Source organism: Betaproteobacteria bacterium (assembly GCA_016713305.1).
Classification (GTDB): domain Bacteria; phylum Pseudomonadota; class Gammaproteobacteria; order Burkholderiales.
In genome coordinates, this window is record JADJPK010000033.1 from 1 (window position 1) to 56,802 (window position 56,802).

Below are 56,802 nucleotides of genomic sequence, written 5' to 3' on the forward strand. Positions count from 1 at the left end.
CGACGCTGCCCGCCGGTGTCAGGTTCTCCACGGTGATGGTCACCATGACTTGCGCGGCGCTGCGCCACCTGCAAGTCCGGAGCACGCCGACGAAGGTTGCGAGAGGTCTGGCCACCCTTGTACTGATCATTCGGGTATCTCCTTTTCGACAGTCATGACGAGCGTGGCACGAGGACCTGGGACAATCGGGATCCAGCCCATGGTGCGCAGGACACGGTCACGGAGTCCCACCGGAAGTTCACGGCTGCGTGAGGTCTTCGAACCTGAAGTGGTCAAACTGAATGCGTGGAGCCCGCAGGCACACGAGGCGTGACGACCCAGAACCTGCTGCTCGTCGAGGACGACGACGCCATTGCGGAGGTGGTGGCACCGCACCCTTCAACCAGGCCGGTTTTTCCGTCCATCGGGAAAGCGATGGCAGAAATGCCATGGAAGCCAAGGGTCGCCAAGTTGCCCGACCCCGTCGTGCTGGATCTCATGCTGGGTGCGGATGGGCTGGACGCGTCGCCACATCCGGGAGCGAGCCGACTACGTGCCCTGATCATCGTGAGCGCACGGGACCAGCGAGACTCACCGTGTGCTGGACTCGAACTGGGCGCCGACGACTACTTGCCCAAGCCATTCTCGGTGCTGGAACGGTGGCCCGGGTTCGGGCGCTGTTGCGCCGGGCAGCGAAACTGCGCCGTGCCGACGCGGCGCCGGCGGAACTTCGCTTCGGCGGGTGCGTGCTCGATCCGGTCCGGCGAGAATTGAGGCGCGGGGAACAGGTGGTGACACTCACGTTGCGGGAGTTCGATCTGCTCCACTTCCTGGCACGTCATCCGCGGCAGATCTTCAGCCGGACCGATCTGCTCAATCGCGTGTGGGGTACCGGATCTGACGGGTATGAACACACGGTCAACTCTCCACATCAATCGCCTGCGCAGCAAGATAGAGGAGGACCCGCAGGCGCCCAGGCTCATCGAGACTGTCTGGGGCATGGGCCATCGTTTCGGCGACAGGGTGACGTCGAAGTGACGCTGTCACTCTCCCATCGGATCGTCGTGGCATTTGCGGGGCTGCTGCTCGGTTTCAGCTTGTTCGTGGCGTTCCTGGAGCACCACGTGACGGTCGAGCACGAGCGCGAGACGCTCCAGCGCCTGTCGCACGGACTTGCACGGCACATCGTCGAGCACTGGCCGGAGGTCACGAAGCCCGTGGATGGAGCCCTCGATCGGGCCGCGCTCGATTCCCTCCTGCACATGCTGATGACCGTCAACCCGGCCATCGACGTCTACGTGCTGGACCAGGACGGGCGCGTCCGCGCCTACCTTGGCGATCCCGGTGACGTGCGGGAGGCCCAGGTGAACATGCAGGCAGTGCGGCGTTTCCTGTCCGACGAAAGCCTGCCGATACCCGGTTCGGACCCCAAGGCGCCCGGCAGACCCAAGATATTCAGCGCAGCCATGTTCCCCTCGGTGTCCGGTAGTCCGCCCGGGTATCTTTATGTGGTTCTCAACGGGCAGGCCCGCATGCACGCGGAGGGCAACGTGGGCTCGCGGCGTTTGTGGGCATCCATCGCAGTGGGCATTGGCGCCGGACTCGCGCTCACCCTGATCGTGGGTCTCATGGCTGTTCGATCCCTCACGCGGCCGCTGCGTCAGCTCGCTCTGAGAATGCAGTCTTTTTCGTGTCGACCGATCGAATCCTGACGACGGTGCCGTGTCTGCCGCCGTATCCGGAGACGAAGTCGCGGCGATCGGGCGATCATTCGAGACGATGGCGCTAAGAATCGAGACGCAGGCGAAGGACCAGGCAGCCCAGCAGGCGGCACACCGGGAGGTGATCGCCAATGTAGCGCACGACTTGCGTACGCCACTCACCGCGCTTCACGGTTATCTCGAGGCGCTGCAACAGCGCGGTGTCGCCATCGAGCCGGAGGAGAGGCGCCGCTACGTCGCTGCAGCCATTGCGCAGAGTGACAAGGTGCGGCGCATGTCTCAACAACTGTTCGAGCTTGCGCGCCTCCAATCCACGGACGAGATCATGCAGCGGGACCGATTCCGTCTCGATGAACTCGTCCACGACACGGTACAGAAATTCGAGCTTTCCGCGCGACCGTCTCCCGTCGCCCTGCTCGGCTCGCCGCCGGGTCCCATCGACATGGAAGGCGATCTGCAACTCATAGACCGCGCACTGACGAATCTGATCGACAACGCCATACGTCATGGAGCCGGGCAGAGACCTGTAAGAGTGAGCCTCACGCACAGAGGGCAGGGCGTGACGGTACTGGTGGAAGACGACGGGCCCGGGATTGCCGGGAGAGATTTCCAGTCGCCTCGATGCCGGCCGGCCCCTGCGCGAATCGCCGCCTTCACGGCCAGGCGGCGGGTTCGGCGGTCTGGGCCTGGCCATCACGCAGAGAATCGCCTGGCTGCATGGGGGCAGTCTGCGCACATCGCCGGCGCCGCGTGGGGGACGCGTCTGTGTCTCGCGCTTCCGCTGGTCGCCAAGGCTGCCCGGGCATAGCAGGGCGGCTCCCGGCCCTCGGAACTTCGGACCTGCAAGATATCTTTCGTGCACGACGGCAGGGTGAAGTGGAATTCGGGTTCTTCGCTTGCAGGTCGCCACGGTTTGTCACCGATCGCTGCCGACTATTGACGTTTGCTGTTGCTGCGGCGGTCTTCGATCGGCATCATTCCCGCGATGTCGTGTTCCGTCGGCATGACCTGGTGGAGGCGACTTCCCGCTTACCTGGATCGGGAGACAGCCATGCCCATGTACTGGCCCCTGAAGTACTGGAAGACGGCGGACCGCGAGAGGCCATCGACCATATCAATGCACTGCGGAAACTCATCGCGCGAACTGTCCCCGGGCGGACCGCCACCGACACCCTGCTGCTTGCAACGTGGAACGTGCGCGACTTCGACTCCGACAAGTTCGGTCAGGGGCCAAGACTCGCGGAATCGCTCCACTACATCGCCGAGGTCGTATCGGCTTTCGACCTCGTCGCAATGCAGGAGGTCAACGAGGATATGCGGCCATTCGAGAAGGTGATGAACCTGCTCGGGCCTGCGTGGCGGTACGTGGCGACGGATGTCACCGAAGGGCCGTCCGGAAACGGCGTGAGCGCATGGTGTTCCTGTTCGACGAGACCAAGGTGCAGTTCAAGCACATTGCCGGCGAGATCGTGTTGCCGAAATCGTCGCTGGTCGGAGGCGAGCACCAGTTTGCGAGAGCCCGTTCCTTGTGCGGTTTCAGTCCGGATGGTTCAAGTTCAATCTCTGCACGGTTCATGTACTACGGTGACGACCCGGGGACGGCTATGCGCGGCGGGTCGCGGAAATCGACGCGGTCGCCAAGTTCCTGAAGAAGGGCTGACAAGGATGGTCAGAACTACATCCTCCTTGGCGACATGAACGTCGTGAGCCCCGAGGACGATACGATGAAGGCGCTTCGCAAGCACAAGTTCATCCTGCCAGCTGACCTCACCTTGGACAGCAACGCACTGCGGTGGGCGAGCAACATCGGCGGTGACAAGAACTACGACCAGATCGCGTTCCTGGTTTCGTGGGACGAACTGAACTGGGCCCGAGCGCGAACAACGCGGGAGTGCTGAACTACTACAAGGCCGTGTTCACGGAGGACGAGGCCGAGGCTTGCCTTTCCACTCAGGAAGCCAATGGAAAGTGGCCGGATACAGTGGCCAAACGCAAGACCTATTACTCGAAGGAATGGAGGACATGGCAGATGTCCGACCATCTGCCGTTGTTCATCGAACTGCGGATCGACTTCACGGAAAAGTATCTGAAGCGGATCCGCATGGGCGAACAGCCCGTGAATTCACCCGACGCCCGATGCCGTGGACGATTGAGGTCCTTCTGCGCCAAGGCGGCATCAAGCCATGTCCAGTTCTGGCGGCTCGAACCAGTTCATGAGCGACAGACCGCCGTCAACGACAATGGAGGAACCGGTGACATAGCCGGACACGCGGTCTGACAGCAAAGCGAGCGCCATGGGGGTGCGAGGTCCGCGGCGCCGCCCAGACGTCCGGAGCGGTATGTGTCGAGCCATATCCGGGTCTGCGACGAAGCCGCCCGCCGCGATGGCACCCGGCACGAGGGCATTCACGCGAATACTGAAGCGGCCCAGTGTCTTGGCGAGTTCCTTCACCAGCATCGAAAGTGCGGCCTTTGAGGTGCTAGTGAGGCAGGTTGCGGGGTGTTCCTGCATGAAGCGATGTCAGGAACAGAAAGGACCCCGGTCTCTTCTGTGCGATGAGCGACCGTGCCAGGCCTCGCGACAATTCGAACCCGCATCGACGTTCACCTCACGCATTTCTGTCCACGTATCGTCGCTCACGGAAAACGCATGGTCGGCCTCTCGCCTGGGCGGCGAGGCGCTGAACGAAATGCGTGATCGTGCCCAGCGTGGCGGGAGCATCGGCGAGCAATCGGGAACGCTCGTCGCGACGGGCCAGATCGCCGATCCAGGCCAAGGCGAGTTCCGGGCGGGGGTGCCTGGGCCATGGCCGCCGCGACGCGCTCGGCACTGATGTCGGCGAACATGGTGCGCACGCCTTCGCGCACGAGCGCTTGAGCAATCGCCCGACCGATTCCGTTTCCTGCCCCGGTCACGGTGGCAACATCGTGCTCGCAATCGAATGGACTGCCGAGAATGCTCTGGGGTGGTTCGCGACGGTGAAGGGGTCCGTGTGACTGGAGCGAATCCGCACGAAACAATACTGGGCGGTGTACTGCGACTGGCGCGAAGGTTATTCCAGGATCGGCGGGATGAACAATCCGGGCATGGATCTTCCGGACACGGAAGGCGGATTCCGGTGTGTCGAGAGCATTGTCGGGGAGCCTGACAGCCGCCTGCAAAGGAAGGATGAAATATTCAATTTATCAAGATAATAGAGTGGTGGAATGGGCATTGCAACGCGGCATTTCGTGAGAGGTCCTCACCCATTTGCCGGGAGTTCCAATGAAGAAGTTGATCGCCGCGCTGGCCCTGCCGCCACCGCATCCGCCGCCCATGCCGTCGTTCCTGTCATTGTCTCGTCGTCCTCCATCTCGGGAACAATGACGAACGATGCAAGCCTCATCCACGATGGCGTGATTCCCGATGAGTACACCTCCTGGCTCGACGCGATGAATGTCCATTGGGAGGGCCAGGATGCGATCACCCTGGGAGACAGTGCGGCAGCAGCAATCACGCTCTCGTTCGACCAGGTCTACACGTTGAGCGATGTGCGGATGAGCGTGGACAACAACGACTTCTACCGCGTGCAGATCTCTCTGGGATGGAACGAACTGGAACACGCTGTTCACCGTCCTGTCCTTCGATGGGGAAGTGATCAGTGGCATGGACACGATGTCCAGCGTTGCAGGGGACGGCGAGTACGTCGCTTCCATCGACTTTCCCGCAGTCCAAGCCAAGTTTGCCCGCGTCTATGCGGTGACGGGCGATGGCGCGTATGCCGTGGCGGAGATGCAGTTCAGTGGCACGCCGGTGCCGGTGCCGGAGCCCAGCCAGTACGCGCTCCTGGGTGTCGGTCTGGTGGGTGTCGGACTGAGGTTGCGCAAAAGGTTGCACACGCTGAAGGTTGCCTCATGGGCAGACACTGGGGCTGCATCCGCGGCCCTGTGCTTTTGTTCAGCATGGTGATGTTCATACCGTTCAGTAATTCGACTGACGCAACGAAAACGGCTCCTGGAAGGAGCCGTTTTTCGTTTCATCCGCCGCGTCGAGAGGGGCGGCGGAGTGGCCGGGAGATCAGGCACGCGCGGCCATCGGGGCGCCGGGCCGAGATGGCGCTGGCGCGCGGAATGCGCGTTCCGTTGCCGTTCGCTTGCGTCTTGAGGCGGCGATAAAGTTCCGGCTTGGAGGCCTTCAGATAGGAGATGACCTCGTAGTCGGCGCGGCTCAGGCGCGAGATGTCAATTCGGTCGACATGTACCAGGCGAAGCAATTGAAGAACAGGCTTGGGCATGCTGCGACCGCTTTCGTAACGGGAGCCGCCACTTTGCGTCACACCGATCATCCCCCAGAACTGCTGCTGATTGAGCCCGAGGAGCCGGCGACGGATCTCGCGCGGATTGGGACAGTTTGTCTTGCGTCTTCATACGTTCCTCGTTACGAAAGAATCACATCCGTCGGCAGGGTGCTTTCCATGAGATCGCATCGACAGCAACCAGAGACACCGCACTTCGCGATTCCGGTGACGCTGCATACGGCCCTTGACATATCCCTTTGTCATGGCACAAGAGTTCTTCCACAGGGCCATGCTCCATATCGGGACACGTTGCCATCGGAACGACCGCCTCCTGCCACTTCGACGAGTCCAACTTGCAACGGGCATTCCAGTCGGAACGCAGTCAACTATGCCAAGTTGACGATGGACTATTCGGGCGCGTTCTACGCCGTGCACGGCATGCCGCGGGCCCGCCGCAGAAGGGGGGTTGGTTTGACCCGTTGTCTGGCGTGGCGCTATAGTCCGCGTCCCGTCGGGGTGTAGCGCAGTCCGGTAGCGCGCCTGCTTTGGGAGCAGGATGTCGCAGGTTCGAATCCTGTCTCCCCGACCAACCGGTTCCGGGTGCCCTCGACCGAGGGCATTTCCGGGCACCGGCGCCCGTAGCTCAATCGGATAGAGCACCGGCCCTTCTAAGCCGGGGTTGGGGGTTCGATCCCTCCGGGCGTGCTATCACCTGGACGTTTACGCGGATCAGGGATTTTGTTCATACTCCCGGCCCTCGGCGCGTTGCCTAAGCGTTCGACCGATGGTGGCGGTAGCTCAGTTGGTAGAGTCCCGGATTGTGATTCCGGTCGTCGGGGTTCGAGTCCCATCCGCCACCCCAACCCTTCCCTGGCCGTTGGCCCTGCGCAGCCTCTCCGCGCAGGGACCATCCGATGAGTCCGCCTCAGCAATCTGTCGCACCGACGCGGGCGCCAAACTCGCGGGGTGCTCGACGGAGCCTCCGCCGGCATTCATCCCGGGCAGCGCGTCGGCGTCGTCGGCCCCAACGGGTGCGGGAAGTCCAGCCTGTTCTCGCTGATGCGGAGGGGCAACCTGAGCCCAGACGGGGGGAGACGTGCGGATCTTCCTTCGATCGTGGGTCATGGCGCACGTTGCTCAGGAAGTCACCGGTCTGAACCGCTGGGCGCTGGCCTTCGTGATCGACGGAGATGCCGAACTGCGTCAAATTGAAGCTGAAATGGTCGCCGCCGGTACGGACGGGCACCGCCTCGGCGAACTGCACGGGCACTTCGAGGATATCGGTGGTCACGGGGCTGTGGCGCGCGTCGGTGCTGCTCGACGGACTGGGTTTTTCGAGGCCGACGATTCCCGTCGAAGCGTCCGGGAATTCTCCGGCGGATGGCGGGTCAGGGTGCAGCTGGCCAAGGCGCTCATGTCCCGGTCGGATCTTCTGCTGCTTGATGAACCGACCAACCACCTCGATCTGGACGCGGTGTTCTGGCTCGAGAGCTGGCTGCGGAGCTACCCCGGGACGCTGCTGGTGATCTCCCATGACCGGGAGTTTCTCGACAGCGTCGTGCACGGCAATCTGCCACTTCGATCAAGGCCAGCGCCGGCTCTATCCGGGCGGCTATTCGGCCTTCGAGCGCACCCGCGCCGAAGTGCTCTCCCATCAGCAGGCGATGTACGAGCGCCAGCAGCGCGAGATCGCCCACCTGAGATCTTTCGTGGATCGCTTTCGTGCCAAGGCCACCAAGGCGAAACAGGCGCAGAGTCGTCTGAAGGCGCTCGACCGCATGGAGATCCTGGCGCAGGTCCAGGTGGCCACACCGTTCTCGTTCGAGTTCGCGGATCCGGGCGGTGCGGCCGATCCGCTGTTGCGGCTCGAACACGCCGTCGCGGGCTACGGCGATCACGGGGTGCTCTTCGACGTCGATCTGGTGATCCGTCCGGGAACGGCTGGGGCTGCTCGGCAGGAACGGGGCAGGCAAGTCGACGCTCGTGAAGCTCATCGCCGGAAGTCTTGACCCCATGGCAGGGTTGCGCGAACCGGGGCGCGATTTGCGCATCGGCTACTTTGCGCAGCACCAGCTCGATCAGTTGCGGGTGGACGACACGCCCCTGGGACATCTGCAGCGGATGGCGCCGCAGGTTCGCGAACAGGATCATCGCGACTTTCTCGGAACCTTCAATTTTCGGGGGGACGCCGCCGTGGCGATGGTGGGCCCCATGTCCGGAGGCGAGAAGGCCAGGCTCGCGCTGGCGCTGATCGCGTACCGGAAGCCGCACCTCTTGCTGCTCGACGAACCGACCAACCACCTCGACCTGGACATGCGCAATGCTCTGACCATCGCGCTGCAGTCCTTCGGTGGCGCGATGATTCTCGTATCGCATGACCGTTCGCTGCTTCGTTCTGCCGTGGACGAGTTGTGGCTCGTCGCGGGCGGCGCTGTGCGCCCCTTCGATGGTGACCTGGACGACTACCGGACATGGCTCGAATCGTCCCAGGCCGTGACAGGGAGCCGGCGCAGGGAGGCGGGACGGCCAATCGCAGGGACCAGCGGCGCCTGGAGGCGGAAGCCAGGCAGCGCCTGTCGGCGGTGCGAAAGCCTGTGGAGCAGCGGGTCCGGGTCGTGGAAGCCGAACTGCAGAAGGCCGAAGCGCGGCTGCGCCTGCCTTGAAACCCGCCTCGCAGCCCCGATATCTACAGCGTTGCGCAGAAGGCGGAATTGCAGCAATGCCTGCTGGAACAGGCAGCCTTGAAGCGTGATGCGGGACTGCTCGAGACGGAGTGGCTGGAACTGCAGGAGAAGCTGGAAGGCTTCGCGGCTCAGGCAGGATGAACGTCAGGGAACTTGTGCAGCAGGTGCCGCCCAACGCGCGGCTAAATTGACCTCGATGGAGGGTGGTGACTCAGTGAAACGGGTGTTCCTGTTCCTCGCCACGAACTTCGCCGTGGTGCTGTTGTTGTCGATGACGGCCCGGATCCTCGGTGTCGACCGCTGGCTGACGTCGAACGGTCTCAACCTGGGTGGATTGCTGGCTTTCGCAGCTCTTTCGGCTTCGGGGGTGCATTCATCTCGCTCGCCATGTCGAAGTGGATGGCCAAGCGGTCCACGGGCGCCATGGTCATCGAGAACCCGCGCGATCCCACCGAGCGATGGCTCGTGGAAACCGTTCGCCGTCAAGCCAGAAGGCAGGAATTGGCATGCCCGAGGTGGCGATCTATGAGCGCCCGACGTCAACGCGTTTGCAACCGGCATGAGCCGTAACAACGCGCTGGTGGCCGTGAGCACCGGGCTCTTGCGATCGATGTCGCCAGGAAGAAGCCGAAGCCGTGCTCGCGCACGAAGTGAGTCACGTGGCGAACGGAGACATGGTGACGCTCACGTTGATCCAGGGCGTCGTCAATACCTTCGTGATCTTCCTGTCGCGTGTGGTCGGTTACGTGGTGGACCGCGTCATTCTCAAGAACGAGCGCGGTCACGGAATCGGTTTCTTTCTGACCACGATGGTGGCGGAAATCGTGCTGGGGTTGCTCGCGAGCGTCATTGTCATGTGGTTCAGCCGCCAGCGCGAGTACCGTGCAGATGCCGGCGGCGCCTCGCTCGCCGGGCGCAACAAGATGATCGCGGCGCTGGAACGGCTCAAGCGCCTGCATGAGCCGACCTCGCTGCCGGACGGGATGCGTGCCTTCGGCATCTCCGGGGTGGCGGCGAAGGGGGCTCAAGGCAGCTTCTGCTGTCAGCATCCGCCGCTCGAACGCAGGATCGAGGCGTTGCGCGCGGCCAGGCAGGGTCGGTGATTCCCGAGCGGTAGCGTCACTGGAACGGGGGCTTCGGCCCCCCCGTTTTCGCTTGCGGGAACCGCGCTGACGGGAAGGCGTCGCCTTGCGGGGCCCGCGTGCTCGAGCGCAGCTTTTCGGGCATTCTCCTTCAGCCTGCCAACCCGCCGGGGAAACGATTGGACCGTATCGAACGCATCGTCCTGCTTGCCGCGCTCGTGCTGCTGGCCATTGCCTGTTTCGTGGTTCTCCGGCCGTTTCTGTCGGCCGTGCTGTGGGCAGGCATTCTTGCCCTGGCCACCTGGCCCATCTTCTGCCGCGTCCGTTCACAGCTCGGTGGGCGCAGCAACATCGCGGCCGGCGTCATGACGACCGTGTTCATTCTCGTGCTGGTATTGCCGCTGGCTCTGGGAGGAATCGCGATCGCTCAGCATGCGGACCCATGGATCATGACACGATCCGGGACTGGATGGAATCCGGTCTGCCGTTGCCTCCGGCCTGGGTGGAGGGCGTGCCCGTCGCAGGCCACTGGATGCACACAAAATGGCTTGCTGTGGCCACGGACAGCAGTGCCTTGACGCGGGAGTTGAAACCCTTGGTCGATCCCGCGAAACAGGTCGCCCTGGCTATCGGCCGGGGATTGGGCGAGGTGTCGTCACCTGGCCCTGAGTGCGATGATCCTGTTCTTCTTCTGGCGCGATGGAGACGTCCTCCGCGCGCGTGCGGACCATGGCGGAACGTATCGCGGGCAACAGGCCCTGCAACTCGCTGACGTTGCGCACGCCACCATTCGCCCGGGACGGTGTACGGGATTCTCGGTACCGCGCTCGCGCAGGGACTCTGGCTGCCATCGGTTTCGCCGTGTCCGGCGTGCCAGCGGCTGCGCTGCTGGGCGTGGCGACATTCTTCCTGTCGGTCGTTCCGTCGGGCCGCCGCTGGTCTGGGGACCCGCGGCAATCTGGCTCTCACTACCAGGGACAGCCGGGTGGGCAATCTTCCTGGTCATCTGGGGGCGTCGCCGTGGTGAGCAGTATCGACAATTTTCTCAAGCCGCTGCTCATCAGCCGCGGATCCAACCTGCCCTTCATCCTCGTGCTGATCGGTGTGCTCGGCGGGGTGCTCGCCTTCGGTTTCGTCGGCGTGTTTCTCGGGCCGACGCTGCTGGCGGTGGCCTACCGATTGATCGATGAATGGACGGCGCAGCGCGCGTTCGACGCTCAAGTACCGGCTGCCGATGCCGACATAGGTCCGTAGCCTGTCCGGAGCCGGAACATGGAATCCATCAGTGCATTGTCATCCGCCTTGAGCCAGATCCAGACCGAGGCCAAGGTTCAGACCGCCGTCTTCAGGAAGTCACTCGACGCCGAAGCAGGCGCCGCTGCGGGTCTGATCCAGTTGATCGGTACTCCGCAACCTCTTGCCACCGAGGGGGCGCTCGGGACACGTCTCAACATCTACGGCTGAGCCTGGTTACGGTGCCCGCAGGAAGACCCCTGGGCGCTGTGAGATCATTGCGCGATTCACGGCCCGGTCGGCCGTTCTCGAAGGAAATCGCGCATGGAAGGTCCCACCAAGTCCGCCTCTGCGGCTGAACTCGCGGCCCTCACGGGTCAGGAGATCGGCACGTCGGAGTGGTTCACGCTCGATCAGAAGACGATCGAGCAGTTCGGCGAACTTACCCAAGATACGTACTTCATCCACATGGACCCTGAGCGGGCCAGGACGACCGCGTTCGGCGGAACCATCGCACACGGCTTCCTGACGCTTTCCATGCTTTCCTGCATGGCCTATCAGGTGTCCGTTCATCGAAGGCACGCGGAACGGCGTCAACTACGGGTTCAACCGGTTGCGCTTTGTCGCACCGGTGCCGAGCGGTGGACGGGTGCGTGGCCGGTTCCTGCTGCGCAATCTGGACGTGAAGTCCGACCGTTGGCAGGCCACGTGGGAGGTCTCCGTGGAGATCGAGAACGGCGCCAGCCGGCCATCGTCGCCGAATGGATCACGGCCGGACTTTTTGAACCTCGCGGGAGAGTGCGTCATGTCGCTATTCGATCTTTCGGGAAAAGTCGCCATCGTGACCGGTTCGTCGCGAGGCATCGGGCGGGCCATTGCGGAGCGCATGGCGGAGCAGGGGGGCGAACGTGGTCATCTCGTCGCGCAAGGAGGGTCCGTGCGTAGAGGTGGCCGATTCCATCAACCGGCGTTTCGGAGCCGGACGGGCGATATCACAACCCGCCAATATCTCGTCCAAGCCGGATCTGCAGGCGCTCGTCGACACGACGCGCGAACGATTCGGGCGCATCGATGTACTGGTCTGCAATGCGGCTTCCAATCCGTACTACGGTCCCTTGGGAGGAATCAGCGACGATCAGTTCCGCAAGGTGCTCGACAACAATGTGATCTCCAACCACTGGCTCATCCAGATGGTCGTGCCGGAGATGATCGAGCGCCGCGACGGCGCGATCATCATCGTCTCTTCCATCGGCGGTCTGCGGGGATCGGCAGTGATCGGCGCCTACAACATCTCCAAGGCGGCGGACTTCCAGCTGGCGCGCAATCTTGCTGTCGAGTACGGACCGCACAACGTCAGGATCAACTGCATCGCGCCGGGACTTATCAAGACCGACTTTGCCCGCGCGCTGTGGGAGAACCCCGATACGCTCGAGCACTACACGGCCACGACCCCGCTGCGCCGCATCGGTGAACCGGACGAGATTGCCGGCGTCGCGGTGCTGCTGGCCTCGAAGGCGGGGTCCTTCATGACCGGGCAGGGGATCGTCGTCGACGGTGGCGTGACCATCTGATCCTTGCGAGGGCGGAAGGTGCGGGGAGCCGCGAGTTCCGCAACAATGTCCCTGCCGTTCCAGCGTCGCGTGGCTTCGTTGCGGCTCCTGGTGCGTCCGTCGCGTTCATCGATGTTTCCGGGAAGGCTCTCGAGGGGGAACGATTCACGGCCGGACCGTGAACCCTCATGGTCCCGGATGGTACGGGGACGGGGCCTCCGGCAGACGGCGATACACTTGGATGACCGGGCGTGGACGGATGGGCCAGAGCGCCAATTGACGCTCATCAACATCCCTGTCACCGTCCACGGTCCAATTGGACGAGGTCGACGGGAAGCGCAGTAGGGAGGGTTGCGCCGCCCGGGTCCGCCGACACGAACAGGAGCAGATACACCGTGCAGAATCCGCTACAGATCACGTTCCGCGACATGGCGCACTCCGACGCGCTAGAAACTCATATCCGCGAGAAGGCCGCCAAGCTCGATGCGCATTTCGCCCATCTCACTTCGTGCCATGTGACGCTGGAACAGCCCCACAAGCACAAGCATCAGGGGAAGACTTTCCGCGTCCATATCAGCCTCCACGTTCCCGGAGAAGACATCGTGATCAACCGCCACGAGGACGAGGACGCCTACGTGGCCCTGAGGACGCCTTCGACGCCGCCAAGCGGCAACTGGAGGAATATGCGCGAAGGCTGCGCGGTGAGGTGAAGCATCACGACAGCGGGGCTCGCCCGGCAGGGGATGCAATCGACGCTGCCGAGTAATGCATGGACACGGAGTGTGGGGCGCTCCAGTTACTTGACAGCTTGCCGGCGGCGCACGAGTCGCACGGCCTTGGATTCGCTCTGATAGCAGCTGTCGTTGCCGTCGTCACCGCACGGGACGCCCCAGACCGCAGGTTCGCCCCGTGGGGTTGAGGCCCAGTACCAAGTCGGTGGAGCATCCGGGAAGGCTTCCGGATCCGCCGGCTGGGGTCCCTTGTCGTAGAGGGACTGCAATTCGTTTACGGTCGGCAATCGCCAGCGCGCCGACTGCAGTTGCCGGGCCTCTTCGTACCAGAGCTTCGTGGCAAGGCCTACGCAGCCAAGTCCCGTCGTCCAGCGCTGGCCCGCGCTGCAGCGTTTCCACGTTAGTCCCGTGTGTCGGTCAAGCACGATCTCGCCATCCGCCACGAACCGGCGCCTTCCGTCCGCCGTCACGGGCGCGTGGTCCTGGGGGTTCGCATGGGGGGAGGCGTCTGTCGAAGCGTGTGCCTTCCAGGGCAGATGCATGGCGCAGCACCACCCGGCCAGTATCAAGACCCAGAGCGGATGGCGCTGCCACATCAGGGCTTTCGTGAGTGCCCGGGTGGCCGTGGTCCGGCGTCCTTGGTCCAGGGCCCGGTACGTACGAATCGCACGGCGTCGCGATTCGTACGGGGTGGAAAGTAGTGGTTGGAGCGGCCGTTCTCGAACAAGACGTACCAGGCAGAGGAACGGTCGCGGTTGTCCGTGGCCCAGAAATAGACGGGGAACGTATCCGGGAAGGCCTGACTGTCGATCGTGGGCATGCGGTCCTTCATCACGATGGACATCAACTCGTCCAGTGTGGGAACGCGCCATCCCTTGGATTCCAGCGTCTTGGCCTCGTCGAACGTGATTCGTGCCGGTTCGCCATCGCAACGCTCGCCTGAGGGTGACCAGCGCTGCCCGAGCGCGCAGCGTTGCCACGTGAGATTCGTCTTCGGGTCGTAGACAAGGGGTCCGGAGGCGGCGAGCCGACCCTCTTGGATCGTGGCTTCGGCGGATGCAGACGGTACGTTGGCGCATGCGAGCGTGAACATCAGTACGCTCGCTACAAGAATGCGAGTGGCGATCCCTGCGATTCGTCGGGCGAGGGAAGCTTCAAGTGTGGAGGCCATGCTCAAAGCCGGGTAACGAGCAGTGCGGCACCGATGAGGGTGACTGCAGCGGAGACGGCGACGCTGAAATGACGGCCCCATCGCGCCCGGTCCCAGAGCAGTAGAGCGGGGAGTGTGACCGCGATGATTCCGATCTGCCCCAGTTCGACACCGGCATTGAAGTACAGCAGGGCACCGAGCAGGTCCTCGCGCAGACCCATCTCGCGAAGGACATAGCTGAAGCCCACACCATGAATGAGTCCGAACACGAATACAAGGCCGATTCTCCGCCAGTGCGCGCTGCGACGGGGGCGGGTTCCGGCATCTCTCGCGCGGTACAGCGCCAGCAAGTTCTCCACGCCGATGTAGACGATGGTCAAGGCAATCATCGGCTCCGTCCAATCGGGGTCCAGTCTCAGGATGCCGAGCGTGGATAACGCCATCGTCACGGCGTGCGCCACCGTGAACGCCGTGACCAGCGAGGAGTTCGCGGCCGCGCCGGGCCAGCATCACCAGTCCGACAATGAACAGCACGTGATCGAATCCGGCGAAGATGTGCTTGACGCCCAGAGAGACGAACCCTGGATCGACCTGTGAAAGCTGCAGCCTGCCGAGACTGGGCTGGACTTCCTGGATGCCGGGCACGGGGTTGTCAGGTGCTTGCGCGTCCAGAGAGAAGCGATGGTTGGGATCGCTGTCGAAGAACCCCGAGGCGAGGAACTCCCCATTGACGGAGCAGATCTGCAACGGGGATTGACAGCGTCGGCTGTTCGGCCGTGAATCGCATGCGCTGACGCTGGCCGGCCATGAAGACACGAACGAAGTTCTCGTGGTCAGGCCACTTCTCGAAGAAGAGCGAGTATCGGATCGACAGCTCGCGCATGCCGGCCGGACAAACGAACGTGAACTGGTACTGGTGGGACCCCACTGCTTCCAGAGTTCGGCTCAGCGCCTGTGAAAGAAGGCATCTTTCGCCGGACGCTTCGACCTGCCATCCGGCTTTCACCCGTTCCAGATACACGAAAGGCAGGGCGGACGATGGGCTTGCCTTTCCGGGGTCGCCCGCCAGTTCCAGCAGATTGTCCGCAGGCACCGAGTAGATGATCCGCACGCCGGTGGCCGCGATCTGAATCGACGTATCCGTGAACCCGGACACGTGCGCATGGGCAGTGGAACTCACCAAGGCAAAGAGCCACCACGCATGCGCTAACGTTCGATCCCAGGTGCGGCGTGGACTTGGACAACGACGGAATCGGAGTACCGCTCTCCCCATCGCGCGAGCCATCAGCAGTGCCAGCAAGCGACACGGTCCGGCACCCGTGAAGGCGCCGGACCGGGGGCATCCGAACCGGATCAACTTCAAGGTCGGCTACGCAATGCGACGGCGTCGGATTCCGAGTGCTGCGAGGCCCAGAGCCGCCAGCGCGAGAGTGGACGGTTCGGGGACCGGTGCCAGCGCGACCGATGTACGGCCGAATACGTCGATGCTCGCTCCTTGAGCCAGAATGAGGCCCTCGTTGAAATTTCCGGCCGCGTCCGAGCTGACCTGGATGAACGCTTGGCCTTCGGCGAGGACTTCGAAAGTGAGGGTGACCAAGGTGAAGTCTTCATCACCGGACACGGGCAGTCCCGGAAAGGAGGATCCGGCGACGTCCGTATCTTCAAAGAAGCTGCTGTCATCGTCGAAGCCTGCCGGCATCGAAACGTTCGTGAGCCGAAGCAGGGTGGGGTCGAAGTCGAGGTCGAAGCCGAACGCCAGCAGTTCTTCGGACTCCTCCGCACTCGCGAACGGTGAGAGGGCAACGACCGTCGTCGTGAACGTTGATCCGACCGAGGCGGCATTGGGAGCGGAGAGCATCGTATTGGCCTGCTTCAGGCTGAAAGACAGGCTGTCCGCGTATCCGTCGTTCGAACTGCCGCCGGTTCGGATGGCAGACAGGACGACTTCGGCAGACGTTGCTCCTGCGGGCACCCAGCCGTTGGCCTCCCGCAACAGCATCGCGGTGACTCCGCCTCGGTCCGTTGGGGTGACGGGCCCGATGGTCTTCGATCCCACGATCTGATTGGATGCATTCAGGAAGTTCACGTCGAGCGTCACATGGTCTTCCTGAGTCGCGTAGCCTCCGAGCCAGCCGGACAGCGCGTAATAGGCGCCTGCACCGTTGATCGACGACCCCGCGAAACCAAGATCGATGGTTTGCCGGCCGATGGAAGGTGTGCCATAGCCGCCCCCGAAGTGATTCGCACCGGGATCGGACGGTCCTGGATCGGTGAGACACGGATAGCCGCCCGGGCAACCGAGCGAGTAGTCGATCGCGGTCAGTTCCCCGGTCACGTTCCATCCGGGCAAGTTCGCCACGAAATTGCCATCTCCTCCGGCTGTCGCATCCGCGCCCGGGTTGACCAGCAAGTTCGTGTTCCATGCTGCCGAGACCAAGGGCGCTTGCGAGAGCAGGAGGGTACAGGCGAGTGCCTGCGGAATCGCGCGGCACAGGGCAGGAAAGCGGGTCAAGTTCATGGTCTCTCGTCTATGGTTGTGGTTGCCTGAGTGTCACGCGCTCACTGCTTCTTGTAGATCGCGTACCACAGCTTGTAGTCATTCTGCGTAATGCAGGCATCGGAATCGAAGTTGGCTGCAATCACGTACCGCGCGCTGCCGAAGCAGCTGCCCATGGCCGCGCGTTGCACATCCCGATCGAGAAGGTCGACCTTTCCATCGCCGTTGATGTCGCCCGGCTTGATGACCTTGAAACTCACCCGCGGAGCAGCCTCCGTGTAGGTGTCGTTCACGAAGAGCGCCACGTAGTAGCTGCCCGAAGGCAGTGCATCTGTGCTCCAGTTGCCGGACGAGCCCGACAGGTAAGTCCACCGCAGCGAGCCCGCCTGACCAGGCGTCTGTCCTGCCTTGTAGATGCCTACCCAATCCTTGGCGTTCCCGGGCATGTTGGCCCAGCTCACGGCAACTGCCTCCGTATCGAGATACTGAGTCTTGGAGATCGACAACGTCGGCTGGGGCGGTGGGAGTGTGGCATTGCCTACGGTGAACTCCACTCGGTTCGAGACTTCGGTGTACGAATCGTTGGTGAACAGCGCCATGAAGTAGCTGCCTTCGGGAAGGTCTTCGGTGACGCCGACCGTTCCAGTGGCCTTGCCATCCACGTAGTAGTACGTGACGAGCTTGTCCACGCCCGGAGTGGCTCCCAGTTTGAAAATGCCGATGTAGTCCTTGGGAATGCCGGGACCGCCGCTGAAGCCGATCGAATAATCCTGACCGGGGTCCAGCGAGGTGTCGGACATGGAAAGCGTCGCGATCCGATCGCCCACGGAGAAGGGAATGCGCTCGATGATCTCGAAGTAGCCGTCGTTGACGAAGAAGCTGGCGAAGTAGTATCCCTTGGTCAGGCCATCGAACGTGGCACTACCGGAAGTCGTCGGGGCATACTTCCACTTGGTGGCACCTACGGGCCCCGGCTCCTCGCCGACGCGATAGATGCCGATCCAGTCCGTGGTCTTGCCTGGAGCGCCGGCCCAATTGAACACGACCGATTCGCCTACGGCGAATGCCGGCTTGTTGATCTGCACTGTCGGGATGTTGCCCACGTAGAACGGCAGACGCGGCGCGATCTCGGTATAGCCGTCATTGGTGAAGAACGCCGCGTAGTACTCGTTGCCCGACGCCAGCCCGATGAAGCTCGCCTGACCGTTGGGACCGGTGACGTAAGCGTACTGTGTCGATCCTACTTGTCCGGGCGTCTGGCCCTTGCGATAGATGCCGATCCAGTCGAGCGGATTTCCCGTTCCATTGATGTACTTCACGACGACCGGTTCGGCCGGAAGGAACGCCTTCTTGTCGAGCGAGATGGCTGGGTTGCCGGAGGTGCTGCCTTTGACCGTGAACGCCTTCGTTTCCGACCACGCCGACCACTCCACGTTGGTGTCACGGTGGCGTGCGCGGATGTAATACGTGCCGTTCGGAAGTGCCATGGAAGCGACCTCGAACGACAGGATGTTGAGCCCGGCATTGATGTCAACCGGCTCGTACAGAGGGGCACCAGTGTCCCCGTAGAGGTTCTCGACGTCCCGCAGCTTGTCCACGATCAGGCTTTGGAACGACGCATCCCGCGCAATCTGGAACTGCGTACTGTTCAGTTGTTCGCCATGGCTGGAGGAGAACGCAGAGCTTTCGAACGCGTAGGGCAGGAAGACGGTGGCGGGTGAGGCGATGGTCCCCAGATTGTTCTGGATCTGCGGCTGCTGCGGGGCACCGGCGTTCAGTTTGCGGTGGAAGCTGTCAGTCTGGCGGCTCTGATACACGAAGCCCAGCTTGGGGTGCGCCTCGGAGAACGACCGCACGGTCATTTCGCGCGTTTCGTTGTCGATCTCGACCAACTGCCAGGTCCAGTTGGCGATCGTCTTCTGTACATCATCGAAGTCGCGCTCGGTCGACTGGCCCCAGAACTGGTCCCACGCCGTGCCGCCGGAGATCATGTGGTAAGTCGGGAAATCGCGAGTCTGACCGCGAGCGTACAAATGATGATGGCCCGCCACGTTCAATACGTGTTTGCGCGTGGAAGACAGGATCGGCATGATTTCGTTGCGCAGCCACGTGGAGATATCGCCGACGTACTGTTCTGCCTGATATGGGCGGTGGAGGACGCTGATGATCCAGTCCACTTCCGGATCGTCCTTGGCGGTATTGATTACCTGCTGGACCCAGGCTTTCTGGGAAGCGCTGGGGGCCTCGCTGTCCAGGTGGATGAACAGAACACGTCCGACGTGGTTGGCGTAGTAGCGCTCGTCGGGCCCGGCCACATGCGTCTTGTACGCGATCGTCCCGTGGAAGAAGTGTGCCTTCCAGTTGGTGAGTCCCGGATCGTAGTAGGTCTCGTGATTGCCCAGCGTGGTCTGGATGGGGACGTTCTTCGACATCGGCGAGGACTGCCAGAAATGCAGGTTCTCGTAGTGGTCCAATGTACCCACATCGACCTGGTCGCCGTCGTTGACGATCAGGTTCCAGCACCTCCTCGATGGGCTTGCCGTACTCTGCTTCCAGTTTGGCCCGGGCGGCGTTCATGAGCCGGAAATGACGATCCTGATCGCGGATCTGGTGGTCGCCCACGAAAAGGATCCTGAACTTCCCGGTGACCGTGCTGGACGCCGGTTCGGTCTTGAACCGGTAGACGGGAGAGGTCTGGGCACCGGATCGGATGCGGTACTGGTATACGGTGTCAGGCGACAGGCCGCTCAGCTTGACGCCGTGAAAGTAATAGTTCGAGGCAAGACTCTGCGCAGTCCCGGACGTTTGCTGATTGAGGGTGCCTCCGGCCGGGCCGTACTCGACGATGGACGTCGCAGCGGCCGCCGTTTTCCAGGTGACGTAGACGGAAGTGGAGGAGGCCGCCTGAAGGTAGGGCACCATGTCGGCGGCGAATGCAGCCGCCGAGATCCAGAGAAGAGCCACCGCGCCCGCCAGGCGAAACGCCCACTCCCGGCAAAGCATCTTGAGGGTCCCCATGCAAGCCTCCCACGATTTGATACCCGGAGTCTCCCAAGCGGCCGTTACACGGTAGTGAGCACGTTCAGAGAATTCGTAGTTCGATCAGATCAGTGGGCGAGCGGTCCCGGTTTCCGGACCAACGTCCCCTTCGCGGGAACACCGCCCTGGGGCTCGGCCGAATGCAGCGTCCATCCGGTCCCCTGAGTCCGGCCGGACCAAAGGCGAGAGGATCTGCTGACATTCGCTGGAAACGGGAGTGGTGCCAAATGAGCCCGTGGTCCGGTTCAGTCGCGCGGGATCTTCCTGCCGAGGGTTTTCTCGAGGACGTTTCTCGTTTCTTTCCCGATTCAGTCGTTGTGGCTCCCCCATGAAACAACTTGCTCATCAAACTTCGGGCGCGGCTCGCCGTGCTTCTCCGTATCCCACTCCGGCAATCCCGGATCGGTCGATCGAGTGGCTTCACCGGGTGCTCAGGACACAGGCAGCCATTTCGTGGTCCGTGGTCGTCGGGAGTGCAGCCGTCGTCATGCTGTCCGACCGGTTGAAGGACGGTCCGGAACGGCCATCGTCGCGCTCAGTGGAGTCGCGGCGTTCCTGTATTACGGCTGGCGCAGCAGGACAGCGTGGGAGACCTTCGAGTCGATCATGGCTGGGGCGACCGAAAAAGCGCGGCTGGCAGAAATGAAGGAGACCGGAACCGGGATGGCCGCAGGAACGCCCGGCGGCGGAGTGAACGACGAAAGAGTCATGGGCGGCCCCGAGCGATCCATTCTGTGAAGGCACCTATCAGTTCGTTGGTGCGGTCGGCGCCTCGGTCATCGGAAATGCCCGATCCCCGGAATCACTGCGATGCGGACATCCGGGATAGAGCGCGACAGCTCCTCGAGCCAGGGGTTGCGATTGCCCAGGTTCGAGAGACGAGCGCCTGGTCGAGGCGTCGAGATACGTGGACTGGATGACCAGGGTCGGTACGGCGATTGTCGGCAGCAGGGACCGGTATCTCGAGGCGTCCCATCGCACCAGGTCCAGCCAAAGAGAACGTGCGAACGCCGGATCCACACGCGGCAGTTGTTCGAGCACGGTGGACCGGACGCCCTCAGGTGTGTCGGCCACGAAGAACCCCTCGTACAACCTGCGCAGGAACTCGCCCATGCCGATGCGTCCGATGATCTCTTCGAACTGGGCCACCGCATCGTCCGGCGATGCTTGGGTGAGGAGGCTCCCGTCCACGTAAACGAGACCGCGTACACGAGCTGGAGAATGCGCGTACATTTCCGTGACCATCCGGCAACCCATGCTGTGTCCGATCAGCACGGCTTCATCGATGCGCAGCGAGTCGAGGCAGTCGTTGGCCGCGTTTGCCAGAGATCGCAGGGTCGGATCGGCCGGGCTTCGCGATCGCCCGTGACCGGGCAGGTCGAGCGCGATGCAACGATACCGCTCCGACAAGGCCTCGACCTGAGGCGCCCAGTCGGACGAACTGCAGGTGAAGCCGTGGATGAAGACAAGAACGGGCAGACCGTGTCCCCGGTCGATGCGATGCAAGGAGGTTCCGGTCACTTGTCCTCCGGAGACGGAAACGGCTGCGATGCGTCCAGCGTCCCGGCGGGACGGCGTGGCGAACATGCACAGTCCGTCGGATTGGCGCCCCGAACACGAATCGAACGTGCGACCTACCCCTTAGGAGGGGGTTGCTCTATCCACTGAGCTACCGGGGCGCGAGGCCGAGGGACACGTCGATTGAGCCATTTCCATCAAACACCTAGGTTGAAAAAAGGAAGGCCCCGGCAGGTCGAAAGTTAACCCCGTTTCGACGCATTCTCAAGTGTTGAGTGTGATGGAAGTGTGATGGCGGTGTGATGGGAGCGCGGGGCTCAGTCCCCAGCCGTGAATTCCCGCAAGTAGCGCCGCAACTGCCGGACAGCGTCCAGGGCTTCCCGGGTCGATTGGCCGTGCTTCTTGCTGTTCTTTGCGCTGGTGGCCTTACCCGAAGGGGTTGTCGGACCGGTCGATTTTGCCCATGGTTTCCAGCGTCGAATTGCCTCAGCCTGGCTGGCCCGCCGCTCGGGGCTCCAGCCGTGGTCATGCTTTACGTGCTCGGCGCTCACTGTTTGCCTCTCGCACGGTCGGACGGTCTGCGCACATCGGCGTTCAGGGGGCGGCGACAATGCGCCTGCCGTCGGGTCTATCGTCGTTCTCTGCGGTCTCTCAGTTCACGCACTAGGGAAAACGCCGCATCCGTAAAGCGGAGGAGAGGATGGTCTCGGCAGTACTTGTCGATGTAGAGACTGAGCGTCTCTCCGTTCGGCATACGGCCTAGCGGAACTTGATTTCCAGGATTCCCAAAGTTGTAACCCGTGACCACCCCACGAAACCACGCAATGTACTGAGCCCGGCCCGATGGTTCGCTGGCGGAATTGACCCATGCCCCACACGAAACATCCTGGAAGAAGAACATGGCGATGGGCTCATCTTGGGCAACAGTTGTGAGCGGAACGAATACCAAGACCATCAGCGCGCGGACCAACTTCGTTGTCATTCAAGCCCCCGTTCTCTAACCGTCGATTGTTCAATACTTCGTTCATCGAATTCCCGGAGTCTTCCGCGCGCACGCGCCCGCGCGAACTGGTCGCGAAATCCCGCTGATTATTCACCTGCTGCGGTCCGTTCGCGAAATTGGCTTGCCCCACGAACGCGACCGGCTTCGGGTTCTTGATTTCCGCCAAGGTCTCAAGGGTCGTACGGCACTGAGACTGCGCCTTCAGGGCCAGCCGCATGTATCGCTCGGCGGCATCGCCGTAGCCGTTGACGATGTTGGCGTGCGACCGGCGGCTCAGGTTCGCGAAAATCTCGTCAAGGGTGTGCGCCTGTGCAATCAGCATGGTCTCGACGCGCCCCAGGTCTCCGCGCCGTATTGCGTCCGCCTGTGCGGTGAGTTCGCGAACGAGGGCGTTGACGTCGTGATTGTCACCCTCGAACCGCTGGATTACTGCGGCGGCTTGCACCTCCGGACGGGTCAGCGTCCGTGCAGTCACATCGTCTGCGTTGTCGTTGGCATTCTCGATAACGAGGGCGACCTCGTTTCGCTTGGGCTTCCCACTGCCTCGGGGTTTCATCGGCATCTCAGTTCCTCTCGGCATATGAGTTCGTCCATCGACCTTCCTTCCCGCCACGTCCTCCCGTCGCTCCCCGCCCCTGTATAGGGGGCGGGAATCGCGAACTGCGGCAGTTCCCGAACCGGGCCATTTCGGGAATCGCGGGAAGTTGTCATCTTGCCCACACGTACCCCCCGCCAACGTCCAACAGTCCCCGACTCTGTAGGCCGGTGATGGCTTGCTGTGCGCGCTCGGCACGTCGCTTGGGGTTGCACGCGAGCCGGTCACGGACCTCGTCCAGAAGCGTTTGAAGGGGTACCACGGGCCTTCCGAAAGGCGCACGGTCGGGGGCATCTCGCGGCCGTATCGCTTCCCGCTGGCGCCCGAGTTCACCGAATGCGTCCCACACCACCCGCTGATTACCGGCCTTCGGCGGCAGCGTGCGCCGGACCTCTCCTGCGCCTTCGTCGCGCACCACGGCACAGGAAGTGACGGGGTCACCGTAGTCGTCGGTGCCGAGGTGGACCACGTCGAGTCGGAACGCATGCGCTGCGGAGTCGCTGTCGTCCTTGCTCTTGGCGATGCGCCATTCCCGCCGACCTTCTGAACGAGTTACCTCTATTACGGCATCGAGCGCCGCATGCAGGCTGGAATGCCCGCGTAGGCCCTTGGTCTGGTCCTTCCCGCTGTGATGGACGAAGAGCACGACGCCGCCAAGGCGTGTCTGCAATGCCTTGGCAGCGTCGATGAGTTCGCCCATGTCCTTGCTGCTGTTCTCGTCCGCACCGCTGGAGGCACGCGACAGCGTGTCGAGAATCACCATTCCGCCCGCACCACCCGTCGCGATGATGGCGTCCGCCAGTTCCGCCACATCGTCGGTACGCCGCAGGTCGAAGGGCTGTAGGACGAAGCGCAGGGATTGCGGGACATCGTGTCCACGGCGGGCCTGCCATGCTTTCGCCCGCTGGCGAATGCCGGCTTCCCCCTCCAGGGCGACGTAGACCACGGGCGCACCGGTGACCCGATACCCAAACCATGGGGCACCTGCCGCGACGGTGGCCGCCATGTCGAGGGCCAGAAAACTCTTGCCGGAACCACTGGGGCCAAAGATGCAACATAGGCCAGAGGCAGGGACCACTCCGCGCACCAACCACCGAAGCGGTGGGATTGACATGAGGTCTCCGGCCGCCAGCAGTTTGTACCGGCGCTCTGGTCTCTTCGGGTTCGCAAGCAAGGCGGCGAGGGACGCGTCCCCGTAGTCTGTGGCGTAGTCGTTGGCGTCATAGTTCGCCGGCTTGTCGTCGGGCAGTTCGACCCGCTCGCCATCGATAGCGCGCGCGATTTCTGCCGCTTGAACCTCTTTGCCCCGGTCGGGAACGATGCACACCTGCCGTGCCGGATAGGCTTGCCGCACCACCTCCGCAACGCGCGAGAGGCGGCCGGCGCCGAACGCCACGACTGCATTGCCGTCGGTCGCCCGGGCGCATGCCCACGCCTGCCCGATGCCCTCGACGACGAATAGGCGGCCAGTCTTCGCTTCGTCTCCGACAAGGAAAAACCCATCTCCGAACGATGCGCCCGGCAAGTTGAGTTTCTTCCCGGTCCCGGGCGGCGGTATCAACTGCATGGTGTGCAGGATGCCATCCGGCGTCATTGCTGGCACGGCCAACCATCCCGCGACCGATTGCCCGCTGACGATAAGCGGGTCACCGGGCGGGACGACCCGCAGTCCGTGAGCCATGCCACCTTTCGCGACTATGTAGGGATGCGAAGGTGTCGCCGAGAGGAACCTCCCCCACAGTTCCGCAACCTCGCCGGTGGGCTTCTGAGGCGCGCTGTGCGGCGTCGAGACCGGCTGGACGGGCTTCGCCACTTTGCGAGCGCTTCGGTCGCGCCTGCGCTGTTTCGTGGGGTCCTGCCAGCCTGCCTGAAGCGCCATGGTACAAGGTGCCGGGTCCGATGCTTCCGTCCTTGGACGAATCCCAGACCCAGGCGCACTCGCGTTCGTTGTGCAGGTCACCGGCCTGCCGGCGCCAATCGATGAAGTCCTCACGATGCAGTCCTGCCGCCTTCGCGGCCATGCTCACACGCACGCGCGTATTGCGGTCGCACGCGGAGTCCAATGCGTAGAGCGCACTGAGCGCTCGTTCTCTATCGTGCATGGGCGCCTCCAACGATACGCAGCACCCAATCGGGCATCTTGTACTCCGCGATGAAACGGCGCGGCCTCTCCGTAGTGGGCGCGGGTATTTCGATGGTTTCGACGGGCCAGCCGAAGTCATGGCGTAGCGCGCGAATCGGCTCGCTCAGGCGCCAGCTATTGGTACGCTCCTCGAACTCCGGATGGGTCAGAGTGCGCCCCGCGAGAAGGAGCGCCAGCGCTTCGCCCGCAAGCGTTGAAGGTTTCGGGTAGGTGGGCGAAAATGGAGGTGGTTCGAACAGTTCCCCCTGACCGATACCACCGGCCCCGACGCCTCTGCCAAGGTGTGCGGGGCCTTTCATTTGCGGCCCTCCCCGGAGAGCAAGGCCGCCGTGTCCGCGACCGGCCACAGCAGGGTGTTGCCGACCTTAATCGGCTTGATGCCGAAGCACTCGCCGGTCAGGCAGTAGTTCTTGCGAATAGTCTGACTCGCCCGAATCGTTGCTCGGGCGAACTCGGAGGTGGTGATGTGGTCGCGGCCGGCAGCAATCTCGGCTAAGACCGGGGGGATAGAAGGCATGGGATGCGCTCCAAGGGAAGCCGTCTACACGGCGAGGAACGCATCTAACTTCTCCAACTATCCTCCCCGCAAGGGGGGTGTTCCCCCAATTTGGGGTAGGGCATGGGGGAGGAGCGCCCTTTACTAGGCGTCTCGTATCTCTTCCGAGTTTCGCAGCCGTTCCCACGCCTTATTGAACACCCCAGTCGACAGGTTCACGCGCTGCGTACCTCTGCCTTCACTCCAGGCTGCCCGCCCTTACTCTTCCGGGAGGGAGGTTGGGTCGAACCCGAGGGCGCGTATGGCTTCTAGGAGTAACTCCTCCTGATACCGTTGTTGGGGCGGCGGTCTTTGATTGGAGCCAGCAATCGGCGGCTCTGTGGCGAGTGCGGCCAGTTCTGGTGGAACTGACCAAGCCGCTACCCGGGTCGCCCATGTAGCGAACTCAGAAAGCCGCACGCCATGCAGATACGGGTAGGACAGAGAAAGAGCGCTTGCGGAGAAGTGCGTCGGGTCGCTCAGATGAGAAAGAAGCACTGTAACTCGGTCATCGAATTCATCGCCTTCTCGGAATGGGTGGCGGCCGGACCCCGCCGCCATCCAGCCATCTCGGTCCGCCTCCATCGACTGCGGCTCGACGTTCAGGGACAGTCCGACAGCCTCCCAAACCTTGACCTCCCGCATGAGCTGCCATTTCTGCCAACGGGTTTCACGAGCCTTTCCCATGCGCATTCCTTCTGGTGCGTCCTTCGTCGGGAGCCCCAGACAGGCGGGCGAAGGTGTCCCGCTTTTCGGCCCGTCGGCCTAGTCTGGCGCTTGGTCAGTTGCCTTAGGCTAGTTTTTTCACCAGTTCATGCGCCTTGAGGTGCGTGTACCTCTTAAGCATCTGTAGTGTCTTGTGACCACTGATGGACGCCACTTCCATAGGATTGAACCCGCGCTCGAAAAGTCGGGAAACGGCTTCGTGGCGTAGGTCGTGGAATCGAAAATTAACCAAGCCCGCTGCACTGACGGCCCGTCGCCAAGCGTTTTCCAAGCTGTCTGCCCGCGCCCACGTCCAGAACACGCGCGAGTCGGTGAGGTTGCGTGGAAGACGTGAAATGCTCGTCGCTGCGGCCGTCGAAAGTGGCACTTGGCGGACCTCTCCGTTTTTAGTGGCAATCAGAGTGGCGACGCGGCTCGCCAAGTCGATATGGCGCCAGTCAAGAGCCAGAATTTCCCCCATCCGCATGCCCGTTTCGAGAGCGACTTGAACGGCAGACGCAAGCATTGGCGCACGGCTAGCACCGCATGCAGCCAGCAAGCGTTCCTCTTCACCGGGCATCAGTCGCCGGTCACGGCCCCGGGCAACCTGAGGGCGGCGGACCTGCTTGGCCGGATTCATCGGCAGCGCGATGCCCCAGTCCTTGATGGCAACGTCCAGCACGTGCGACAGCGTATTGAGTTCCTTCACGACGGTCGCCCCTGCCAGTCCGGCCGCGATACGGGCGTCCCGGTACTCAGATATGTGCGTGGGGCGCAGCGTCACCGGTGAGAACGCGCCGAACTGATTGCGCAGGGCACTAAGGGTGAGACGTTCCCGGGAGGCGGATTTCTTCGCGGGGGTCACCTCGGCAAGATAACGGTCGATTAGAACTGCGAGGGAAGTCCGTTCCGCCTCTGAACGGTCCACGAACACACCCCGGTCTAGTTCGGCCTCTAGTTGCCGAGCCCAGCGGGTTGCATCCGTCTTGTTTCCGAAACTGCGAACGACGGGTTTGATGCCGCGACGACGGACCTGAGCTTGCCACTTACCACTTGCCATCTGCCTGATGCTTGCCATGTCACACCCCAAGTGTGATGGGTGTGTGATGGAAGGCTCTCGGGTGACGTGGGACAAAGGGATAAGCCCTTGTTCTACTTGGCGCCCCGAACACGAATCGAACGTGCGACCTACCCCTTAGGAGGGGGTTGCTCTATCCACTGAGCTACCGGGGCGCGAGGTCGAGGATTGTAGCCGAGACGCGCAAGGCTCCATCGCCTATCATGCGTCATGGCTCTCAAATCGACGATCTTCAAGGCCGATCTGCAGGTGTCGGACCTCGACCGGCAGCACTACGGCACGTATTCCCTGACGGTGGCGCGGCATCCGTCCGAAACGGACGAGCGCATGATGGTGCGCATCCTTGCCTTTGCGCTCAACGCCGGCGAACGACTCGAATTCGGCAAGGGGCTCAGCACCGACGAAGAGCCGGATCTCTGGCGCGACTACACCGGTGCGATCGAGCAGTGGATCGACGTCGGGTTGCCGGATCCCAAGCGGCTGCGCAAGGCGTCGGGACGTTCCCCCAGGGTGCGCGTGTATACCTACGGTGGACGGGGCGTGGATGTCTGGTGGCGGCAGAACGGCGGTGACCTGAGCCGAGTGTCAAACCTTTCCGTGATCAACATCCCGCCCGAGGCGACTCAGGCCATGGCGGCGCTGGCCGAGAGAAACATGGCGGCTTTCAGTGCACGATCCAGGATGGTCAATTGTGGTTCGGGACACAGGCGCACACCCTCTCGATTCAACCCGTCGCGTTGCTGCAGGCAGCCGAAGAAAACGCCCTGACGGGCCGTCGCTCACGCCGGCGCTGGCCGGGTGCATCCGGGCCCGACCTCTGGCGCCTGTCTTCCATGAATCTCTCCGGGCGCCATTGGCGTCCCACCGACTGACATGCCGATCCTCACGCTTACCGGAATCTCTCAAGCCTACGGCCATGTGCCGCTCCTCGACCACCTGGACCTCGTCGTCGACCGTGGCGACCGGTTTGGACTGATCGGCCGCAATGGCACCGGGAAGTCCACGCTCATGCGGGTGGTTGCCGGATTGCAACCGCCCGACGACGGCGAGATCTGGCGTTCGCCGGAGGCTCGTATCGCATGGGTCCCCCAGGAGCCCGAAATCGCCGCCGGGAGCCCCGTGCTCGAGCCCGTCGCGGAGCGGTCGGGTGCCGTGCGCACGGCGATCACGGAGTACCACGAGTTGGCCCATCGAGCGTCCACGGCGGGCGATGACATTGGTGCGGTCCTGGAGCGCCTTGCCGAGATCCAGTCGGTGCTGGAAGCCGGCGATGGCTGGAGTCTGAAGGCGAAGGTCGAGGCGACGATTTCGAGACTGGAACTGGACGCGGATGTCGCCACCGAGACGTTGTCGGGTGGTCAGCGGAAGCGGGTGGCACTGGCGGGCGCTGGTGCTGGGACCCGATCTGCTGCTGCTCGACGAACCGACGAATCATCTGGACATCCAGTCCATCGAGTGGCTGGAAGGCGTGCTGCAGGAGTTCAACGGTGCCGTGCTGGTCGTCACCCATGACCGGCGCTTTCTGGACAAGGTGGCGACGAGGATCCTGGAACTCGACCGTGGCCGGCTGCGTGTTTTCGATTGCAGATTCTCGGAGTATCGCCAGCGCAAGGAACAGATGCTCGAGCAGGAAGAGATCGAGAACGCCAAGTTCGACAAGGTCCTTGCGCAGGAGGAAGCGTGGATCCGCAAGGGCGTGGAAGCGCGGCGCACGCGAAACGAAGGCCGGGTGCGGCGGCTGGAGGGGCTGCGCATCTCCCGGGCCGAGCGGCGGGAACGCATGGGCAAGGTCACGCTCGCACTGGACGAAGGCGAACGCTCCGGAAAGCTCGTCGCGGAGTTCGAGCACGTCGGCAAGGCGTTCGGTGACCGCGTGGTGGTGCGCGACTTCAGCGGCCGGATCATGCGGGGAGACCGGATTGGCCTGGTGGGGCCCAACGGCGCAGGGAAGAGCACCTTCATCAAGCTGCTGCTGGGGGAGATCGAACCGGACTCCGGACACGTGCGCCATGGCACCCGGTTGTCGGTCGCCTATTTCGATCAGTTCCGGGCACAACTCGATCCTGAGGCGAGCGTGGCCGACGTCATCAGCCCCGGCTCGGACTGGATCGAAATCGGCAAGACCAGGAAGCACGTGATGAGCTATCTGGGCGAGTTCCTGTTCGCGCCGCAGCGCGCTCGATCGCCCGTGAAGTCGCTGAGCGGAGGGGAGCGCAACCGCCTGTTGCTCGCCCGCCTGTTCGCCCGCCCGGCGAACGTGCTGGTGCTGGACGAACCGACGAACGATCTCGACATCGAGACGCTGGAACTGCTCGAGGCGCTCGTCGCGGAGTACGAGGGCACGGTTCTTCTGGTGAGCCATGACCGGGAGTTCCTCGACAACACGGTCACGGAAGTCATTGCATTCGAAGGCGACGGAGCCTTGAAGGAATACGTGGGGGGCTACGACGACTGGCTCCGGCAGCGCCCCGCGCCGGTGGAGAGGATTCCGGCCGCTGAGGTGCAGAAAGCCGAAAGGCAGACTCGGCCCCGTCAAGCCAGGTCCGGGCTGGGCTTCAAGGAAAAGAAAGACCTGGAGGCACTGCCGGGACGCATCGAATCCATGGAAAGCGAGCTGGCCGAGCTCTCCACGGTGCTGGCAGATGGCGAGGTCTACCGGACGGACCCAGGGCGGGTGAAGCAGTCCCAGGAACGCTATGCCCAGCTGGAGCGCGAGATCGCGGAAGCCTATGCGCAGTGGCAGGATCTGGAGGAACGCGCCCGAGCTTGATCGGCCGCCTTATCCGCCGCAATATCCCGCCAGACAAAGGGGAGGGGTGATGAGCCAGCCGAGCGAATTGTCCGAACGGGACAACATCAGCGTTCCGAAGGTCCGGCAGGTCGCCTCGGGAGCGCCATGGCGATGGGTTCACAAGGCGGTGGCCGACATGAAGGCCGCGCCCGGGCCCAGCCTCTTCTATGGCGGGGTGTTCGCCATCATGGGGCTGCTTCTGCAGAGCTTCGTCGGTGTGGCCGCCCTGGAGCTGGCATTGGTGACAGGGTTCCTGCTCGTCGCACCGTTTCTGGCCATCGGCCTGTACGACATCAGCCGCACGCGCGAGCAGGGCAGGCCGCTCAAGTTCTCACATACGCTGGTGGCGTGGCAGGCCAATGCCCCGGCCATCGGTTTCTACGCGCTGATCCTGGCGCTGTTGCTGGCGGTGTGGGTGCGGGTGTCCGTGGTGGTGGTCGCCCTATTCTTCACGGGCGAACTTCCCTACGAAGGCGGGCTGCTCGCGCAACTGGCCTCCACCCCCGAAGGGTGGGTCTTCATGGCCGCGTACTGCGCTGCCGGCTTGGGCTTTGCACTGTTGGTGTTCGCCACGAGCGTGGTCTCGGTCCCCATGCTCCTCGACTGGCACGGCATGGACACCCTGACAGCCATGATCACCAGCTTCAACGTCCTGCGCAGCAACTTCAGGGTCATGCTGCTGTGGGCTGGGTTGATCGTTCTTCTGATCGGCGCGGGGATCTTCACGTGGTATCTGGGACTGGTCATCACCGGACCTCTGATCGGGCACGCCTCATGGCATGCCTACCGGGAAGCGGTAGCGCGAGACACTTGAGGAAAAGGACCGCCGCGGCGGCAAATGCAACAGCCGCACTGAACGAAATGCTTTGTCCGCGGTCATCCGTGGGGGTAACATCTTGTTCGAATGAGCGTTCGAATGCTGTTCCCTTTCCGGCCCCGCCCCGTCGCGGCGAGGTCCGACCCGCCTTTCGTCGAGTAGAGACCTCCCCTGCATGCAGTTCAAGGAACTCGGACTCGCAGACGAGCTGCTGCGAGCCATTGAAGACCAGGGCTACACCGAGCCCACGCCGATCCAGGCGAAAGCGATTCCACCCATCATGATGGGAAAGGATGTCATGGGCGCAGCCCAGACGGGCACGGGCAAGACGGCCGGGTTCACGCTTCCGCTCCTGCAGCGGTTGAAGGGATACGGCAATACCAGCATGTCGCCGGCCCGGCATCCGGTCCGGGCGCTGATCCTCACACCCACGCGCGAACTCGCGGCCCAGGTCTGGGAAAGCGTCCGCGCATACGGCAAGTACCTTTCTCTGCGCAGCACCGTCGTGTTCGGCGGGGTGGATATCGATCCCCAGATCAGGACCTCCGGGCAGGTGTCGAGATTCTCGTGGCCACGCCCGGACGCTTGCTGGACCACGTGCAGCAGAAGACCGTGCAACTGGGACAGGTGGAGTTCCTGATCCTGGACGAGGCGGACCGGATGCTCGACATGGGGTTCATGCCCGACCTCAAGCGAATCCTGTCTCTCCTGCCCAAGGCTCGACAGAACCTCCTGTTCTCGGCCACCTTCTCCGAAGAGATCCGCAAGCTCGCTGACGGACTGTTGAACGATCCGATCCTGGTCGAGGTCGCCCGTCGCAATTCCGTGACCGAGACCGTGACTCACTCGGTCTACCGGGTGCAGGAGTCTGCCAAGCGGGAAATGCTTGCCCGGCTCGTCAATCATCTCGAACTGAGGCAGGTGCTGGTCTTCGTTCGGACCCGCTTCGGGGCGAACCGCCTCGCGCACCAGCTCGTGCGGGACGGCCTCAATGCGACGGCGATTCACAGCAATCGCACGCAGGCCGAGCGGATGGAGGCCCTGCAGGACTTCAAGGACGGCAAGGTCCGTGTTCTGGTCGCGACCGACATCGCCGCCCGGGGCCTGGACATCGAACAACTGCCGTGTGTGATCAACTTCGAGCTGCCGCATACGCCCGAAGACTACGTCCACCGGATCGGAAGAACCGGCCGTGCAGGCCAGGCTGGCGAGGCGATATCGCTCGTGAGCCGCGAAGAGCAGGAACTCCTGGAACGCATCGAGAAGTTGCTGAAGACCAAGATTCCGGAGCGTCACCTGGACGGATTCGACGGTTCCGCCGCCACGCGCCGTCAGGAGCGTCCCGGCGGTGGAGGGGGCTCCCGCCCGGACTCGCGTTCCGAGTCGCGGGCGGACTCGCCGCGTTCGCCGGTTCCCCGGTCCAAGGTCCCCGAGGATCCGTTCTTTCAGCAGCCGTACGAGCCGCGCGCCGGTTCTCCGGCGGCCAGCCCGGCGTCGCCCGCGCCCGCGGCAAGGGCCACGACCACCGCGCGCAATGCGCCCCGGCGACCGGTGGCGGCTCTGCTGGCACCGCGACCTGGAACACCGACGACACGCCGGTAGGTTCCTGCTGATGCTTGTCCCCGTACCGCAGCGGTTGCTGGATCTCATCGATTCGCCGGACGATACCGCCGATCTCGCCGAGGCGGCGCTGCTGATTGCGCGGACGCAATACCCGGAACTCGACGTCGTGCGCGAACTGACCAGAATCGACGCCATGGCAGAAACGGTCCGCCAGCGCCTCGAGGCGGATAGTACGGTGGAGCAGCGTTTGGCCGAGCTCAACGACTATCTCTACGGAGAACTGGGTTACGGGCCCGAGACGGGGGAATACTACGATCCGCGCAACAGCTATCTGAACGACGTGCTGGAGCGCAAGTGCGGCATTCCCATCACGCTGTCCATTCTCTACATCCGGCTGGGTCGCACACTGGGCCTCGAAATGGAAGGGATCTCCTTCCCCGGCCACTTCCTCGTGAAGTGCCACGTGGAGGGCGGCATGGTGGTGATCGATGCCTACCACCGCGGCGTCTCTCTATCGATGGAAGATCTGCACGAGCGGCTGCAGCTGTCCGAAGGCACATCGGTCAAGCTCGATTCCGTGGCCGAGTATCTTGAAACGGCCGATGCCCGCGAGATCGTCGCCCGCATGCTGCGCAATCTCAAGGCGATCTTTCTCAAGGCGAAGGACTGGAGCCACGCACTGACCGTGATCGAATGGCTGGTGCAGGTTGTGCCCGACACGCCCCAGGAGCTTCGGGACAGGGGGCTCGTCTATCAGGAACTGGAGTGCTTCCGTGCCGCGCTGCACGACTTCGAGGCCTACCTGCGCCAGGAACCGGAGGCGACGGATGCATCGAAGATCCGCACGCGCGTGCTGGATATGCGCAAGGCCGCGGCGCGACTGAACTGATGTCGACGCCGCCGGCTGCGGGTTGGCGGTCTCCCTACGTGCTGCTCTGCGTGGCGAGCATGCTATGGGCGGGGAATCTGGTCGTCGGGCGAGCCATGCGGGCGGAGATTCCGCCGGTGGCCATGTCGTTCTGGCGCTGGACCATCGCCTTCCTGCTCATCCTTCCGTTCACCTATCGTGATGTGTGGTCGAAACGCGCCGACATTGCGCGGGCATGGCGGTGCTGACCCTGCTGGGTCTGGTCGGTATCGGCCTGTTCAACACGATGTGCTACATCGCACTCACCATGACCACGGCCACCAATGCGACCTTGTTCAATTCGGTGGTGCCTGTCTTCATTCCGCCGATCGCCTGGGTCTTGCTGCGTGAGCGCACGACCGCGCGGCAGATGATCGGCATCCTGTCCTCTTTGCTGGGCGTGGTCGTGATCGTGGCGAAAGGCGACATGCAGGCGCTCCAGGCACTGGATTTCAATCGCGGCGATGTCTGGCTTCTGATCGCCATGGTGCTGTGGGCGCTGCACACGGTGCTGCTGCGCTTCCGTCCCGGCGGCATGGGAATGTTGACCTTCCTTGCGACCATCCTCGTGTTCGGCTGGCCCATGCTGGCCTTCTGGTACGCATTCGAGCTCGCGGGCGGCGCCCGGTTCTCGTTGTCCACCACGACCGCCGCGACCCTGGCGTACTACGGCGTGTTTCCATCCGTGGTGGCGTTCGTCTGCTACAACCGCGGGGTGAGCGCGGTGGGGCCGACGCGCGCGGGCATCTTCGTGCACCTGGTGCCCGTGTTCGGGATCATCCTTTCGACGCTGGTATTGGACGAACCTCCGCGAGCCTTCCACTTTGCCGGGATGGCGCTCATCTTCGGCGGCATCTTTCTGACGACGCGCGGGCGCGCGGCGAAGGCGGGCTGATGGCAGATCCCGCGCAGTTGCTCGATGCCTTCGAGAACCGTGTCACGCGGCGATTCCGGCACCTGCGCAAGTGGGCCAGGCAGTTCCCGACCGACTGCTTCCGCGTGTACGACCGCGACATTCCGGAGCTCGCCTTTGTCGTGGACGTGTACGGGCCGCGCGCGCTGCTTCAGCAATATGCGCGAGTCCGCGAGGACGTCTCGGACGACTGGCTGGAAGAAGTGGCGCAACGGACGGCCCGCGCGCTGGGTCTCCCGCGTACCGACGTCACGGCCCGGGTACGCCTCAAGGTGGACCGGCGGGTCGAGCAGCACGAGAGGCAAGGCGGTCGCCGGACGGAGTTCGAAGTGCAGGAGAGCGGGCTCAGGTTTCTCGTGGACCTCGAGACCTACGTGGATACGGGGCTGTTTCTGGACCATCGCCCCCTCCGCTCGCGGGTGCGGGCGCTCGCCGATGGCAAGGCGGTGCTCAATCTTTTCTCCTACACGGGTAGCTTCAGTGTCTTCGCCGCCGCCGGCGGGGCGCGCGCAACGACCAGCGTGGATCTCTCGAATACCTATCTCGAGTGGGCCCGGCGCAATTTCGCGCTCAACGGGCTCTCCGGAGAACAGCACCGATTCGAGCGGGAGGACGTGCGCCGGTGGCTGGAGATGGCGCGGGAAGCCGGAGAACGTTTCGACCTGATCGTCTGGATCCCCGGTATTCTCCAATTCGAAGCGGATGGACGGCGTCTTCGACGTCCAGCGCGACCATCGAGCCTTTGCTGCTCGCCTGCGCCGGGGTGCTGGCGGCGGACGGAGAGATCGTACTTCTCCACGAACCTTCGCGGATTTCGATTCGAGGCAACCATGCCGGGTTTCGATGTATCGGACATCTCGCTCAAGACGATTCCGGAGGATTTCCGCAACCAGTCCATCCACCGATGCTGGCGGATCGCGCGGATCTCCCCGGTCTGAGCATGCTCGATCCGCGAAGCGAGGGTCGGGCGACGATCCGGCGATTTCGGATCGTCGGCTGACCCTTCGCCGGGATCTTCGAGATCGTCGGGGTCGTCGAGTTGCGTGCGGCTGCGCGGCGGATTGCCGTCGTAGATGAGATTGAGCCGGCGCTGCAGATAGGCATCCCGCAGGAAGCTGTAGCGATCCACCGCTGCTTCGTCCAGCACCTTTTCCACCCGGAGCAGCGACGCGCGCGTATTCACCGCCCGCAAGCCGACCAATGTGTAGCGCGACGGCACGTCGTTCACCCGCCATACGAGGTCGGCCTGGGTATAGACGGCGTAGCCTCCCAGATCGCGAAAATTGCTGGGGCCCAGAACCGGGAGCATGAGGAACGGGCCGCCACCGACGCCCCACCGTCCCAGCGTCTGGCCGAAGTCCTCGTTGTTCTTGTAGAGACCGCGCTTGCTGGCGACATCCACCAGACCGAGGCCGCCGAAGATGGTGTTGGATACGAGCCGCACGCTGTCCTGGGATGCCTGCGTCATCTTGCCTTGAAGCAGGTCATTGGCGACGACGAACACGTCGTCCACGTTGTTGAAGAAGTTCCGCACGCCGGTGCGGATGAATTCCGGTACCAGCGTGTCATAGGTACGGGCAATCGGTTTCGCGACGTACCGGTCCGCCACGTCGTTGAGCTTGTAGACCGCCCGGTTCATGGGCTCCAGCGGGTCTCCCCGGCGATGCGGGCGCCAGGGGACGCGCACCCGGTCACCGCGAGGAGCAGGAAGGCGCACCCGAGACGCCGGAGCGGGGCCGGGCCGGGAGCGCTGGAGCAAGGATTGTCGCGACGCATGAACGGTCGGATTATAACCATCGAAAGTTTGCAAACCCCTTGTCGTTGGGTCAGCATTACGGCCCTTTTCAGTCGCGATTTAGCGACACGTGCGCCCTTGACGGGTGCGCTTCTTCGCAGGAGAACGGAACGTGGATCTGGGAATCAAGGGCAGGAAAGCGATCGTCTGTGCGGGCAGCAAGGGTTTGGGGAAGGGATGCGCACTTGCGCTCGCCCGTGAAGGTGTTGAACTCACCATCATTGCCCGGGGCAAGGAGGCACTGGAACAGACGGCTGCCGAGATCCGGGCCGCGACCGGAACAGCCGTTCAAGTCATCTCCGCCGACATCACCAAACCCGAGGGCCGGCAGGCGGCGCTCGATGCCTGTCCCGCTCCCGACATCCTCATCAACAACGCCGGAGGCCCGCCTGCCGGAGACTTCCGTGACTGGAATCGCGACACATGGATCGCGGCGCTCGACGCGAACATGCTCACGCCCATCGAACTCATCCGTCTCACCGTGGACGGGATGATCTCGCGAGGCTTCCGGCCGCATCGTGAACATCACCTCCAGCGCGGTGAAAGCTCCCATCGACATCCTGGGGCTGTCCAACGGCGCACGCACCGGACTGACCGGCTTCGTGGCCGGACTGTCCCGCAAGACGATCCAGCACAACGTCACCATCAACAACCTCCTGCCCGGCCTCTTCGCCACGGACACCATGTTCTCGCGCATCGAAGCCATGGCGAAGACGAACAAGATCTCGGTCGACGATGCCAAGAACACGCGGCTCAAGACGATTCCGGCCGGCCGGTTCGGCAGCCCGGACGAGTTCGGTGCGATGTGCGCCTACATCTGCAGTTCGCATGCGTCCTATATCACCGGACAGAACTTCCTGATCGACGGCGGTGCCTACCCAGCACGTTCTGACACCGGAACCCCGGCGTCCATTCCACAGGAGAGGGACATGAATGCACCTATGACCCGCCAGACACTGGCGTTGAAGGATCCTTCGTTGCTGCGTCAGCAGTGTTACGTGGACGGCCGGTGGGTGGATGCGGATTCCGGCGCGACCATCCCGGTCGTCAACCCCGCCAACGGCGCGCTGCTCGGCACAATTCCCCGCATGGGCGCTGCCGAGACGCGCCGAGCCATCGAGGCCGCCGACAAGGCCTGGCGAGGATGGCGGGCGAAGACAGGCAAGGAGCGGGCCGCGGTCCTGCGCAAGTGGTTCGACCTAATGATGGCCCACCAGGACGACCTGGCCGCCATCATGACAGCGGAGCAGGGCAAGCCACTGGCAGAGGCCAAGGGCGAGATCGTCTATGCGGCATCGTTCATCGAATGGTTCGCCGAAGAAGGCAAGCGGATCTACGGCGACGTCATGCCGCACCCCCAGGGCGACAAACGCATCGTGGTGCTGAAGCAGCCCGTGGGAGGTGTGCAGCCATCACTCCCTGGAATTTCCCGGCGGCCATGATCACTCGCAAGGCCGGTCCGGCTCTGGCGGCGGATGCGTGATGGTGCTGAAGCCGGCCACGCAGACGCCGTTCTCGGCTCTGGCTCTGGCGGAACTCGCGGACCGCGCCGGCATTCCGGCGGGCGTGTTCAGTGTCGTCACGGGCAGTTCCGCCGAGATCGGCGGCGAGATGACCTCGAGCCCGATCGTGCGCAAACTCACGTTCACCGGATCCACCGAGGTGGGACGCAAGCTGATGGCCCAGTGCGCCGAAACCATCAAGAAGATGTCGCTGGAGCTGGGAGGCAACGCGCCGTTCCTGGTGTTCGACGACGCCGATCTGGACGCGGCGGTGGAAGGCGCGATGGCGTCGAAGTACCGCAATGCCGGACAGACCTGCGTGTGCGCCAACCGGCTGATCGTGCAGGAGGGCGTGTACGACGCCTTCGTGGAAAAGCTTGCAGCCAAGGTGAAAGCATCTCTCAAGGTCGGCAATGGCGCCGAGGCAGGCGTCACGACCGGTCCCCTGATCGATGAGGCTGCGGTCGCCAAGGTGGAAGAACACGTGTCCGATGCGGTGGAGAAGGGCGGCAAGGTCATCGTGGGCGGCCAGCGGCACGCCTTGGGCGGGCTTTTCTACGAACCCACAGTGATCGCCAATGTAACGCCGGAGATGAAGGTGGCGCGCGAAGAAACCTTCGGTCCCGTGGCTCCGGTGTTCAAGTTCAAGACCGAGGCCGAGGCGCTGGCCCTGGCCAACGACACCGAGTTCGGCCTGGCGTCCTACTTCTACGCCCGGGACATGGGCCGCGTGTGGCGGATCGCCGAAGGCATCGAGTCGGGCATTGTGGGCATCAACGTCGGGATCATCTCCAATGAGGTGGGCCCTTTCGGCGGCGTCAAGCAGTCCGGGTTGGGCCGCGAAGGCTCGAAGTACGGGATCGAGGACTTTCTCGAACTGAAGTATCTGTGCATGGGCGGGATCTGACCTTCGAGAATCAGCGTCCGCAGAGTGAAACCTACGCAGAAACTATCCGTCCGCACCCGCCCGCACCCGTCCCCGCTCGGGTTTTTGGCGTAGGATCTGCGTAGGTTTTTTCACCTGCGTAGGTTTTCCCTGTGTTCGATCCAAGGAAGGCGAAGGCGCTCGCGCCTGGCGACCATCTCCCCATCGACGGCGCCCCCGGGCTGCGGCTGGTGGCCACTGCTTCGAAACGGACCTGGACGTACCGCTACCGCTCCCCCGTGGATGGACGGATGCGCCAGCTACGCCTCGGCCATTGGCCCGCCATGGGCTTGCCTGCCGCCCTGGCTGCCTGGGAGCGAGTCCAGGCCCTCCGCACCGCCGGTACCGATCCCGCGCTCGAGCAGCGGGAGGAACGGCGCCAGTCTGCCACGGACCGTCACTCCGACCGCTATCTTGTCCGTGACGCGATCCGGGAATTCCTCGATGCCCACGAGGGCAGGGTCACCCCAGGACCTTCACCGAGATGCGGCGCCAGCTCGCCGTCGATACCGCCCCATCCTCGACCGTCCCGCCGCCACCATCAATCGTGCCGATGCCTTCGACCTGATCGAGGGCATCAGGAAGGCCCCGGCCCAGGCGGTCCGGCTGAAGCGACTGCTGGCCGCCGTCTGGGACCGCGCGCTGGATTCCGGGCGGTTGCCGCCGGACGTCCCGAACTGGTGGCGGCAGGTGCACCGGGCCGGGCTCCCGTCCCGTGGCCGCGAGGTTCGCGGTCAGCGGGTGAAATCGAAGCGGGTGCTGTCCGCCGACGAGCTGCGGATCCTGATCCCGTTCATCCCCAACTTCTCCCGCGATGTTTCGGACGTGCTGATTCTCTACCTGTGGACCTGCTGCCGTGGCGCGGAGATTGTCGGCATGCGCCGCAGCGAGATCCGGGGCGAGGGCGACGTGCTGTGGTGGACCGTTCCCGCCGAACGCCTGAAAACCCGCAACGTGGCCACGGCGCACGATCTCAGGGTGCCGTTGTTGGGGAGGGCGGAGACGGTGGTGCGACGTCGGCTCGCCGCGGTGACGGGGCCCTATCTGTTTCCGTCGCCGATAGAGGGGAAGCACATCCGCCAGAACGCCATCCCGCTCGCCGTGTGGGCGCACCGACCGACGACGACGGAATACCCGGACTGGCAGCGACCGCGCCTGGAGATCGCAGACTGGACGCCGCACGATCTGCGGCGCACCGGGCGGACGTTACTCGCCCAGCTGGGATGCCCGAACGAGATCGCCGAGGCGATCCTGGGGCATGTTCAGCCCGGCATCGTGGGGGTGTACAACAGGCATCGCTACGACGTGGAGCGGCTGGAATGGCTCAGGCGGGTGTCGGCTCATCTTGAGACTTTGTCCGCCCCGGCCCAGGCGCCAGATCACTGACCGGCCTGGACTCCACGAACTGCTGCAGTTCACGCCATAGCCACCCGACACGATTCGCGCTGAGCTTCCTCGGCGGCGGAAGTTCGCCGGAGCGCACCAGCAGGTCCAGCGTCGTCTCGGAGACGCCGATAGCTGCGGCCGCGTTCCTCTTGTCGACCGCGAGGGGAGGGGTCTGAATGATGTGTGACGTGACCTTCTTCATCTTTCACAGTCCAATTCCGGCGGTCTGCCCTTCGAGCCTGCCCTGGTGGAGGGAGGCGTACTTGGGATTGAGTTCGCAGCCGAGGTAGCGTCGTCCCAGGCGGTGCGCCACCCGGGCCACGGTCCCCGGATCCCACGAACGGATCGAAGACCACGTCACCGGGACGGCTGCCGGCCAGGATGCAGCGCTCAACCAGGGCCTCCGGGAACGTGGCGAAGTGCGAGCCCTTGTAGGGTTGCGTCGGGATGGTCCACACCGAGCGCGGATTTCGGGTCGATCCTTCCCATGGCACCGAACCGCACACGTTAGAACCCGATCCCTCCGGGCATCCTCGCGCTGATCCGGGCTTTCGTTCCTTGTTGCCGCTGCGGCTCATGTGGTCAAAGGTCTTGGCGATGGTCTGGCCACCGGGCCCACCATCCGCCCATTTATGATTGTCCGAACGCCCGCGTTCGTATCGTTCGTCGGTGCCCGGCGTTGATGGCTCCTGAATGGCGTCGTGGTCCCAGTAGTACCGATCACTCCGGCTCATCAGAAACAGGTACTCGTGGGCCTTCGTGCAGCGGTCGCGCACGCTCTCCGGCATCGGATTCGGTTTCGACCAGATGATGTCCTGACGCAACCACCAGCCGTCGTCCTGGAGAGCCAGGGCGGTGCGCCACGGGATGCCGATGAGGTCCTTCGCCTTGCACCCGGGCGCGGGCGACGTTGCCAGTTCCGGCTGAGCGCTTCTGTGCGGCCGCAGTCTGCCGGGCCGAGACGATTGATCTGCTCGCCATTTCTCCGGATGCGCCTTGCCGTGCTTGCGCACCCCACGATCCTGCGTAGCTGTCTCCCAGGTTCAGCCACAGCGTTCCATCGTCAGCAAGAAGTGCACGCACGAGGCGGAACACGTCGACCATCTTGGAGACGAACTCTGGGAACGTCCTCTCCAGCCCGATCTGCTCCGCGACACCGTAGTCGCGCAGCCCCCAGTACGGCGGCGAGGTCACGCACATCTGCACGCGGACACCATCGGTGATCCAGCGTTGCATGATGTCTCGGCAGTCACCGATCTCGATCACGTCGACCATCGGCTACCCCGGCACCTCGTCCCACGTTCGGCCATCGAGCAGGCGGCCGGCGGCTTTCTTGCCGACGCGGTGCGCGTAGTGCACCCGTTTCCCATGGAAGCCGTGCCCGCCTTCCGCGTTGATCCAGCGTCCGGGATACATGGCAACCTTGTCGCACCGTTCCCAGTCGGGGTCGTAGTGGTCCCGGTCGTAGTGGTACGTGTACTCGCCCCACTGTTTGAAGAAGAACGGCACGCCTGCGGTGCCGCACTGATCCCGCAGTGACCGCACCCAGTCCGGGTGCATAGGCCTCGCGTGCGGACCGCTCTCGCCCCCGACGATGACCCAGTCGATGCCTTGCATGGCGGGACTCCCAAGCACCGACACGCAATCAGATCGACGGGTAACGTTGGACAGTTCCACTGGCCCGAGCATCGGCTCGATGCTCAAGAACCTGCGTGCGGCTGGTATCGAAAGCAGCTTCGGGATGTCGCGGTCAGCCTCGGCCTGATTGACCACCGTGGCACCGAGCCAGACGTTCGGAAGCGGCGCCTCGTCCCATCGCCAGAAGTTGTAGTCGTTCAGCATCGCCCGGCGTTGCCGATCCGCTTCGTCAACAGTAACCAGTCCAACTGTGGCGTGCGCTCACCAGCGCGTAAACGCCGTGGCGCCAGTCGGTCGGCACTTCGTTGTCGAACACATCGGCCAACTCGAACAGAAGACGCGGAAGCGGCGTCCCTCGCGCTCGGCCCGCGCGTCCCACTTCAACGGCTGCTTCCAGTTCGCCGCGCTGGTGAGGTGGCGCGGCTTCCCCGCCCCCCACTCTGCTGTTCCGAATCGCGACGCATGCGCCTCGGCATAGCAGTGGTCGCAGCCTGGGCTCACCCTCGTGCAACCGATCCACGGGTTGAACGTCATGTCGGCCCACTCGATCTTGGTGTTCTCAGCCATGCTCACCCCCTGCCGCGGTGCCAGAAGGCGTAATCCATCCGCCCTTCCTGCCACCCGGTCAGGCTCTCGCCACAAATTCTCTTGCAGTCCAGCATTCCGGGGCCGTTCTTGTCGTCCCCGTAGTCGTACGCTCCGCACCGACGACACCGGTACACCGTCTGCGAGCACATCTCGCATCCGGTCGGGCATGACCGCCCGCCGTCGCTCTCCCAGTCGTGGCCGTCGTTACACGGCGCCGTGATCTGGGTCAGCAACTGCGTTGCCTCTCGGCAGAGTAAGAGCAGATCGTCGGCGCTCATCCTCGCCCCTTGGCGCGCGTAGCAGCTTTGCTGCCTTCTCCATGTTGGTGGCTATCTCGCTGTCGGCGATCTGATTGCGAAGGAACGCCGCGTCGTCTTCGAGACAGGCGATTACCGAGTCCAGATGCGCCGTCTCCAGCTCCGGCAGTGCGCCATCGAAGATGACAGCCTCGCGGTTCGTCACCGAGCCCAGAGGCGGCATGTCCAGCACGCTGCACACCGAACGCTCAACCACCAGCGCTGGGTTCGTGCGGGCCTCGTGCTTCGGCGGCAGGCGGTCCAGTTCATCGGCGCTGAAAGGCTTGACCACGGTGCGCCGCTGCACGTAGGCGCCGCGCTTAAACAGCGGCGGGTAGTCGTTCCAATTCACGCCCTTGGCAAGAAGCATGTCGTGCTTCTGCGGACTGTTCCTGCCAATCAGAGCCTTGTGGCTGTAGTACGCCGAGGCGGCCATGTTCACGCTGTTTTTGGTGGCGTCCCACTCACGCCACAGAAACACGTTTGCGCCCTCGGCCCGGCTCGGTACGTTCCACACGCGGGCATCAAAGGTCGGCAGCCGGACGGCGTACTCGGGCATGCGATCCAGTACCAGGCGGTAGAAGATCAGCGTGGCCTGGGCGGCAAGCTGGCTGGTCATCTTCGCTACGCGGCCATCGAACCAAATCTGGCTCTGCGTCGTGCGGCTGTGCCAAGCAAGCGTGATTTCGTCGCTCTGCGTGTAGCCCATGCAAGCGCCGGTGTCCCGCACCAGCGCCAAGGTCGTGTCCACCATGCAGGCCGAGAAGCGTGCATCGAAGGGGCGATCCATGCCGCGCGTGAAGCTGTGGAAAGCGCGGCCGTCTATGCGGGCCAGGGCCGGCAGCAGCGGCATCAGACGCCGGCCAGCTTCCATGCCTTCGTACAACTTCATGCGGTCACCAAGAGTATCGCTCATCGTCCGACCCCCAGTTTCTTGCCCCATGCTTGGTCGAAGTCCCGCATTGCGGCTTCGGGCGAGTCGCCAAAGCCGGCGACGCCGTCTTGCAGGTTGTCACCGTAGAGGGCGCACCACTCATTGCCATCAATGCTGAGGTGCGGACGAAACAAAACGCTCGGGCGACCCTGCCGCAGCCACGGCACCGGCTCCGCCTTCTCCGCCTCGGCCAGGGCGGCGCGGAGCGCCTTCGCAATCTGTGGACCCTTGTGCCATAGCAACGGGGGGCGGGGGGCTTTGCTTCGCCATGACTTCCAGCAATTCACCGGCGGCCATCGCCACTTCTTCAAGGCTCATCGTCCGGTCTCCTTCCAGCATTCTTCGGCGGCGTCAGCGCGCGCAAGAATCTCTGACGCAATCTCATGCGCCGCCTCATGGTGCGCGTCGTCATCGTGCGTCGGCGCCGTGGCGTGCTAAATCAGGCGCAGTGCTGTCAGCAGTTCGTCGCGCTCCGGCGCGTTCACAAAGCCTTGCGGCACTACAGGCGGGTTCATTCTCATCGTGAGGAATCCCGACTCCGCGCTCCGCGAATGACCTCGCTCATCAGCGCATACGTGTGCGATGCAGACCCGGTGCCGTCTCTCCACTTTGGCGCCTCTTCGTCCATCATTCGGCACAGAGCGTCCCATCGGGCTACGAGAGCGGCCCACTCAAGCGAGTGCGACGCCATGCGAGGGAACCGTTCGGCAATCTCTGGCACCCGTTCCATTAGCAAGCGACAGCGTCGGAGGTCGGCGGGGTCCCGCGGATGCGACGGTGAAGAATCGCCCACGGCGTTGATGCCGGTCAGGTGCGTGACCATTGTGTTGCTGCTGATGCCGCGCTCGCCGTTGGCGAGCCAGAGGATCAAGGCGTCAGAGGCGATCATGGTCCGACCCTGATGTCGTGGCCGATAGCGGTGCAGCCGCAGCGGGAGCAGGTCGCGCTCTCCGTCCAGGTGTCCTCGTCGACCCAGACCGGCCCGTCCCACGTGTGCTCGCAAGGACCGCCACTGCTGCAGGCGCAATAGCAGGCATTGGCGTCGAAGGTGGTGCGCAGTGCATCGACAGGCACACCTTCCTCGTCAGCGAACCGCTTAAAGATCTCGTACACCGCGGCATTGCGCTGTGCGCGCAGGGCTTCAAAGTCGGGTGCGCTCATCAAAGCGCCTCCTGCGCCTGCTGCCAGGCACGATTGATCTCCGCCATGCGGTCCGGATCTCCGCCGTGATCTGGGTGGTTCTCGGTTGCCAGTCGGCGATATGCGGTGCGGGCATCGTCAAGGGTGATGGTGTGGCCTGCGGTGAAGCCGAGGACTTCGCGCCAACTTCTCGCCGCATGTCCCGGCGCAGGGAGTGCAGCGAAGCCGGAGAACGCACCGTCCAGAATGGCGGCGCCACCGTGCCTCTCGATGGCGCGCATTGCGTACAGAGTCGCGGCGACGGCGGCGAGGTTGTCGGCAACACGGTCGTACAGATCGATGGCCATGCAGCGCGGCGGCTCGTTGGAGCGCTCCCAGTACACCGCTACTCCGGGGTCATTCGGTTCCGGCTCACCAGAGCGGGGCAGGCCATCGAGCCGCAGCCTGACATTCGTACTGATGATGATGTTGTCGTCACGAACAACGCCGAGGCGCCTCAACTCCTCGCGCACTCTCGTGGTTGCGTCGTTCACGGTGACCCTGACGCGTGAATCCCAGGACTGCCCCGACTTTCTTTCCTTGCGACCGAACGTCGCCCGCATGCGGCGATACGCAGGGGTGCGCCGCCAAGCTGCGGGCCATGCCAGTGGGTACCGAGTAATGGTCATATCAGTCCTCTATCTCGGAGTCGACGACGAAGGGGTATCGGCGCGGAATGCGGCCGGCCTTTGGCTTCTCGGATGTAGTGGCGAACCCGGGCGATGTGTCTGGCTGCGGCTGCCGCGATCTCGTCTGCCTCCTCGAGCTGGTGCAGACTCAAGGCGCGGGTCAACGGATCGACCGCGTTCTGGAGATCACACATCGGTTCGGCGTAGTCGACCAAGGCCACGGCGTTCATTCCGGGCTCTCGTTGTTGCCGACGGTGTTCACCGGCGTGTCCTTCACCGGCTTCTTCGGCGGCGCCGGGTCCAGTTCACTGGTCAACTCGAAGTCGCCCGGCATCGGGATCCATGTCGGGATCCGGTCCGCCTGTCCTCGCAGGGACATCACGGCGCCCACCGCTTCCAGGCCCGCGACCTGGTCGACCTTGAAGATCAGCGGGGAATGCTCGTCGTGGGGTTCGTCCAGAATCGAATCGATGGTGTCTTTTGATCCGGTGTCGATGGCGAGGGCGTCGCGGAGATAGCTCGGTTGAACGCGCCTCGGATTCCCTCCGTGTAGCGGTGCGAGTTCCGAAAGATGCCCTCGAACCGGGGAACTGGCCGTCGATCAATGAGTTCCCGGGCTGTATGAACAGCGGCGAAGCCGTCGAGGACTGCCACCACGAGGCGCCATCACTCATCACGATGAACTCACCGTCCGCGGTGCCTGTTTGAGGCCGTCCTTCAGGACGGAGACGATGATCTCTCGATCCACGAATCCTTCGGGATCGCGGACCACGATGAGCCGGTGACCGTCGGAGGCGGAGATCATCACGCCCCCTCGATCAAGGGCCGGATGTTGATCCCGTTGAGGTAGTACCGGATGTCCTGTTTCGCCACGAAGGGGAACAGGATCTTGGGACGATGCCGTTGATCTTGGCGATCATGTGACGGACGACGACGGACGAGCCGTCGGTCTCGAACATTTCCCCAGTGCTGATGTCGGTGGTCATGATGTCTCTTCACGGTTTGAACCCAACGCCCCGGAGGTCACTGCTGGCGTGGATCTGGCGAACGATCCGGGGTTATGTCGGGCACTGCTCGCGTGTGAGGGCGGTACGCGGGGCCGGGGCGATGCTCCACGCCCATCGCTGCTGTGCGGTCGCCCCCGCGAGCCTCCGCACTCCATGCTTCTACCCCGTGCTGATGCGCGATCCGTCCAGTCACGGGTCCGCTGCGCTCGCAGAAGTCGAGTGCAGACGATCCAGTCACCGCTCGGTCGTAACACGGTCAGCCCTCTCTGGTAGGTTCGGTTTGTCAGAAGGTGGTCGGTTGCGCGATCCCCTAGTCACCGCCATGAATCCTTGCTGCAACCGAGTCGCGCCGATGCTGATCCAGCGCTGGTCGAGCGTTCCGCCCGGTGCCAACGTGGGGTGCGGCGCGTCGATGCTGGGGACGTACTTGCGCAGCTTCTCGACGAAGGCGCCGCACTGTTCGGCCAGCGCTTTGGCTTCGTTCATCAACGCAACTTCCTCTTCGCTGAGCTGCCGATAGCCGGTGATCTTGGGTTGCTGGAATGTTTTCCACTGCGTGCTCCTTGGTGGTTGGAAAAGGGGAGGGCGGTGCGTGCCAGTGGCGTTGAGAGCCACCCGCCAAGGGGTACCGCACGTCACCGCCCGTTGATCGTCAGAGGTCGTCCTCCGGTTCCGGGCCCATGACCTGCCACCACCGCAGGCAGATGTCGCACTTGCAGTCGTGGCGGTGCTCTGTCGCGATGTCGGTGAGCTTGATGCAGGCTGCGCAGGTGCAGTCCGTGGTGTGCGTCATGGCCTGTTGCAGCTCGGGCGGCAGACTGGGGGTCCCCGTGACCGCGCTCTCATGAATAGACCCCCGGCGTGGATGCGAGTCCGCAATAGCCGCGGGTTCGCGCCCCGGCCTCCTCGATGGGCTCAACCCAACACGCCTCGCCCACTTCCGATCCCGACGGGCTCCACCGCCAGGATTCCGGAAAGTTCCCTGGCCGCGGCGGCTCCACTTCGGGCGATGCCTGTGCCAACTCGTCCGGCAAGCGCACCGCGGCAGGACAGCGCCACCTCCCATCGCCATGCCATGCACCCGGAGCCGATGCACTTGCAGTCCGCCTCCTGCTCCTCGTAGTGCTTGCGATCCACATCGTCGGCGATCCGCTTGTGGAAGGTGCCGATGCGGTTGCCGGACTGATGAACGGGCAACAGCACCCGGGTGAACGGGCACCACTTCGTCTTCGCTTCCTTCTCGGTGGTCTTCATGCTGCCCCATCCCCCGCGTCGCCGTAGTGCGCATCCAGCTCCGCCAACGCCTTGCGCAGCACGTTGCGCAGGTCCCGCTTGCCCCAGAACGTGACGGCCGACGAGTCGTTATCGTCCGCGCCGTGCATGAACGGCCCGGAGATCTGCATCTGCCCGTGCGTGACCGGCAGCTCGAGATAGAACCGCAGTCCCGTGAACTCCTGTCCGTTGATCTCCTTGGCGATGATCTCGATCTTGTCGGTCATCTCCTCCGCGTACACGTTGACTCTCATGGTGTTCCCCTTGAAGTGATGGATGGGCGGGTGGTCAGCGCACCCCCTTTCAGACGTTCCGGTGACCTTCATGCCGCCACCTTCTCTTTCGTCGGCGCCACGATCTCCCCGGCCTGGAGCCAGTGCACCGTGAAGGTGGACGGCAATCCGGTGAGCGCCGCCTTGAAGGCGCCGAGGAGAAGCGTCCCGGCGGGGAGCCCTGCTTGTGGAGGGTGTGCAGCAGCAGCAGAGCTGCATCCGACCCTCGCCGACCAGAACGTCGATGCGGTCAGGACCAGGAACGGGAAGCCGGTGGCGTCGCAAACCGCCTCGGCGAGAGAACGTCGGCGCGGAACCGGGCCGATTCCGAACACAGTCCGTACAGGCGCCCGCCGACCAGGATCTCCATGTCGTCACGCACGATGACGTGGCTCCAGCCGGAGAGCATCGTGGTGTGCGTGAGTCGGTCGTTGATGCGGTCAGGACCTCCGCGAGATCTTCGGCAGGCAGCCCACTGGGGCGCACAGTTCCTGGATCTGAGTCCACTGCTTGACGTCGGCGTGCGCGGCCGCGGCCTTGTCGCCAGGTCTCGATGGCGGTTGCCCTTGCCTGTTCCGCGAGATCCAGTTGTTGCTGTTGGGTGCGCAGAGTGCGCAGCAGATCTTCCTGGAGCGCCTGCTCCTCCCGCATCTTCGCCAGGACACCTTCCAGGACCGGATCACCGGCACCGGCCGCCTTCAATGCGGCGACCTTCTGAACTGCGGCCTCGGCCTCGGCGACATCGCGGCGCCGGTTCACGACGGCCCGTTCCAGCATGGCCACCGACTCCTCGAATTTCGTGACCTTCGCGGGGGCCTGGGGATCGGCGACGACCACCGGGAGTGTACTCGATCAGCGCCGTCGGCGGTGCCGTGCTCGAGAATGTGCCGCACGATGGGCAGGGCCAGTGCTTGGTAGTCGTCGCGGAGCCGGTCGCCTTCGCCGTCCAATACTCCAGAGGAGGCCTTCGCATCCGCGAGCTGGCTCTCCGTCTCCGCCAGCGCGGTCTTGTGGCGGGACAGGGTCGCCGCCTTCTGCTCCGCCTCGGCCAACTGGGTGGCGTGGCCGGTGCGGATCGCGTCCTGTGCCTCGACACCGCCGATGCGCTTGTTCAGGTCAGCCTTCTTCGCCTCGGCGGCGTCGATCTGCTGCTGCAATCCCACGGGGGTGGTGCTGATGGCCGGTTCCGACGGCACCGTGGGCACCCAGGTTTCTGCCTTCTCGGAGCCGTAGTTCTCGCCGGTGACAGCCTTCCACGCGCCGCGCGCCCGACGCCTGTTCCGCGGCGAAGTCATTGGCCACCGACGTAGCCGAGACCGGCGATCTTTCCGCCGGCCTGGCCGACCTTGGTGCGGTCGCAACCGCGTGCGATCAGCTTCGCCATGACGGCCTCGCCGTGCGACTACACGCCGAGGACCTGGAACAAAAATCTCCGTCGTTCGTCGGGTGACGCAGTTCGATGTAGGACGGGTAAAGGGGAGGAAGACGAGGGCATGACCCGACGGCACTCGACCGTCGGTCTTGATGGAACCACTGGGGAGCGACACCCGCGCCAGCCAGCCGTCGTCGCTAAGCTGGATCAGCCCCTTCTGCGCGGCGTCGTTGACCAGCATGTGCCAGTCCTTCTTGCGGGATACCCCGGTTCGCCGAGAAAGTTGGTCGGATCGCGTCGATGCTGCTCTTGCCGGATTCATTGCTGCCGGCGACCAACGTGATCGGTGTGACGAGGTCGACATCGACCTGCTTCAACCTGAGAGTTCTCGATATGGATCTTCATGGATCTCTCTGCGGTAAGGGTGGGCCGCTCCGCGACGGATCGGGAGAAGTCCCGACACGCCACAGGGAGACGGAGCGGCCCGAAGCTCAGTCGTCGCTGACGCCGGAGAACTCGTCGTCTGGTCCGGCCTGCGCGGGTCCACTCTGCTGCGGTGCCCGTGCCTGTTCCGGTGCCGCATCAGCTGCGGCTTTTCGTTCGGCGGCCTCGCGCTCCATGCGGATCTCGTTCGCCCGCTTCGTGTACGCAGCGCGAACCTTCTCCCTTGTCCTGCTCAGAGGTCAGCCGCATCGCCAACGCGCCGGCATCGAAGTTCCTTGCCGCCGGTCGCAGCCTGGATCTTTGCAGGATGGTGTCGACGTCAGGTTCGGCCTCGATGGGCGCGGTCTTCGTTCGAGACTTGCCCATCTTCTCCCGGGCCTTGTCTGCGGTGGACTTCTCCGGTTTCGGCTCGGTACCCGCAATGGTGCTGCCGGACCCCGACCACAGGTTCGGGTTGTTCCAGTTCGTCGGGCGAGTAGGCGCCGAGGATGACGTGGGGCAGTACAGGCGTGCCCACCGCTTGATGGCGAGATAGGCCAACTGCTGGCGAGATCGTCCGCCCCCAGGTGCTGTTGCGAACACCAGCCTGCTTCAGCATCAGGTTCAATTCGCGGGGCTCAGACTCACCCCGCAGGGTGGCGCGGATGATGATGCCGAGGCCGTCCCTCGTCGGCGAGGTTCCAGCCGGGAACGCGGTACTTTTTCTCCGGGGTGCTTCTTGCTGTCGAGTTCTTTGAAGTTCCCGATGATGCGTTCCCAGGAGCCGTACCATTCATAGGCCGGTGCGCCCGATGGCACCCGGGTCAGGATCGCGGCATTGATGAGCTGCAGCTCGTAGCCGATCTTCCCCGAAGTGAAGAGGTCTTCTGCGCCACGGCATACGGATTCATCCGCCACTGCATCGCCTGCATGACAACGGCGAGGCAGTCGCCCGAGGCCGACGAACTCCTTCGGCAGCGTGCAACGACCCCGGCCATGAATTCCGCCAGCTTCATCATGTGACCCATGGCGACGGGATCAGAACCAGCGCCGCAGTGGAGAGATCGGAGACCGGATTGAGTTTGCATCGCCATCACCGGGCCGGGTTGGAACTGCTGAACTTGGGCGACGTTGCTCACTTCACTTCTCCTTCAGCCGCATCACGCGGTGTTCGTAGCTGTTGATGTAGGGGCCGCGATGATGGGATGGTCTTTGCGGAGGTCGCCCCATCGGCACGACATCCCGCCCTGGCAGCTTCCAGGTCAGCAGCGTCTTCCCGCCGCTGACGAGGGGAGGACTGTCTTCCGTGGGATCGTCGGTCCGGGTTCAGCCCGAGTCCGCGGCACATCGCGGCCTGGATCTGGAACTCGAGATCCTCGATCGCGTCTTCATTGACCTTGTGGGCGGCCTTCAAGGCTTTCAAGGAAAGCGCCAACAGCGTCTCCCGTCGGCTTCACGCACTGGGTACCGTTGCGGCGCAGGTGCAGGCGGGCGGGTCGTCGGGTTGACCGGTGGCGGCACGTTGCGGAGCACGCGGTCGTTCCAGAACGATTCCGCCGCAGTCATGAAATCAGCGATGACGTCATCGTCACGATCCTCGGTGCGCGGCACCAGATCGTCCAGGCCGAACGGTGCCCACACCGTCACGCGGACGATTGGTGATGCAGAGAGCATACTGGACCTGCTTTAGTAGTGGATCGGAATCGTCTGCCTTCCTCGCCCCTGTCCCTGTTGGGGTGGTGAACCGATTGACCTCGTTGTTGATCTCGACGCCCTCAGGGGTCACCGTCTCGAAATCGATCTCCGGACTTCGCGGCAATCCGGATGGGTGAATCGGCGGTTGACGCCGATCACCTGGAAGTCGAAAGTCCTCGATGGCCGTGGGCGGGCCACGCGAACCATCAGCTTCCCCGCGACGGAACGGTTTCTTCCAGTTCGCTTCGACGGCTCCGGCTCGCCGTTCTTCTTGGCGAGGTAGACCTGGCGAACATGGAGTGCGGTCGGGTGAAGCCCAACGATCGCAGCGATGTCGGCAGGCACCGACAGGGAGTGCGACAGTCAGGTTGGTCCCGTGGTCGGACCTTCGTGTTCGATCACTGCGCTCTGACCAGAACCCTCAGAGAACAGGAAGGATGTAGGCGCCGTAGAAGGATGACCGCCGCAACGGGCGCCCAGAGTTCGTTCGGTGCAGATCGTTCTCGCCACGTTGCTGAGGAGGATCAAGCGATGGGAGCGGATCTGTATGCGCGATCGATGCCGTAGTCATGGGACCAAGGGTTTCGGATGGTGGGCCTCCCGGTCGATGTAGGTCCGGCTGCCGGCCGACCCGGTGGAATCGACGGGGCGTCAGGCAAGTGGTCCGCATCGGGGTAGTCGGCGACGGTGGCGTAGGTGTCCAGCGGCATCCCGCACAACGTGCGGTACGCGCGCTGGCAGTGCTGGAAGTTGGTTTCGCGGACGAGGGTGGCGCGCCACATCGCTCAGGCCCCCCTCCTGCAGTACGTCGCGCCGGGGCAGACGTCACCCACGGCGGCCGCAGCGAGCCACGCCAGAAAATCAGGGTCGTCGGCGTTCGCCTCCTCCATTTCCTTGCGGGTGAAGGCGGAGTCACCGACCAGGAAGAGCGCGCCTCCCTCGGGGACGTTGATGACCTTCTCGAGCTTCCTCGCGGCGACTTCCACGACGACGAGCCCAAGGGACTGCGCGTCGATGATGTCTTGCTCGGAGAGGGTCTTCGTGCCTGCGATGTTCGCCAGGGTCTTGGCGGCTTGATTGACGGGGTAGATCTTGTTCACCCCGTAGATCGACTTGACTTCGATTTCCAGAACTACGGTTGCTGCCATGTGCTTCTCCTTCACGTGGCTGGCCGCACGTCGCGACCACGGAGAAAGAGTAAGACACATATGTCTCGTCGGTCAAGACATTTATGTCTGGCCTTCGGGGCGAATGTTCTAACTAACTGAATCTAAAGAGATGAGGGAATCGGCCGTTATGCAATGGCACGAATACGCACCGAATACCCGTGCAGAAGTCACAAAAAATTCGCAAAACCAGGGGGTTTCAATGAACCGTTTGGGGGGGTCATGGGTGCGACCAACAAGCTGTGCCAATGAAACGGGTGGGTGCGGCGGTGCAGAAGCACCGCGCGCACGTGGGACTGTCTCAGGCCGAACTGGCGACGCTATGCGGCGTCACGCAGGCAACGGTGTCCCGATGGGAGAAGGGGACGCTCCAGATGGATTTGTCCGATCTCTACAGAATCGCCGATGCGTTACGAATGCCGTGCTGGATGCTGCTCGCCGAGGCTGATTCGCCCGGAGAGTACGACGCGCGACGCATTGAGACGATGCGCCTGCTGATGAGGAAGGGAGGAGGAGAAACGATGCCGTAAGACGGCGGGGACTGACTGGCGTTATTCCCAGCGGTCCTTCTCTTTGGCTGCTTCTCTGGTCTGCCACTGCATATTTTCCGGATGATCGAGGCCTCCGCGTTTCAGCGGTACGACATGGTCGACCACATAGCCGGGACAGCCACCGGAGTGACGGCCCGTGGAAGGGCAGGGGTGTTGACGCTGGAACTGGCGTCGAGCCGCGGGTGACCGCGCCCAGGCGGTGCAGGGGAGAAGCGCCAGCAGGAAGGCGCGGCGGCCGATCATCGGCAGGGAAACGCCTCGACCAGCGCCGATGAAAACAGGCCCACGGCGGGTTCATGCAATTCCGCAAGGTGGCGTTCGAAGTATTGGATCAGTACCTGTCCGAGCTGACCGTTGGTGACCCCATCCGGCACGCAGAACGACGGCTTGTCCGTACCCTCGAGCTTCATCGCAGAAGAGATTGCGAACTCCAGCCTTGCCGGCCACCCTCCATGAATCCGACACAACGGCCGGCCTGGAAGGCCTCGCCCTTGGCCGCCACGAAGATCTTGCACCAACTCAGCACCTGATTTCCGCTTTGCGCCACGGCGCCGGATCCGGTCCCGGCCAGCACCAAGAACAGCAACCATCTGACAAGAATGCGCTGTCACCTTCGCCTTTCGCGAGAGCCTGGGCTGTTCAGTAGCAGTAGCGATGGACGGCGGATTGCGGGGATCAAAGTGGGGGACCAGCAGCTGCCATGGTTCCAGCCCGCCGCACTTCCGCAACAGTTCCTCCGCCATGTCCAGGGTCGGCACGGATTCTCCGTTCAGGTAGCGACCGAGGGTCCGCTGCTGGATTCCCATCTTCGCCGCCGCCTGTGCCTGGCCGGCATCGGGCCAGAGATGAGCGATCAGTGCATGCAGGTTTGTCCGAAAGCGTTCCGCCGTTTCGGACAGCGATTTCGCTGCATCGGTGGATGGAATTGGACACATTTGTCTAGCGTATCGCTGCGGGCGGGACATATGTGACTTGACGGCGAGACATAAATGTCTTGAAATGCCGTCATGCACGAGATCACCCCCTCTTTGGAGATCGTTCGGAGCCAACTCCGGGCACTGCCGCCGAGCGGCAGCCGCGAAGTGGCGGCCGACACCGGTCTCGCTTACGACACCATCCGCCGCATCGCCCGGGGCAGCCAGAAGGACGTGCGCCTGAGCTCCTTGCAGAAGTTGCCGGGCATTGCACCGGCGAGGCGGCGAGGTGATGCGTCCGGTTTCATTTCACCGCCGCAGCCGCGCGTAGATCTCTGCCAGCACGGTGCGGTCGGCTGCGGTCATCTGAGCGCATTCGCGCCGTGTCCAGACCAGCACGTCGGGATGGTGCTGGAACTCAATCTCGAGAGCCGAACACTCGGCCCGACGGCGATACGCATCGGCTTCAGCACGGGCGATCTCGTCATCCACATGTGCCTGGAAATCCTCCACGGAAGGGGGATCGGAGCACGCCGACAGGAACACGGAACAGACCAACATAGAGAGCGCCACATGAGTGCCGCATCGCTTGATGACGGCGGTTTCCTGGAGTTGGTCTCCGAGGCGGACGTCCCTCGTCTGGCCCGCTCCGGTCGAACCGACCCCACGATGATTCGCGAGGACAAGGTGGTCCTTGCCCCGATCCCGATGTCGCGCGAACTCGGGGACGCGGTACGACGAACCGCAACGGACTGCGGGCTCCCCGTTGCCGAGTTCGTGCGGAAGCTGCTCGAGCTTCGCTGTCTTGGGATCGATCACGCGCTCAAGGTACACGAGGAGTACCTCGGCCGCATCGCGGGAAACGCTATCGATCCCGATATGTCCCGGAGACCGGGGTGACGTGGATCGTGCCCTCCGGACTACTCTCCAGCCTGTGCAGCGGCGTCGGGATGCTCGATCTCTCGGCGTTGACATCGCCTTCGGCGGACTGCGTGTTCTGGGCTACGTCGAGCGGGAAGTCAGCGCCGCGGCCCTCCTCCTGGAGCGGATGGAAGACGCGGCCCCTGGAGCCGGCGCCTGGTTTTCGCAGGCGATCTCGCAGACTTCCTGGGCAAGCTTCCGTGGACTGGTGGACGTCGTCTCTGCGGGCTTCCGTGCCAGCGCCGTGTCGCCGGATCCCGAAAGGGGCATCGAGGACGAGCGCTGGATCTGGCCGGAGATCTGCGCAGGCATTCGCGTACTGGGACCCCGCTTCGTCGTCCTGGGGAAAACGTCCACGGCCTGCGATCTTCTGGGGACTGGGTCCCGTTCTCGCGGACCTAGCCCCCTCGGGTTCCGTGTCGCATGGACGAGCCTGCGAGCTGCGGATGTCGGTGCCGCCATGAACGGGAGCGCGTCTTCATCGTCCGGTGTGCCCGACACGGATTGCGGACAAAAGCAACGACGGCGAGACACCGCAGAGCTTCGCGCGTCGCCAGGAAGAACATCGCGAGGAGCTACAACGGCAACGCCCATGGGCACCCGCTGGCGATAGCGGCGCGGATGTGGCAGACGGAGCGGGGGCGATTTTCGCACCGGGTCCCGACGATCCCCGATGGGCGCGAATCGTTGCCGACCGACCGGATCTTGCGCCGGCGGTTGAACCCGGTCTTTGTGTGCTGGTTGATGGGCTGGCCGACGTGGTGGACGATGTCCGGGCCGACCCCTACGCGCAATCGGAAATAGCGTCGTACCTCTCCAGGCTGCGGTGGCTGTGCGATGCCTGCTGCGATACCTCGGCCATTGAGGGGCGGCCGCATGATCCGGCGAACAAGTCGCTGCCTCCGCCCCTAGTCCCCGCGGACGTTGATCTCCGCGGCCTCGAATACATGCCCCTGATGGGGCATCACCTCTTCGGTTCCGACTTCAACACCACCAACAACGACGCCGCATGGCGACAGCGAGAGACGACCGTTGTGGTGGGCGGCATAGAACCCCGAAGCACGCAGGCTCGCTGCCCGACGATGACGAGGCGCTGTGCCGTCTGGCGCGGCTTGGCGGCGCAGCGGCAGAAGGCCTGGAAGCCGCTGCGCGAGATCGCCCTGCGGAACTTCGTGAAGTGTTCGGACGGTCGCCTGTATCACCCCTTCCTCTGCAAGCAGGCTCTTGTGGCGTGGGACAAGCGCGTCAAGGAACGGAAACGGAAGGCGGACTACCGCGCGAAAAAGGACGCCGAACGAGAGGGACAGGGCGCGGTCGGTCCCAATGCTGTCCCACGGGACAAGACGCGGACAGAGACGGGGACAGGACGGGGACCGGACGCGGATGAACCGCCCCTATCCCGCTGACGGGACGGCGACGAGACAGGACGGGACGTAAACTATGGAAGCCAGAAACTGGCACCTCCGATGGAACCACTGGGCGCCCCCGGGCGCCGCTCGCGCCGCTTCTTCTCCTGAAAGCGAACTCCACCCCAACCCGGGGACCCAGAACCGGCCTTGGCCCGACTCGGCGGGATCGCGGTGCTGTTGCGATCCCTCGGCGTCGTCGCCAGTCGATGCCCGTGGTGCACGACTGGGCAACAACCGGGTCGAGACAACGTGATCCGAAGCCGTGGATTACGACCAGATTTGGAGGCCGGAGTCCTTGGTCGCCCTATCTCGTTCCCATCGTCTCGAACCTCCTGGATCCGAAGCCGAAGCGGGAATCGACTCCGGCGTAGTGGACGACCGAGGAGGGACCAAGGCGAGAGAACTCGGCATCGAGGC

The 56,802-nt window shown here is 63.7% G+C and carries 44 protein-coding genes, 5 tRNA genes and 20 pseudogenes; 32 read left to right on the plus strand and 37 right to left on the minus strand.

Translation table 11 applies throughout. From position 1 onward, the window contains the following. The first annotated feature begins 309 nt into the window (after nt 1-309). From IPK20_25870 to IPK20_25890, 5 genes and pseudogenes are all read left to right on the plus strand, one after another. Nucleotides 310-1,017 (plus strand): annotated as a pseudogene (locus tag IPK20_25870) (response regulator transcription factor). After that, a pseudogene (locus tag IPK20_25875) lies at nt 1,014-2,508 on the plus strand (HAMP domain-containing histidine kinase). Before IPK20_25870 ends, IPK20_25875 begins: the two co-directional pseudogenes overlap by 4 nt. Nucleotides 2,509-3,112: 604 nt before the next feature. Beyond that, nucleotides 3,113-3,349 (plus strand): hypothetical protein, encoded by a 237-nt coding sequence (locus tag IPK20_25880; protein MBK8019775.1) that lies wholly within the window; start codon nt 3,113-3,115, stop codon nt 3,347-3,349. Between the two features lie 45 nt (nt 3,350-3,394). Then, nucleotides 3,395-3,598, plus strand: a complete 204-nt coding sequence (locus IPK20_25885) for a hypothetical protein (GenBank protein ID MBK8019776.1) — start codon at nt 3,395-3,397, stop codon at nt 3,596-3,598. Beyond that, on the plus strand, nt 3,550-3,978 hold the full coding sequence (locus tag IPK20_25890; GenBank protein ID MBK8019777.1) for a hypothetical protein: 429 nt from the start codon (nt 3,550-3,552) through the stop codon (nt 3,976-3,978). Before IPK20_25885 ends, IPK20_25890 begins: the two co-directional genes overlap by 49 nt. On the opposite strand, the pseudogene IPK20_25895 reads toward IPK20_25890, so the two are convergent. Then, nucleotides 3,877-4,721 (minus strand): annotated as a pseudogene (locus tag IPK20_25895) (SDR family oxidoreductase). The gene IPK20_25890 and the pseudogene IPK20_25895 sit on opposite strands and share 102 nt — an antisense overlap. 625 nt (nt 4,722-5,346) lie before the next feature. On the opposite strand from IPK20_25895, the gene IPK20_25900 reads away from it, so the two are divergent. Then, nucleotides 5,347-5,649, plus strand: coding sequence for a PEP-CTERM sorting domain-containing protein (locus tag IPK20_25900; GenBank protein ID MBK8019778.1), 303 nt, complete (start codon nt 5,347-5,349; stop codon nt 5,647-5,649). A 190-nt stretch (nt 5,650-5,839) separates the two neighbouring features. Here IPK20_25900 and IPK20_25905 read toward each other — a convergent pair. After that, nucleotides 5,840-6,070 (minus strand): annotated as a pseudogene (locus tag IPK20_25905) (transcriptional regulator). Nucleotides 6,071-6,489: 419 nt separating this feature from the next. On the opposite strand from IPK20_25905, the gene IPK20_25910 reads away from it, so the two are divergent. The 11 genes and pseudogenes from IPK20_25910 to raiA all read left to right on the plus strand — a co-directional run bounded on the left by IPK20_25910 (nt 6,490) and on the right by raiA (nt 13,292). Next, nucleotides 6,490-6,566, plus strand: a tRNA-Pro gene (locus tag IPK20_25910). Between the two features lie 43 nt (nt 6,567-6,609). Further along, nucleotides 6,610-6,682 (plus strand) — tRNA-Arg (locus tag IPK20_25915). 82 nt (nt 6,683-6,764) lie between these two features. Then, nucleotides 6,765-6,839 (plus strand) — tRNA-His (locus IPK20_25920). Between the two features lie 71 nt (nt 6,840-6,910). Beyond that, nucleotides 6,911-8,802: pseudogene (locus tag IPK20_25925) on the plus strand (ATP-binding cassette domain-containing protein). Nucleotides 8,803-8,875: 73 nt separating this feature from the next. After that, a pseudogene (gene htpX / locus IPK20_25930) lies at nt 8,876-9,764 on the plus strand (protease HtpX). A gap of 158 nt (nt 9,765-9,922) precedes the next feature. Further along, nucleotides 9,923-10,321, plus strand: a complete 399-nt coding sequence (locus IPK20_25935) for a hypothetical protein (protein ID MBK8019779.1) — start codon at nt 9,923-9,925, stop codon at nt 10,319-10,321. Between the two features lie 151 nt (nt 10,322-10,472). After that, nucleotides 10,473-10,997: an AI-2E family transporter gene (locus IPK20_25940; protein MBK8019780.1), complete on the plus strand. Its 525-nt coding sequence runs from the start codon at nt 10,473-10,475 to the stop codon at nt 10,995-10,997. A gap of 18 nt (nt 10,998-11,015) precedes the next feature. After that, nucleotides 11,016-11,207, plus strand: a complete 192-nt coding sequence (locus tag IPK20_25945; protein ID MBK8019781.1) for a YjfB family protein — start codon at nt 11,016-11,018, stop codon at nt 11,205-11,207. 93 nt (nt 11,208-11,300) lie between these two features. Then, nucleotides 11,301-11,747, plus strand: a pseudogene (locus tag IPK20_25950) (MaoC family dehydratase). Nucleotides 11,748-11,781: 34 nt separating this feature from the next. Beyond that, a pseudogene (locus IPK20_25955) lies at nt 11,782-12,547 on the plus strand (SDR family oxidoreductase). Between the two features lie 374 nt (nt 12,548-12,921). Next, nucleotides 12,922-13,292, plus strand: a pseudogene (gene raiA / locus IPK20_25960) (ribosome-associated translation inhibitor RaiA). Between the two features lie 30 nt (nt 13,293-13,322). Here raiA and IPK20_25965 read toward each other — a convergent pair. From IPK20_25965 to IPK20_25975, 3 genes are all read right to left on the minus strand, one after another. Continuing rightward, nucleotides 13,323-13,853, minus strand: a complete 531-nt coding sequence (locus IPK20_25965; GenBank protein MBK8019782.1) for a DUF1566 domain-containing protein — start codon at nt 13,851-13,853, stop codon at nt 13,323-13,325. Continuing rightward, nucleotides 13,853-14,350: a DUF1566 domain-containing protein gene (locus IPK20_25970; GenBank protein ID MBK8019783.1), complete on the minus strand. Its 498-nt coding sequence runs from the start codon at nt 14,348-14,350 to the stop codon at nt 13,853-13,855. The genes IPK20_25965 and IPK20_25970 overlap by 1 nt, the downstream gene beginning before the upstream one ends. An 80-nt stretch (nt 14,351-14,430) precedes the next feature. Continuing rightward, nucleotides 14,431-14,856 (minus strand): HupE/UreJ family protein, encoded by a 426-nt coding sequence (locus tag IPK20_25975; protein MBK8019784.1) that lies wholly within the window; start codon nt 14,854-14,856, stop codon nt 14,431-14,433. Here IPK20_25975 and IPK20_25980 point away from each other — a divergent pair. Further along, nucleotides 14,837-15,004: a hypothetical protein gene (locus IPK20_25980; GenBank protein ID MBK8019785.1), complete on the plus strand. Its 168-nt coding sequence runs from the start codon at nt 14,837-14,839 to the stop codon at nt 15,002-15,004. The two genes, IPK20_25975 and IPK20_25980, sit on opposite strands and share 20 nt — an antisense overlap. A 55-nt stretch (nt 15,005-15,059) precedes the next feature. Here IPK20_25980 and IPK20_25985 read toward each other — a convergent pair whose 3' ends face one another. The 11 genes and pseudogenes from IPK20_25985 to IPK20_26035 form a co-directional block, all read right to left on the minus strand. Beyond that, nucleotides 15,060-15,590, minus strand: a complete 531-nt coding sequence (locus IPK20_25985; GenBank protein ID MBK8019786.1) for a hypothetical protein — start codon at nt 15,588-15,590, stop codon at nt 15,060-15,062. A 186-nt stretch (nt 15,591-15,776) separates the two neighbouring features. Next, nucleotides 15,777-16,925: a PEP-CTERM sorting domain-containing protein gene (locus tag IPK20_25990; protein ID MBK8019787.1), complete on the minus strand. Its 1,149-nt coding sequence runs from the start codon at nt 16,923-16,925 to the stop codon at nt 15,777-15,779. 41 nt (nt 16,926-16,966) lie between these two features. Then, on the minus strand, nt 16,967-19,387 hold the full coding sequence (locus IPK20_25995; GenBank protein ID MBK8019788.1) for a phosphohydrolase: 2,421 nt from the start codon (nt 19,385-19,387) through the stop codon (nt 16,967-16,969). Between the two features lie 1,303 nt (nt 19,388-20,690). Next, a complete protein-coding gene (locus IPK20_26000) occupies nt 20,691-21,464 on the minus strand; it encodes an alpha/beta fold hydrolase (GenBank protein ID MBK8019789.1) in 774 nt (257 codons plus the stop codon). An 82-nt stretch (nt 21,465-21,546) separates the two neighbouring features. Beyond that, nucleotides 21,547-21,622, minus strand: a tRNA-Arg gene (locus IPK20_26005). A 750-nt stretch (nt 21,623-22,372) separates the two neighbouring features. Next, nucleotides 22,373-23,026, minus strand: a complete 654-nt coding sequence (locus IPK20_26010; GenBank protein ID MBK8019790.1) for a hypothetical protein — start codon at nt 23,024-23,026, stop codon at nt 22,373-22,375. A 145-nt stretch (nt 23,027-23,171) separates the two neighbouring features. After that, nucleotides 23,172-25,161 (minus strand): annotated as a pseudogene (locus tag IPK20_26015) (AAA family ATPase). Beyond that, nucleotides 25,151-25,501 (minus strand): hypothetical protein, encoded by a 351-nt coding sequence (locus IPK20_26020; protein ID MBK8019791.1) that lies wholly within the window; start codon nt 25,499-25,501, stop codon nt 25,151-25,153. The pseudogene IPK20_26015 and the gene IPK20_26020 overlap by 11 nt, the downstream one beginning before the upstream one ends. Beyond that, nucleotides 25,498-25,719: a hypothetical protein gene (locus IPK20_26025; protein ID MBK8019792.1), complete on the minus strand. Its 222-nt coding sequence runs from the start codon at nt 25,717-25,719 to the stop codon at nt 25,498-25,500. The genes IPK20_26020 and IPK20_26025 overlap by 4 nt, the downstream gene beginning before the upstream one ends. An 808-nt stretch (nt 25,720-26,527) precedes the next feature. Then, nucleotides 26,528-27,520 carry a site-specific integrase gene (locus IPK20_26030; protein ID MBK8019793.1) on the minus strand — a complete coding sequence of 331 codons (993 nt, stop codon included), beginning with the start codon at nt 27,518-27,520 and terminating at the stop codon, nt 26,528-26,530. Between the two features lie 79 nt (nt 27,521-27,599). Beyond that, a tRNA-Arg gene (locus IPK20_26035) sits at nt 27,600-27,675 on the minus strand. A 55-nt stretch (nt 27,676-27,730) separates the two neighbouring features. Between IPK20_26035 and IPK20_26040 the strand changes: the two are divergent. The 8 genes and pseudogenes from IPK20_26040 to IPK20_26075 all read left to right on the plus strand — a co-directional run bounded on the left by IPK20_26040 (nt 27,731) and on the right by IPK20_26075 (nt 35,449). Next, a pseudogene (locus IPK20_26040) lies at nt 27,731-28,392 on the plus strand (YaeQ family protein). Nucleotide 28,393: 1 nt separating this feature from the next. Then, nucleotides 28,394-30,290 (plus strand): annotated as a pseudogene (locus tag IPK20_26045) (ATP-binding cassette domain-containing protein). A gap of 49 nt (nt 30,291-30,339) precedes the next feature. After that, entirely contained in the window at nt 30,340-31,125 is a 786-nt protein-coding gene (locus IPK20_26050) for a DUF2189 domain-containing protein (GenBank protein MBK8019794.1), read from the plus strand. A 178-nt stretch (nt 31,126-31,303) separates the two neighbouring features. Next, nucleotides 31,304-32,730 (plus strand): annotated as a pseudogene (locus IPK20_26055) (DEAD/DEAH box helicase). Between the two features lie 10 nt (nt 32,731-32,740). Then, nucleotides 32,741-33,580: a tetratricopeptide repeat protein gene (locus IPK20_26060; protein MBK8019795.1), complete on the plus strand. Its 840-nt coding sequence runs from the start codon at nt 32,741-32,743 to the stop codon at nt 33,578-33,580. Beyond that, nucleotides 33,580-33,807, plus strand: coding sequence for an EamA family transporter (locus IPK20_26065; protein MBK8019796.1), 228 nt, complete (start codon nt 33,580-33,582; stop codon nt 33,805-33,807). The genes IPK20_26060 and IPK20_26065 overlap by 1 nt, the downstream gene beginning before the upstream one ends. Then, nucleotides 33,795-34,493: a DMT family transporter gene (locus IPK20_26070; GenBank protein ID MBK8019797.1), complete on the plus strand. Its 699-nt coding sequence runs from the start codon at nt 33,795-33,797 to the stop codon at nt 34,491-34,493. Before IPK20_26065 ends, IPK20_26070 begins: the two co-directional genes overlap by 13 nt. Then, nucleotides 34,493-35,449, plus strand: coding sequence for a class I SAM-dependent methyltransferase (locus IPK20_26075; protein ID MBK8019798.1), 957 nt, complete (start codon nt 34,493-34,495; stop codon nt 35,447-35,449). The genes IPK20_26070 and IPK20_26075 overlap by 1 nt, the downstream gene beginning before the upstream one ends. 89 nt (nt 35,450-35,538) lie before the next feature. Here IPK20_26075 and IPK20_26080 read toward each other — a convergent pair. Continuing rightward, a pseudogene (locus tag IPK20_26080) lies at nt 35,539-36,287 on the minus strand (VacJ family lipoprotein). Nucleotides 36,288-36,418: 131 nt separating this feature from the next. Between IPK20_26080 and IPK20_26085 the strand changes: the two are divergent. From IPK20_26085 to IPK20_26095, 3 pseudogenes are all read left to right on the plus strand, one after another. Continuing rightward, a pseudogene (locus IPK20_26085) lies at nt 36,419-37,187 on the plus strand (SDR family oxidoreductase). Between the two features lie 60 nt (nt 37,188-37,247). Next, nucleotides 37,248-38,715 (plus strand): annotated as a pseudogene (gene gabD / locus IPK20_26090) (NADP-dependent succinate-semialdehyde dehydrogenase). A gap of 131 nt (nt 38,716-38,846) precedes the next feature. Continuing rightward, nucleotides 38,847-40,119: pseudogene (locus tag IPK20_26095) on the plus strand (integrase family protein). On the opposite strand, the gene IPK20_26100 reads toward IPK20_26095, so the two are convergent. From IPK20_26100 to IPK20_26185, 18 genes and pseudogenes are all read right to left on the minus strand, one after another. After that, a complete protein-coding gene (locus tag IPK20_26100) occupies nt 40,058-40,321 on the minus strand; it encodes an AlpA family phage regulatory protein (protein MBK8019799.1) in 264 nt (87 codons plus the stop codon). The pseudogene IPK20_26095 and the gene IPK20_26100 overlap by 62 nt on opposite strands. Before the next feature lie 3 nt (nt 40,322-40,324). Next, nucleotides 40,325-41,394: pseudogene (locus tag IPK20_26105) on the minus strand (site-specific DNA-methyltransferase). 3 nt (nt 41,395-41,397) lie between these two features. Beyond that, nucleotides 41,398-42,324 (minus strand): annotated as a pseudogene (locus tag IPK20_26110) (phage Gp37/Gp68 family protein). A gap of 225 nt (nt 42,325-42,549) precedes the next feature. Continuing rightward, the gene (locus tag IPK20_26115; GenBank protein ID MBK8019800.1) at nt 42,550-43,557 is read right to left on the minus strand and encodes a tRNA(His) guanylyltransferase Thg1 family protein; all 1,008 of its coding nucleotides are present in this window, start codon (nt 43,555-43,557) and stop codon (nt 42,550-42,552) included. Next, nucleotides 43,554-43,817 (minus strand): hypothetical protein, encoded by a 264-nt coding sequence (locus IPK20_26120; protein ID MBK8019801.1) that lies wholly within the window; start codon nt 43,815-43,817, stop codon nt 43,554-43,556. Before IPK20_26120 ends, IPK20_26115 begins: the two co-directional genes overlap by 4 nt. Nucleotides 43,818-44,460: 643 nt before the next feature. Continuing rightward, on the minus strand, nt 44,461-44,736 hold the full coding sequence (locus tag IPK20_26125; protein ID MBK8019802.1) for a hypothetical protein: 276 nt from the start codon (nt 44,734-44,736) through the stop codon (nt 44,461-44,463). Further along, nucleotides 44,736-45,383 (minus strand): J domain-containing protein, encoded by a 648-nt coding sequence (locus IPK20_26130; protein MBK8019803.1) that lies wholly within the window; start codon nt 45,381-45,383, stop codon nt 44,736-44,738. Before IPK20_26130 ends, IPK20_26125 begins: the two co-directional genes overlap by 1 nt. Next, a complete protein-coding gene (locus IPK20_26135) occupies nt 45,380-45,613 on the minus strand; it encodes a hypothetical protein (protein MBK8019804.1) in 234 nt (77 codons plus the stop codon). Before IPK20_26135 ends, IPK20_26130 begins: the two co-directional genes overlap by 4 nt. Continuing rightward, the gene (locus IPK20_26140) at nt 45,610-45,765 is read right to left on the minus strand and encodes a hypothetical protein (GenBank protein MBK8019805.1); all 156 of its coding nucleotides are present in this window, start codon (nt 45,763-45,765) and stop codon (nt 45,610-45,612) included. The genes IPK20_26135 and IPK20_26140 overlap by 4 nt, the downstream gene beginning before the upstream one ends. 908 nt (nt 45,766-46,673) lie before the next feature. Then, a pseudogene (locus IPK20_26145) lies at nt 46,674-46,918 on the minus strand (hypothetical protein). A gap of 124 nt (nt 46,919-47,042) precedes the next feature. Next, complete coding sequence (locus tag IPK20_26150; GenBank protein MBK8019806.1) at nt 47,043-47,183, minus strand: hypothetical protein; 141 nt, start codon at nt 47,181-47,183, stop codon at nt 47,043-47,045. A gap of 122 nt (nt 47,184-47,305) precedes the next feature. Beyond that, the gene (locus tag IPK20_26155; GenBank protein ID MBK8019807.1) at nt 47,306-47,644 is read right to left on the minus strand and encodes a hypothetical protein; all 339 of its coding nucleotides are present in this window, start codon (nt 47,642-47,644) and stop codon (nt 47,306-47,308) included. Then, nucleotides 47,641-47,916, minus strand: a complete 276-nt coding sequence (locus IPK20_26160; GenBank protein ID MBK8019808.1) for a hypothetical protein — start codon at nt 47,914-47,916, stop codon at nt 47,641-47,643. The genes IPK20_26155 and IPK20_26160 overlap by 4 nt, the downstream gene beginning before the upstream one ends. A gap of 268 nt (nt 47,917-48,184) precedes the next feature. Then, nucleotides 48,185-48,343 (minus strand): hypothetical protein, encoded by a 159-nt coding sequence (locus IPK20_26165; GenBank protein MBK8019809.1) that lies wholly within the window; start codon nt 48,341-48,343, stop codon nt 48,185-48,187. Nucleotides 48,344-48,689: 346 nt separating this feature from the next. Further along, complete coding sequence (locus IPK20_26170; GenBank protein MBK8019810.1) at nt 48,690-49,097, minus strand: hypothetical protein; 408 nt, start codon at nt 49,095-49,097, stop codon at nt 48,690-48,692. 791 nt (nt 49,098-49,888) lie between these two features. Further along, nucleotides 49,889-50,332, minus strand: coding sequence for a hypothetical protein (locus IPK20_26175; GenBank protein ID MBK8019811.1), 444 nt, complete (start codon nt 50,330-50,332; stop codon nt 49,889-49,891). A gap of 221 nt (nt 50,333-50,553) precedes the next feature. Further along, nucleotides 50,554-50,868, minus strand: coding sequence for a hypothetical protein (locus IPK20_26180; protein MBK8019812.1), 315 nt, complete (start codon nt 50,866-50,868; stop codon nt 50,554-50,556). Between the two features lie 1,341 nt (nt 50,869-52,209). After that, nucleotides 52,210-52,587 carry a hypothetical protein gene (locus IPK20_26185; GenBank protein ID MBK8019813.1) on the minus strand — a complete coding sequence of 126 codons (378 nt, stop codon included), beginning with the start codon at nt 52,585-52,587 and terminating at the stop codon, nt 52,210-52,212. Nucleotides 52,588-52,859: 272 nt separating this feature from the next. Here IPK20_26185 and IPK20_26190 point away from each other — a divergent pair, with 272 nt between their 5' ends. Beyond that, nucleotides 52,860-53,120: a helix-turn-helix transcriptional regulator gene (locus tag IPK20_26190; protein MBK8019814.1), complete on the plus strand. Its 261-nt coding sequence runs from the start codon at nt 52,860-52,862 to the stop codon at nt 53,118-53,120. A gap of 260 nt (nt 53,121-53,380) precedes the next feature. Here IPK20_26190 and IPK20_26195 read toward each other — a convergent pair whose 3' ends face one another. Together IPK20_26195 and IPK20_26200 are read right to left on the minus strand one after the other, a co-directional pair. Then, the gene (locus IPK20_26195; GenBank protein MBK8019815.1) at nt 53,381-54,076 is read right to left on the minus strand and encodes a helix-turn-helix domain-containing protein; all 696 of its coding nucleotides are present in this window, start codon (nt 54,074-54,076) and stop codon (nt 53,381-53,383) included. Nucleotides 54,077-54,364: 288 nt separating this feature from the next. Continuing rightward, entirely contained in the window at nt 54,365-54,601 is a 237-nt protein-coding gene (locus IPK20_26200) for a hypothetical protein (protein MBK8019816.1), read from the minus strand. A 27-nt stretch (nt 54,602-54,628) separates the two neighbouring features. Here IPK20_26200 and IPK20_26205 point away from each other — a divergent pair, with 27 nt between their 5' ends. Together IPK20_26205 and IPK20_26210 are read left to right on the plus strand one after the other, a co-directional pair. After that, nucleotides 54,629-54,955 (plus strand): hypothetical protein, encoded by a 327-nt coding sequence (locus IPK20_26205; protein ID MBK8019817.1) that lies wholly within the window; start codon nt 54,629-54,631, stop codon nt 54,953-54,955. 509 nt (nt 54,956-55,464) lie between these two features. Next, on the plus strand, nt 55,465-56,382 hold the full coding sequence (locus IPK20_26210) for a hypothetical protein (protein ID MBK8019818.1): 918 nt from the start codon (nt 55,465-55,467) through the stop codon (nt 56,380-56,382). Nucleotides 56,383-56,802 lie beyond the last annotated feature (420 nt).

Coding starts and splice junctions, on each gene's coding strand:
- IPK20_25990 (MBK8019787.1), bottom strand. CDS start 16,925: ATGAACTTGACCCGCTTTCCTGCCCTGTGCCGCGCGATTCCGCAGGCA.
- IPK20_26010 (MBK8019790.1), bottom strand. CDS start 23,026: ATGCCGATGAAACCCCGAGGCAGTGGGAAGCCCAAGCGAAACGAGGTC.
- IPK20_26195 (MBK8019815.1), bottom strand. CDS start 54,076: ATGTGTCCAATTCCATCCACCGATGCAGCGAAATCGCTGTCCGAAACG.
- IPK20_26075 (MBK8019798.1), top strand. CDS start 34,493: ATGGCAGATCCCGCGCAGTTGCTCGATGCCTTCGAGAACCGTGTCACG.
- IPK20_26155 (MBK8019807.1), bottom strand. CDS start 47,644: ATGAAGACCACCGAGAAGGAAGCGAAGACGAAGTGGTGCCCGTTCACC.
- IPK20_26060 (MBK8019795.1), top strand. CDS start 32,741: ATGCTTGTCCCCGTACCGCAGCGGTTGCTGGATCTCATCGATTCGCCG.
- IPK20_26130 (MBK8019803.1), bottom strand. CDS start 45,383: ATGACCATTACTCGGTACCCACTGGCATGGCCCGCAGCTTGGCGGCGC.
- IPK20_26115 (MBK8019800.1), bottom strand. CDS start 43,557: ATGAGCGATACTCTTGGTGACCGCATGAAGTTGTACGAAGGCATGGAA.
- IPK20_25965 (MBK8019782.1), bottom strand. CDS start 13,853: ATGTGGCAGCGCCATCCGCTCTGGGTCTTGATACTGGCCGGGTGGTGC.
- IPK20_26070 (MBK8019797.1), top strand. CDS start 33,795: ATGGCGGTGCTGACCCTGCTGGGTCTGGTCGGTATCGGCCTGTTCAAC.
- IPK20_26030 (MBK8019793.1), bottom strand. CDS start 27,520: ATGGCAAGCATCAGGCAGATGGCAAGTGGTAAGTGGCAAGCTCAGGTC.
- IPK20_26050 (MBK8019794.1), top strand. CDS start 30,340: ATGAGCCAGCCGAGCGAATTGTCCGAACGGGACAACATCAGCGTTCCG.
- IPK20_26205 (MBK8019817.1), top strand. CDS start 54,629: ATGAGTGCCGCATCGCTTGATGACGGCGGTTTCCTGGAGTTGGTCTCC.
- IPK20_26020 (MBK8019791.1), bottom strand. CDS start 25,501: ATGAAAGGCCCCGCACACCTTGGCAGAGGCGTCGGGGCCGGTGGTATC.
- IPK20_26065 (MBK8019796.1), top strand. CDS start 33,580: ATGTCGACGCCGCCGGCTGCGGGTTGGCGGTCTCCCTACGTGCTGCTC.
- IPK20_25970 (MBK8019783.1), bottom strand. CDS start 14,350: ATGTTCACGCTCGCATGCGCCAACGTACCGTCTGCATCCGCCGAAGCC.
- IPK20_26150 (MBK8019806.1), bottom strand. CDS start 47,183: ATGACGCACACCACGGACTGCACCTGCGCAGCCTGCATCAAGCTCACC.
- IPK20_25885 (MBK8019776.1), top strand. CDS start 3,395: ATGAACGTCGTGAGCCCCGAGGACGATACGATGAAGGCGCTTCGCAAG.
- IPK20_25880 (MBK8019775.1), top strand. CDS start 3,113: ATGGTGTTCCTGTTCGACGAGACCAAGGTGCAGTTCAAGCACATTGCC.
- IPK20_25900 (MBK8019778.1), top strand. CDS start 5,347: ATGGACACGATGTCCAGCGTTGCAGGGGACGGCGAGTACGTCGCTTCC.
- IPK20_26160 (MBK8019808.1), bottom strand. CDS start 47,916: ATGAGAGTCAACGTGTACGCGGAGGAGATGACCGACAAGATCGAGATC.
- IPK20_25945 (MBK8019781.1), top strand. CDS start 11,016: ATGGAATCCATCAGTGCATTGTCATCCGCCTTGAGCCAGATCCAGACC.
- IPK20_26100 (MBK8019799.1), bottom strand. CDS start 40,321: ATGAAGAAGGTCACGTCACACATCATTCAGACCCCTCCCCTCGCGGTC.
- IPK20_25940 (MBK8019780.1), top strand. CDS start 10,473: ATGGCGGAACGTATCGCGGGCAACAGGCCCTGCAACTCGCTGACGTTG.
- IPK20_26165 (MBK8019809.1), bottom strand. CDS start 48,343: ATGCTCTCCGGCTGGAGCCACGTCATCGTGCGTGACGACATGGAGATC.
- IPK20_26125 (MBK8019802.1), bottom strand. CDS start 44,736: ATGAGCGCACCCGACTTTGAAGCCCTGCGCGCACAGCGCAATGCCGCG.
- IPK20_26025 (MBK8019792.1), bottom strand. CDS start 25,719: ATGCCTTCTATCCCCCCGGTCTTAGCCGAGATTGCTGCCGGCCGCGAC.
- IPK20_26135 (MBK8019804.1), bottom strand. CDS start 45,613: ATGAACGCCGTGGCCTTGGTCGACTACGCCGAACCGATGTGTGATCTC.